We start from the raw sequence: 56,508 nt of genomic DNA, 5'->3' as shown, positions 1-56,508 counted from the left end.
TGGCCTGTTCCGGGCGCGCGGCTTCGACGCGCTGGTCTCGATTGGCGGCGACGGCTCGATGGCCATTGCCGAGAGCCTGTACCGCAAGGGCCTGAACGTGGTGGGCGTGCCCAAGACGATCGACAACGACCTTGACCACACCTACACCACCTTCGGCTTCGACACGGCGGTCGGCTTTGCCACCGAGTGCATCGACCGGTTGCACACCACGGCCTATAGCCAGCACCGGGTGATGGTGGTCGAGGTGATGGGCCGCTACGCCGGCTGGATCGCGCTGCACGCAGGGATGGCGGGTGGCGCTCACGCGATCCTGATCCCCGAGATTCCGTTCGACCCCGCGGTCGTGGCCGAATCGATCGCGGCGCGCGACGCCGCCGGCCACCATCATTCGCTGGTCGTGGTGGCGGAAGGCGCGCAGGCGCTGGGCGGGCAGCGCGAACTGCTGGCGGCCGCCGGCGCCGGACATGCGGAACGGCTGGGCGGCATCGGCGCGCGCCTCGAGCATGAACTGGCGGCGCTGACGGGCAAGGAGTGCCGCGCCGTGGTGCTTGGCCACCTGCTGCGCGGCGGCAGCCCGTCCGCGTTCGACCGGGTGGTGGCGTCCCGCTTCGGCGCCGCGGCGGTGCGCGCGCTGGCGCAGGGCCAGTCCGGGGTGATGGTGGCGCTGGGCGGCAGCGAGATCGGCACCGTGCCGCTCGCCGAAGTGGCGGGACGCACCAGGCGCGTGCCGGTGGACAGCGATACGGTGGCCACCGCGCGCGAGCTCGGCATCTGCCTGGGCGACCGGGCTGCCTGAGGGCGTTCTTTCCGAACGTTAATTTTTTTGTAATCCAGTTCTTACAACGCGGCAGCGCGCGTACCGATTTCCGGCCATGGATGGCCTCCGGATAATTGTTGCAATTGTCTGAGAGGATTTTCGAAATCGAAACGTACGCCATGAGTTCGCCCGCCGTTCTGGATGCAAGCATTGCCGCGCCGCCGTCGCGCTGCGCGGTGTCCCCGCGTGCACGTCATCTGTACTTCAAGCTGATGTCCGACCCCGGCGCGGCCGCGGTCGCGGCGCAGGCCTTCCTGCGCGAGCAGATCGATGCCGTGCGCGACATCCCCGCCGACCTGCCCGATACGCCGGCCGCGCTGGCGGCCTGGATGCGCGACCGTGTGGACGCCGTGGGCCTGCAATACCGCGACTACCTTGCGGCCCGCAAGAACGGCGCACCGCGGCGCTATTTCGGCAGCCGCGCGCACGCGCTGTACTTCCTTAAGGGCGTGGCGCCCACCAAGCTGGTGGACGGCGCGTGGCTGTACGGCCTGCTGCGCCAATGGGCCAATCCCGATGTCCGCCCGCTGATCCGGACCTATCTGGAGGAGCTGGGCGACGGGGTGCCGGGGAAGAACCACGTCACCCTGTACCGCAAGCTGCTGGCCACGCACGGCTGCGAGGGCTGGGAGCAGCTGCCGGAGCATCATTTCGTGCAGGGTGCGATCCAGCTCGCGCTGGCGCACAACGCCGGGCAGTTCCTGCCCGAGATCGTGGGCTACAACCTGGGCTACGAGCAGCTGCCGTTGCACCTGTTGGTCAGCGCCTACGAGCTCAATGAGCTGGGCATCGACCCGTATTACTTCACCCTGCACGTCACCGTGGACAACGCGGCCAGCGGGCATGCGCACAAGGCCGTGCAGGCGCTTGAACGCCTGCTGCCGCAAGTGGGCGACCGTGCGGCGTTCTGGCGCCGCGTGCTGGACGGCTACCGGCTCAACGAGCCCGGCGCCAGCACCACCTCGGTCATCGCCGAATTCGACCTGCAGGACGAGCTGGTGCGCATCCTGGCCGCGAAAAGCACCGTGGGCCGCAACCTGCACTCGGACTACTGCCGCGTGGGCGGGCGGGCGGTCAACGACTGGCTGTCCGACCCGGCCCAGATCCCGGCCTTCCTGGCGGCGCTGCAGTCGGCGGGCTGGATCAGCCGTGGCGAGGATCCGGGCAACAGCCGGTTCTGGCGGCTGGTGAGCGGCGAGCGGGCCGAGATGTTCGGCGTCTTCAGCGCCTACGAGCTGGAGGTGCTGCATGACTGGATCGCGGATGGCCAGGGCGAGACTTCGCGCCGGGTGCCGAGCCACCGGGCGCGCCAGCGCGCGCTCGACAACCTGGGCCAGCAGGAGCCGCGTGGCCCGCAGCCCGAGCGCGGCCTGATCCGCCGCCACGCGCACGAGGACGAAGGCACGGACAACGAATTGCGCGTGCTCGAACAGCGCATCGCGGGGGCGGCGAACAAGCAGGAAGCGATGGAGGTGCTGCGTGAACTGATGGGGCCAGCGCAGCACCACACCGCGCCGGGCCTGATGGCCACCCGCATGTTCGCGCGCCTGCTGGACGCTTGAGAACGCCCCCGGACAAGGAAAACCCACGTGTACATCCTGGAACAGCGCTTCCTGCGCGGACCGAACATCCACGCCGACAGCCCATGCCTGCTCAGCGTGCTCGACCTGGACGATCTGTACGGCGTCTCGAGCAAGGACATCCCCGGCTTTAACGACGCACTGCTCGCGCTGCTGCCCTCGCTGCACGGCCAGCTGGTGCCGACCGGGCAGCGCGGCGGCTTTGCCCAGCGCCTGCGCGAGGGGACCTATCTCGGGCGCGTGGTCGAGCAGCTGACCCTGGAACTGCAGACGCTGGCCGGAACACACGTCAGCTACGGCCGCACCAATCCGGCGGCCCGCAGGCCCGGGCACGTGCGCATCGTCTGCGCCTATGAAGTGGAGAGCGTGGCGCAACCGGCATTCCGGCTGGCGGTGCAGATCGCCGATGCGCTCGGCCACGGCCAGCCGTTCGACCTTGGCCCGCGCCTGGCCGAGCTGCGCGAGATCGTGGCGCGGCATGCCATCGACCCTGGCACGGCGGCGGTGCTGGCCGCGGCGCACGAGCGCGGCGTGCCGGTGCAGCGGCTGACCGAGGACGCCAGCCTGTTCCAGCTCGGCTGGGGCGTCAAGCAGCGGCGCCTGCAGGCAGGCGCCACCAGCGAGACCAGCTTTGTCGCCGCGAAGATCGCCAGCGACAAGCAGCTCGCCAGGTCCTTGCTGCAGGAGGCCGGCGTGCCGGTACCGCAGGGTGACGTCGTGCGCTCGCTGGACGAGGCGCTCGAGGTGGCGCGCTGGGTCGGCGGCCCGGTCACGGTCAAGCCGCTGGACGCAGGCGAGGGCGTGAGTGTCAACTGCAGCACCCGCGACGATATCGAGCGTGCTTATGCATTGGCGCACAACTACGCGCGGCGCATCATCGTCGAGCGAGCCGTCGAGGGCAGCGCATACCGCGTGCTGGTCGCAGGCGGCCGCGTTGTTTCGGCCCGGCGGGTCGACAAAGGCAGCGATGCTGGCCAGGACGTGACCGGGCTGCTGCCCGAGCCGACGCGCCGGCTGTGCGTGCGCGCCGCAGCAACGGTCGGGCTGGACGTGGCCGGCATCGACATCGTGTGCCGCGACATTTCGCAGCCGCTGGCGGCGCAGGGCGGGGCGGTGATCGAGGTGAACGCCGGATCGGACATCGCCCTGCAACAACATCCGGACGCCGGCGCGGCCGTGCTCGACAGCCTGATGGGCGATTCGAACGGGCGTATCCCGCTGGTCGCGGTCACCGGCACCAATGGCAAGACCACCACGGCGCTGATGATCGCGCATGCCGCGCGCATGGCCGGCCGGGTCACGGGCGTGACCACCACCCATGGCGTGTACATCAACGGCAAGACCGTGGCGGTGGGCGACTGCACCGGCTATTGGTCGGCGCGCACCGTGCTGGCCGCGCCGGACGTCGAGTTCGCGGTGCTGGAGACGGCGCGCGGTGGCATCCTCAAGCGCGGGCTGGCGTTCGACCGCTGCGACGTGGGCGTGGTGCTGAACGTGTCGCCGGACCATCTGGGGCTCGATGGCGTCGAGACCATCGAGGACCTGGCGCAGGTGAAGACCGTGGTGGCGGCGTCGGCCTCGCGCGCGGCGGTGCTCAACGCGCAGGACGCGCTGTGCGTGGCGATGGTGCGGCGGCTGAAGCCGAACACGGAGGTGGTGTTCTTCTCGATGGAGCCGGAGAACCCCGTGCTGCTCAAGCACCTGGGCGACGGCGGGCGCGGCGCCTACCTGCAGGACAACGCCATCGTGCTTGCCGACGGCAAGCGCCAGGTCGAGCTGCTGCGGGTGGAAAGCATGCCTGCCGCGTTTGGCGGCCTGGCGCGGTTTAACATCGCCAACGCGCTCGCGGCAGCCGCAGCGTTGATGGCCTGCGGCTTTTTGCACATGCAGATCGCCCGGGGCTTGTCGACCTTTGTCTCGGACGGCAAGACCAATCCGCTGCGCACCAACGTATTCGACGTGCGCGGCGTGACCGTGATCGTCGACTATGCCCACAATCCGGCCGCGTACGTGGCGATGGCGGAGATGGCGCGCGCCATGCTGCCGCGCCAGCTGGTCGGGATCGTGACGGCACCCGGCGACCGGCGCGACGAGGATTTGCTGGAGATTGGCGAAGTGTGCGGCGAGCGCTTTGACGAGCTGGTGGTGTACGACTCGTCGCTGCGCGGCCGCGCGCCGGGCGAGACGGTGGACCTGATCCTCGAAGGCGCAGAGGAAGTGGTCGGCCCATCGGACACCCTGCATCGCGAGCTCGATGTCGGCAATGCGATCCGGCTGGGCCTGTCGCTGTGCGCGCCGGGCGATGTGCTGGTGTTTTCGTGCGGCTCGTCGCTGCGCGTGTTCATCGAGGCGCTGCGCGTCACCGATCCGGAGAGCGCCGACCTGATTGCTGCGCAAACGGCGTGAACCGCAGGCTGGGCAGTCCTGCTGCCCAGCCGCTCAAGAATCCATCGCCGCGCCTATCGAGGCGCCGTGCACATCTGGCGCGTTCTGGCATTGTGCGTCGGCCTTGCAGTCCCACGTAAAGCTGCGCAGCGCATCCGTGATCTCAAGGGCGCCAAAGCCCGACGCGGCCAGCGCGCAGGTGGCGGACAGCGCCGTGGCGAGCATGTGCCGCGCGACCTCGCCGAGGGCAATCCGCATCTGGTGCACGTCGATGAGCGCCTTGTGCCGCATGCCGTCCGCGATCACCAGGGTGTGGTCCAGCAGGTAGGCGCCGCGTCCACCGCTTTCCAGGTGACGCAGCAGCACCGGGTATTCGGCGTCGAGCGAGACGTAGAGCACTTCGATGCGTTCGGTCAGGTCCGCAGCCATTGCGACGCAGCGGTCGTCCTCGGCATTGAGCACGACGGCGCGCGAGGCGCTATGGGCCACCACTGCCTGGACCGGTGCCAGGCGGTCGTCCGCTACGTTCAGCACCACTGCCACGTAGCAGCGGTCGAACGCCAGGCCATGCTGCAGGACGCCGTCGTGCCCGGTCTCGAGCACCGCGATGTCCACTTCCGGTGAGCTGAGGACACTGCGCGCACAGCGGTAGCCGGTGCAGTCGCCTTGCATGGTCTGGTCGCCGCTGATGTACACACCGTCGGTGGTCGTCATGCCGGTCCGCAGCCCGACCATGCGCGCGGCGTGGCCGATCAAAAGCGTGGTCGTGGTTGCGCCCGTGCTGCCGGAGACCGCGATCACCGGGATGCGCCCATCGTCCTCCCCGAACATCTCTTCGACGATGGCGGCACCGGCGTCGCGCGGCTTGCCATGGCTGGGGTACTGGTGCATGCGGATGCCCGGCGCTGCGTTCACCTCGATGATGCCGCCGTGCTGTTCGCGCAGCGGCCGGGCGATGTCCTCGCAGACGATGTCGATGCCGGCCACGTCCAGGCCGATCGTGCGTGCCGCGCGCACGCAAAGCTCGCGCGTCTCGTCCGGCAGCAGGTCGGTTACGTCCTCGGCGGTTCCGCCGGTGGAAAGGTTGGCATTGCCGCGCAACTGGACGTCGACGCCGGCAGCAGGCACACAGTCGGCGCTGTACCCTTGCGCGGCCAGGGTCTGTGCCGCCAACTCGTCCAGCGGGATCCTGGTGAGGACGTTGGTATGGCCGTCGCCACGCGCCGGGTTGCGGTTTTCGCGCTCGACCAGCTCGCGCATGGAGAGGTGCCCATCGCCGGTGACGAATGGCGGCCGGCGCCACGAGGCAGCAGCGACCGTGGTTCCGGTCACCAGCACGCGGTAGTCGCGGCCCGCCAGGTATTCCTCGACGATGACGCGCGGGCCGTAGCCACGCGCGTGTTCCCATGCGCGTTCGACTTCATCCGGCGTGCCGCACATCGTGGTGACGCCCTTGCCCTGGTTCGCGTCCAGCGGCTTGACGGTGACGATGCCACCAAGCTGCCGTGCCACGCGCAAGGCGTCCTCGAGGCTGTCCACGGTGGCGCCGGCCGGCACCGGGACGCCGGCCTGTTCCAGCAGGGTCTTGGTGAGCTGCTTGTTACGGGCGATGCCAACCGCGATGGCATTGGTGGCGCCGGTGATGGTCGCCTGCAGGCGCTTCTGGCGGCTGCCCCAGCCGAGCTGGAACAGGTTGGCATGGTCGAGCAGGCGCATGCTCGGAATTGCGCGCCGGTGCGCCGCCGCCAGCACGGCTGCCGTGCTGGTGCCGATGGCGTGGCGCGCGGCCGTCGCGCGCAGACGCTCGAGCGCCTCTGCCATCGGATACTGCTCGCCGCGCACCAGCGCGTTGAGCAGGTCGACGGTGGTGTCCAGCGCCAGCGCGGCCACCTGCTCGCACTCGTGGCCGCACACGATGCGGTACTGGTCGCCCTGGCTGGCGATGGTGCGGCTGAACGGGGCCGGTACGCCTGCCGCCGTTTGCAGGTGCATGGCAACCGGTTCGATGGCATCGACGATGCTCGCGCCGCTCGCCAATCGGGCGCAAGCAGCAGGCGGCAGTGCAGGCAACAGCGCCAGCAGGCGTTCCCCCAGGCCAGGCAGCATGCAAGGGCCGCCAGCTGCATCGATCTCCGCCACCAGGCAAGGCGTCGCGGCGTACAGGTTCGGCCCGCGCAGGAGGCGCTGTTCCTTGATTCTCATGAGATGGGGTTCCGCTTGGTGACGTTCTCCAGGAACTCCAGCAGCGGGGGCGGCAGCGCGCGCTCCGGTGTGTGCGCATCGTCCGGCAGGCGATATTTGCTACCCGACGGCAGCAGGTGCAGGCGCACGTCGATCAGTTCCGGCGTCATGTGATCGTGGATTTCAGCGATGTTCGTGGCCATGTGGCGGCCGTCGACGATGGTGACCGCGCCTTCGCCCAGCACCTCGATGCCGACGCCGCGCTCGACCACGAGGGCGGTGTCTTCGTCGATGCCGATGCCTTGCAGGTAAGGATTGGCGGCCACGACGGACAGCAGCCGGGCCAGCCGCTGGCGCTCGGAGAAGTGCTGGTCGATCACCACCTTGTGCAGGAAGCCCAGGCCGGCGCCCAGGCTCACCGCGCCTTTCTCGGGCTGGAGCTCGGCGCGTCCTTGCGCCAGCATGTGGCCCGACATGGCCGAGGCGCCGGCGCTGGTGCCGCCGATGCAGGCTCCGCGCAGCTTGAGTGCGGTGTGCATCTCGGCGTCGAGCGCCGTGCCGCCGATGAGCGCGAGCAGCCGCTTCTGGTCGCCGCCGGTCATGAAGATGCCGTCGGCTTCGGTGATGGCGGCGATGTGCTGTTCGTCGTTGGCGTCGCGCCGGCTCTGCAGGTGCAGGTGCTGGCACTGGCGCACGCCGATGTCGGCAAACGCCCTGTCATAGACCTGCCACATCTCGTCCGCTCTGGCGCTGGCGGCGGTGATGACGACGATGCGCGCATGCGCGCCGCCCGATAGTTCGACGAAGCGCGACAGGATCGCCTTGTCGTGCTGGCGGTCCTCGCAGCCGCCGATGATCACGAGGTGGCCGTGCGCTGCGGTGCTGTGCGGTTCGGTCTTCATCGTCCAATGATCCGCGCGTGCGGCATGTCCTCGCTCTGGTTGGTGGCGTGGCCGGCCTCCTGCCGGCTCACCGCGATCAGGCCGACTTCGTAACGCTTGTCGATCAGGTCCACCCCGCGCTGCAGCGCCTGCTGCAGCGGCATGCCGTCGGCGATCCACTGGTACACGGTGCGCGCCAGCAGATGGCGCATGATCTGTTCGCCGATGCCGGTGGCCGCCACTGCGCCCTCGGGACCGGCGTAAAAGCCCGCGCCAACGATCGGGGTATCACCCACGCGGCCTAGCAGGCTGGGGGCAGATCCACCGGTGGAGGCGGCTACCGCAAAATTGCCGTCGGCGTCGCGTACCACCGCGCCCACCGTGTCGCACTTGGCGCGCTTGGGCAGTTGCAGCGGCACGTTGTAATTCCAGAACTGCGCGAACTGGCCGTTGTCCACGCCCGGCATCGCCGGCATCGATCCGATCAGTTCGTGCAGCATCTTGCGGTGCTCCTCGCGCTGCCTGTCGCTTGGGCCGGGGTGGGGCGACAGGCCGAGGGCGCGGGCGAGCCGGTCGGCGCCTTCGCCGGCCAGCAGGCAGTGCGGCGTCTCTGCGACCGAGCGCGCCAGCAGCACCGGGTTCTTCACGTCGCGCACGCAGGCCACGGCGCCAAGGCGCCCGCGCGTATCCATGACCGAGGCGTCCATCTCGATGGTGGCCCCGTCCAGCCCCAGCGCCGCGCCGGTGCCGGCATTGAAGCGGCCATCGTCCTCCAGCACTACGATGGCCGATACGGCCGCGTCCAGCGCCTCACCGCCCTCGCGCAGGCGCTCGAGCGCGCGCTCGGCGGCGCGCTCGCAGCCGTCCTGGCAGTCCATCGGCTCGCCCACGCCGCCGTGGATGACGATGGCCCAGCCTGGTTGTTTGTTGCTCATTCTTTTGGTTCTCCATTCTGGCGTATGCACACACCAGCCGGTGCACGCCGAAAACACGATTATGCAAAAGGAGAATGTTCGGCAACATCGGTTGCCCAGCCGTGTGCGTGTAAGAGCATGCTGACAGGAACGCGCCGGGCGGTGGCACAGCAGGCTTCAAGCGAGGAAGGAGGCGCCGCGCAGCTCGCGCCGCAGTTCGGAAGCGACTTGCTGGCGCGTGGCGTCATCGACGAACGCGCCAATGGCGATCCTGGTGCCGCGCGACTCGATCTCGATCAGCGCGCGGTGGCGGTCGGGCAGGGCGATGCGGGTCCAGTACGGGTCCAGCCGCACTTGCTCGGTGCGCGCGCCCAGCACGCGCTCGATCAGCAGGCAGCGCTCGGACAGCGCAATGTGCTCCCGGTCCAGCGCATGGCGCGCGTAATGCAGCAAGGCCGCGCCGACGGCGGCCATTTCCACCAGCGCAAACGCAAACACGATCCAGATGCCTTGCAGCGCGAACACGAAAGCGATGCCGAAGCTGCCGGTGCACAGCAACAGGTACGCGGTGGCGAGCTGGCGCGGCGTCAGCGAGCAGTTGCGCTTGAGCAGCCACTCCCGCTTCATGGCGCGCTTGCTACTTGACCGCCGGCGGCGTCTCGAAGGTGTGGAACGGCGCCGGACTGGGCACGGTCCACTCCAGACCCTCCGCTCCCTCCCACGGCTTGGCCGGGGCCGGCTCGCCGCCGCGGATGTTGGGGATCACGACGAAGAACAGCCAGTACACCTGCGACAAGCCGAACAGCCACGCCCCCACGGAAGTGAGCATGTTGAAGTCGGTGAACTGGGCCGCATAGTCGGCGTAGCGGCGCGGCATGCCGGCCAGGCCCAGGAAGTGCATCGGGAAAAAGGTGACGTTCACCCAGATCAGCGAATTCCAGAAATGGAACTTGCCGCGCCATTCGTTGTACATGTGACCGGTCCATTTCGGCACCCAGTAGTAATAACCGGTAAACAACGCAAACAGCGAACCCGCCACCAGCACGTAATGGAAGTGGGCCACGACGTAGTAGGTGTCCTGCAGCTGGACGTCGATGGGCGCGACCGCCAGGATGAGCCCGGAAAAGCCGCCGATCGTGAACACCCAGATGAAGCCGACCGCGAACAGCATCGGTGTTTCGAAGCTTAGCGCACCTTTCCACATGGTGGCCACCCAATTGAACACCTTCACGCCGGTGGGAATGGCCACCAGCATGGTCGTGTACATGAAGAACAGCTGGGCCGTCACCGGCATGCCGGTCACGAACATGTGGTGCGCCCAGACAATGAACGAGATGATCGCGATCGACGCCGTCGCATACACCATCGACGCGTAGCCAAACAGTGGCTTGCGCGAGAACGCCGGGATGACCTGCGAGATGATTCCGAAGCCGGGCAGGATCATGATGTACACCTCGGGATGGCCAAAGAACCAGAAGATGTGCTGGAACATCACCGGGTCGCCGCCGCCGGCCGCATTGAAGAAGGTGGTGCCGAAGTGGCGGTCGGTCAGCACCATGGTCACCGCCGTGGCCAGCACCGGCATCACCGCGATCAGCAGGTAGGCCGTGATCAGCCAGGTCCAGCAGAACATCGGCATCTTCATCAGCGCCATGCCCGGCGCGCGCATGTTGAGGATGGTGGTGATGATGTTGATTGCGCCCATGATGGACGAGGCGCCCATCATGTGCACGGCAAAGATCGTCATGTCCATGCCCGGCCCCATCTGGACCGACAGCGGCGGATACATGGTCCAGCCGCCCGCAGGCGCGCCGCCCGGCACGAAGAACGAGGCGACCAGCAGCAGCGCGGCCGGCGGCAGCAGCCAGAACGAGAAATTGTTCATGCGCGCGAACGCCATGTCCGACGCGCCCACCTGCAGCGGCACCATCCAGTTGGCAAAGCCGACGAAGGCCGGCATGATCGCGCCGAAGATCATGATGAGGCCGTGCAGGCTGACGAACTCGTTGTACAGCTCGGGATTGAAGAACTGCAGCCCGGGCTGGAACAGCTCGAGGCGGATCAGCATTGCCAGCACGCCGCCGACCATCAGCATCGTGACCGAAAAGAACAGGTACAGCGTGCCGATGTCCTTGTGGTTGGTGGCAAACAACCAGCGGCGCCAGCCGTGCGGGTGGGCGGCTTCCCCTTCGCCGTGGACGTAACCGGGGGATCTGGTGGTGGTGCCGCTCATCGCGCTCTCCCGCAACTGGGATCGAAACTAGCGATGACTATAGCCGCGGCACCGAAGGCACGATTGGGGCGGCCTTGGCTGTTTGACGCAAATCAACCCAGGGACGGTGCACCGGAACTTCGTGGATGGCGGGCGCAGCGGCAATGCCGCGCCCGCCGCCTGGATCAGCCGGACGAGGCGCAGCTCGGGTTGCTGCCGTACGGGCTCACGTAGCCCGGCGGCGGCACGTTCTTGTCCAGGTAATCCTCGGCAATGCCGGGCAGCGTCAGCGTGGTGCGCGCGTGGCCCTCGGTCCCGGTCACGGTGCCCGAGACCGTCAGTTCGGCATCGACCCACACTGCGCGGTCGGCCGGGTAGCGCAGCAGTACGGTTGCCATGCCCATCTCGTCGGTCTTGCCGCTCACCGACACCGTCAGCGGCACGCCCGGGTCGAGCACGCCGTTGCCGTTGCGGTCGAGCGCTGCGTCGTAGATGCCGCGCCGCGCCAGGTCCTCGTTCGCGCAGGTGGCGCTGACGCCCACCGACCAGCTCTCGCCGACCTTCACCGGCGCTGTCATGAAGCCCTTGCGGTAGGTGGTGGCCCAGGCGGACGCGCTGACCGTGACGTCCTTGACCGGATTGCCGGCGTTGTCGGCCACGAACACGGCAAATTCCTTTTGCAGCACGGCCGGCGAGATCCTGGCGGTCTTGTTACCAGTGCCAACCTGGATCGACAGCGCCTTTTTGTTGACGGTCAGGCTGGCCGCGCCGGTGACCGTGGGCAGGTCGGCAAGCCGGGCCTGGATGATCGTGCTGCCGGCGCCGCCCGCGTTCGGCCCCGCAACGAAGACCACGCGCGCGGCGCCATCGCTGCCGGTCACCGCCGACAGCGGCGAGAGCAGCGCGCCGCCGCTGGGATCGGCCAGGATCGAGAACTGCACGGTGGCGCCCTTGACGGCGTTGTTGGCGGCCGTGCCGTCGCGCACCATCGCAACCAGTATGCTTTGCTCGCCGGTGCCCACCAGGGCCTGGTCGGCCTGTAGGTCCACGCGCGCGCCTGCCTGCAGGCTGGCGACGAATTCCACGCGGGTGCTGGCCCGCGTGCCGGAAGGCAGCGTGGCGTCGATGGTGGCGACACCGGCCGAGTCCGAACGCAGCCAGGTGCGCGTTGCGCCACCCGAATAGGAGAGTGCGCCGCCGAGCGGCTTGCTGCAGGCGGCGTCAAGGTAGAGCGTCCCGCGCGAGGTCGCCAGGTTCACCGTGCCGCTGGCCAGCGTGGTGCTGGTCGCGTCCACCGGGGTGCAGCTGCCGACCGCGATCTCCTTGAGCACCTCGGCGCCATTGGCGTCCGTGGCCACAGCCGGTGACAGCGTGAGCTCGCCGCCGGTGACGGTGACGCTGCGTATCACGCTCGCGCCCGCCGCGCTGACGGTGAACTGTTCGCTGCCGCGCACCGATCCGTTCAGCTGCACCGGGACCTGGCCGCGGCTGTCGGTCAGGCTGGCCATGGCCGCGATCTGGTTGCCGTTCTTGGCGCTCACGCTGACCGGCACCCCGGCAAGCGGGCGCTCGGCCGCGTCGAACACCGTGGCCGTGACGGTGGCGCTGCTGCCGGCGGCCAGGGTGGCAGGGGCGTTGAAGGAGAGGTGGGTGCCGCTGACGTTGACGACCGCGCTGCCGGCCTGGCTGCCGGCCTTGGCGCGCACCGCGATCTGGCGGTTGGCGGGCGAGCCGCCGGTGCCCAGGCTTGCCACGACCTTGCCGCTGGCGTCGCTCACCGCGTTGGCCACCGACAGGAAGCCGGAGTCGACCGAGAACTCGACCGGCACCCCCGCCACGCCGACATTTGCCGTGTTCTTGAGCAGGGCGGTCACCGTCACCTCGGTGCCGGGAAGCCCGCTGGAGGGCAGGTTGGCGCTGCTGGTGACCACGCTGACCGACGCCACGCTGGCGGCCGGATCGGCCGGCGGCGGGTTCGAGCCGGTCGGTGGCGGCAGGCTGCCGCCGCAGCCCGCCGCGCTGCCGAGCGAACAGCCGGCGCTGGCGGTGCTGCCGCCGCCACCGCAGCCGGCTGCCAGGATTGCAACGAGAAGCATGCATGCACTGGTGCGTTTCGTGTTCAAGGTAACCCCCCTAAAAGAAACCGGCTCCAAGTTCCTCAGCGTATCTTTTTGACGGAGGCAATTCTTGATAAACAGCAATAAGCAACGGCATCCATGCACGACGCGTGGGCGCAACGGCTGGGCACGGAAACGGCAGAATCTGGTAACATTGCCGCCCTTTTTGAAAGTCAGACATGGCCAAGGCTTGCGGCGTCGATTTCGGCACCTCCAACTCCACTGTCGGCTGGGCGCGGCCCGGCCTGCCGTCGCTGCTCGCGCTCGAGGACGGCAAGCCGACCCTGCCATCAGCCGTGTTCTTCAACGCCGACGACGACGAGGTGCGCTACGGGCGCGCCGCGCTGGCGGACTACCTGGAGGGCTACGAAGGGCGCCTGATGCGCTCGCTCAAGAGCCTGCTCGGCACCAGCCTGATCGACGGCCAGACCGAGGTCGCCGGGCGCGCGCTGCCGTTCCGGGTGCTGCTGTCCCAGTTCATCGGTGAACTCAAGCGGCGTGCCGAGCGCGAGGCGGGGCAGCCGTTCCGCCACGCCGTGTTCGGGCGCCCGGTGTTTTTCGTCGATGGCGACCCTGACGCCGACCGGCTGGCGCAGGACACGCTGGCCCAGGTCGCGCACGCGGTCGGTTTCGAGGAAGTGGGCTTCCAGTACGAGCCGATTGCAGCCGCTTTCGACTACGAATCGCAGATCGCCGGCGAGGAACTGGTGCTGGTGGCCGACATCGGCGGCGGCACCTCGGACTTTTCGCTGGTGCGGCTGTCGCCCGAGCGCGCCCGCCGTGCCGAGCGCCGCGATGACATCCTCGGCAGTGGCGGCGTGCACATCGGCGGCACCGATTTCGACAAGTACCTGAGCCTGGCCGCGGTGATGCCGCTGCTGGGGCACGGCAGCATGCTGGTGTCCGGCGCGCAGGTGCCGTCCAGCTACTACTTCAACCTGGCCACCTGGCACACGATCAACCTGGCGTACACGCGCAAGAGCGCCGCGCAGCTGGTCGAGCTGGTGCGCGACGCCTGCGAGCCGGACAAGCTGGCGCGCTTGCACCGGCTGGTGGAGGACCGCGCCGGTCACTGGCTGGCCATGCGCGTGGAAGAAGCAAAGATCGCCTTGTCGTCCGCGCCCGCGATCGCGCTCGAGCTGGACCGGCTGGACCCGCCCGCGCTGCTCGACCTCACGCGTGACGGTTTTGCCGACGCCATTGCCCAGGCCGTCGATGCGGTTGCGGCCACGGTGTCGGCGCTGCTGGCCGATGCCGGCGTCGATGCCGACCGGGTCGATACCGTGTTCTTTACCGGCGGCTCGAGCGGCGTGGCCGCGCTGCGCGAGCGGATCGGGGCACTGCTTCCGCAGGCGCGCAAGGTCGAGGGCGACCTGTTCGGCAGCATCGGCGCGGGCCTTGCGCTCGACGCCGCGCGGCGCTTCGGGTGAGCCATGAGCGTGTTCGATAAACCAATCGTGATGCTCGACTTCGAGACCACCGGCCTGTCGCCGGCGATGGGCGACCGCATCACCGAAGTGGCGGCCCTGCGCATCGTTGGCGGTCGCGTGACCGAGCGCTATGTTTCGCTGGTCAACTGCGGCGCCCGCATCCCGGCGTTCATCACCGCGCTGACCGGCATTTCGCAGGACATGGTGGACGCGGCGCCGCCGGCCAGCCGGGTGGTGCCGGAGCTGATCGACTTCATCGGCACCGACACGCTGGCCGCGCACAACGCGAGCTTCGACGAAAAGTTCCTCAAGGCCGAAGGCGAACGCCAGGGACGCCAGTGCGGGCACGCCCACCTGGTGTGCTCGCTCAAGCTGTCGCGCCGGGTGTTCCCGGGGCTGCCGAGCTACAAGCTGGGGCAGCTGTCGGGGCGGCTGGGCATCGCGTTTCGCAGCGCCGCCCACCGGGCCGAGGCCGATGCCGAGGTCGCGGCAGAGGTGCTGCTCCACATCGGCCGTCACCTCGGGCGCGAATACGGGCTGGGTCAGGTCGAGCCCTCGCTGTTGGCATCGCTCAACAAGGTGGCCGCAGCCAAAGTGCCGGCCTGGATGGGAAAATACATCGCCAGCCGCAGCGCCGGCGTGAGCGACGAGCCCGCTCGCGACGTTCCCATTTAACAACTCTTCCCCGCGTCCGACGCGTTTTTTATGCGTCACGGGTCAGCACGATTGTGCGCAGTCAAACTCCCGGTCCCTCCGCACACTTAAAATTTTAGCAATACTTATGAGGCCGCTTGGCCTGGTCGGTCCGATTTTTCTGCGTTTGCAACGGCCCTGGGCCGGAGGAACAGATGAACCGCCAGAATCTCTCTCGCGAGGACTATCAGCAGACGTACGTATGGTTCCGCCAGGCGGCCGAGCGGGGCGATCCGTACGCGCAATTCAACCTGGGCCTGCTGTATAAAAAAGGCGAGGGTGTGGAGCGGGACGACAGCGTGGCGTTCAAATGGATGCGCCAGGCCGCCCGCCAGGGGCTCGCGTTCGCCCAGAACCACCTTGGCGCCATGTACTACAACGGCCGTGGCGTGGACCAGAACGACGCCGAGGCCGCCTACTGGTTCCGCCGTGCCGCCGAGCAAGGGGATGCCTCGGCCCAGCAGAACCTTGGCCAAATGTACAAGAAGGGGCGCGGGGTCCAGCCCAACCCCGACATGGCGCTGGCCTGGTTCTACCGCGCGGCCGAGCAGGGCATTGCCAGCGCCCAAAACCTGCTGGCCGAATGCTACCTGCATGGGCAGGGCGCCGGCACCAACTACCCGCTGGCCATGGCGTGGTTCCGCAAGGCCGCCGTGCAGGGCAACGCGCCGGCGCAGCTCAATTTGGGCCTCATGTACAAGCGCGGCCAGGGCGTGGAGCCCAACGACGTGCAGGCGCTGTGCTGGTTCCGCCAGGCCGCTGCACAGGGCGACCCGGTGGCGCAGCGCCAGCTTGGCATGGCGTACGCCGAGGGGCAGGGCGTCAAGCCCGATCCGCTGCGCGCAATGGCCTGGCTGCAGCGCGCCGGCGAGCAGGGTGACAAGGAAGCCCAGTTTGCGCTGGGCCTGATGCTGGCCAACGGGCAGGGTGTGGAGCACGACGAGGTGCGCGCCATGACGTGGTACCAGCGCGCGGCCGAACAGGGCCACGTGCTGGCGCAGTACAACCTTGGCAACATGTACGCCAACGGCCGCGGGGTGGAGCGCGATGCGCAGCGCGCGCTGGAGTGGTACCTGCGGGCTGCCGAACAGGGCGCGGCCAACGCCCAGTTCAACCTTGGCGTCATCTACGCCAATGGACAGGGCGTCCCCAGCGACGAAGCGCGCGCTGCCTACTGGTACCAGATGGCTGCCGACCAGGGCGACGCCAGCGCCCAGAACAACCTGGGCGTCATGTACGCCAACGGGCAGGGCGTGCCGCACGACGACGTGATGGCCGTGTACTGGTACCAGAAGGCCGCCGAGCAGGGGCATGCGCTGGCCCAGTACAACCTGGGCGGCATGTACGGCAGCGGCCGCGGGGTGGAGCGCGACAAGGTGCGTTCGTACATGTGGATGCTGCTGGCCGCCGACGCCGGGGACGAGACGGCCAGCGCCAACAAGAGCATCGTCGCGCGCCGGCTGTCGCCGGCCGAGATTGGCTGGGCGCTGGACATGTCGCGGCAGTGGCAGCTCACGCACCGCAGGCTGGACGGGGAGACCGGCTGAAGGCCAAGGCGTCGGGCGGGCCTTGGCTGGGCACTGCCCGGCCTCTCCCTGCCTGCGGGTCCAACTGGTGCTTGCGCCATGTGCGGCTATTCATTCTGCCGCTGAACGCGTGGGCAGGAGAACCTGCCCACCCTACAAAAACAGAACCGTCGCGTGCCTTCCCGGGCGCAATGTTCGAGCGCTCCAATTCGCGCTATCATGCCCTCCGGCATCGCCCCGTTCAACGCCTCAAGAAAGAGAACAACATGCACCTGAGACACGCACCCGTCGTCGCCGGCCTGATCGCGGCCGTCGGCGCCGGCGCCACCACTGCGCAAACCTGCCCGCAGTACGGCGCGCCGCTGACCTACCCGGTCACGAAGAAAGTCGACCAGACGGACAACTACCACGGCACCACCGTCGCCGATCCCTACCGCTGGCTGGAAGACGCGAACAGCGCCGAGACCCACGCCTGGGTCGAGGCCGAGAACAAGGTCACGCAAGCGTATCTGGCGCAGATCCCGCAGCGCGACGCGATCCGCCGCCGCCTGACCGAGCTGTGGAACTTCGAGCGCTACTCGGTGCCGCAGCGCGAGGGTGGCCGCTATTTCTACAGCCGCAACGACGGCCTGCAGAACCAGTCGGTGCTGTACACCATGCAGTCGCTCACCGACACCCCGCGCATGTTGCTCGATCCGAACACGCTGGCGGCCGACGGCACCGTGGCCCTGTCCGGCGCCGAGGTGAGCCCGGACGGCAAGCTGCTCGCCTACGGCACCGCCGCCTCGGGCTCGGACTGGAACGAGTGGAAGGTGCGCGACATCGCCACCGGCAAGGACCTGGCGGACCACATCAAGTGGGTCAAGTTCTCGAACACCGCGTGGACGCACGACGGCAAGGGCTTCTTCTACAGCCGCTATGACGAGCCGAAGGAAGCGACCAAGCTGGCCGACGTGAACTACTTCCAGAAGCTGTACTACCACCGCATCGGCACCACGCAGGACGCCGACCAGCTGGTGTACGACCGCCCGGACCAGAAGGAATGGGGTTTCGGCGCGCACACCACCGACGACGGCCGCTACCTGCTGATCACGGCGACCAAGGGCACCGCCCACAAGTACCGCATCTTCTACAAGGACCTGGGCCGCGCAGGCGCCAAGGTCGAGCCGCTGATCGACAACTTCGACGCCGCCTACGAATTCATCGACAACGTTGGTCCGGTGTTCTACTTCGTCACCGACCGCAACGCGCCGCGCCAGCGCATCGTCGCGATCGACACCCGCAAGCCGCAGGAAGCGCACTGGCAGCAAGTCCTGCCGGAGAGCGAAGACACGCTGGTGTCGGCCCACATGATCAACAACCAGCTCGTCGTCGAATATCTGAAGGACGCACGCAGCGTGGTCAAGGTGGTGGACCTGAAGGGCAAGCTGGTGCGCGAAATCGCACTGCCGGGCATCGGCTCGGCAGCAGGCTTCACCGGCAAGCGCGGCGACAGCGAGACCTTTTACTCGTTCACCGGCTTCACCACCCCGACCACTATCTATCGCCTTGACATGAAGAGCGGGAAGAGCAGCGTGTTCCGCCAGCCGAAGGTGCAGTTCAACCCGGACGACTACGAAACGCGCCAGGTGTTCTACACCAGCCGCGACGGCACCCGCGTGCCGATGTTCCTCGTCTCGAAGAAGGGGCTCAAGCAGGACGGCAGCAACCCGACCTACCTGTACGGCTACGGCGGCTTCAACATCTCGCTCACGCCCGCCTTCTCGCCGGCCAACCTGGCCTGGATGGAGATGGGCGGTGTGTACGCCGTGCCCAATTTGCGCGGCGGCGGCGAATACGGCGAAGCCTGGCACGAGGCGGGCACCAAGCTGAAAAAGCAGAACGTGTTCGACGACTTCATCGGCGCGGCGCAGTGGCTGGTCGACCACAAGGTCACCTCGCCAGCCAAGCTTGCGATCGGCGGCGGCAGCAACGGCGGCCTGCTGGTGGGCGCGGCGATGACCCAGCGCCCGGACCTGTTCCGCGCGGCGATCCCGATGGTGGGCGTGATGGACATGCTGCGCTTCCACAAGTTCACGATCGGCTGGGCCTGGACTTCGGACTACGGCTCGTCCGAGAACCCGGAAGAATTCAAGGCGCTGGTAAAGTACTCGCCGCTGCACAACCTCAAGCCGGGGACCTGCTACCCAGCGACGATGGTGACGACGGCGGACCATGACGACCGCGTGGTGCCGGCGCACAGCTTCAAGTTTGCCGCCACCCTGCAGGCTGCGCAGGCGGGCAGCGCGCCGGTCATCATCCGTATTGATACCAAGGCTGGCCACGGCGCCGGCAAGCCGACCACCAAGCTGATCGACGAGGTGGCCGACCGCTGGGGCTTCCTGGCCAAGAACCTCGGTATGTAATGAAAGGTAGGGTGGGAGCTCGTTCAGCTGGCCACTGGCCAGCTTCACCCCCCCGCGTTCAACGGCAGTGTGGCAAGTCCGCGGCCGTCTTTAAGCTGATTGGACGCGTGGGCGGGAAACCCGCCCACCCTACATTGCGTTAGCGGTGCACCACCACCAGCAGCGCCTTCGCCTCGGTCTTGCCCGCATTGCGCACCGCATGGTTCTGGTCCGCCGGATAGCGCGCGGTGCCGCCCGACTTCACCTTGCGGGTGCTCGAGCCCACCTCGACTTCCAGCGTCCCATGCAGCACCGTCAGGTGCTCGCTGGTGCCCGGGTCGTGGGCTTGCGAAGCCAGTTCGCCGCCCGGGGCCAGCGTCAACTCATACCACTCGTACTTACCCGCCAGTTCCATCGGCCCCAGGATACGCAGCGCATAACCGGCGTGATTGCCGGGCAGGGTAGGCGTCTCGTGCGCCTCCACCACGCGGATCGTTTCCACGTCGCGCGGCTCGGATGACAGCAGTTCGCCGATCGCCACCCCCAGCGCATTGGCCAGGCGCCAGGTGATCGCGATGGTCGGGTTGGCCTTTTCGCGCTCGATTTGCGACAGCATCGACTTGGACACGCCGGCGATGCGCGACAGGTCCTCCAGCGTCAGTCCGCGCGCCAGGCGCAGGCGCTGCAGGGTGGCCCCGACTTCTGGTGGCGCATTGGTGGTAACAGTTGTTTTCATTGGCTACAACGAAAGGTGATATCTGATAGCCTGAGGAACTTGCCAAGTTCAACAGGCGGGCGTAAGATTCATTATATTGAATTTGCGTTCGACATAACGGAACGCGAACAGCAAGCCGAACTGCTGCAGGGTTCGGCAAACGGTACAGCATAGTACAACTGCCGGTCAAGCCGGCTTCCACGGACAAGGGAGATAGAGATGAGCGATCAAGCGTTCTACCAGCAGCTGCAGCAGAACCTGGCCAGCCTGCGCGAGCAGGGCCTGTTCAAGCCGGAGCGCGTGCTCGCCTCGCGCCAGGGCGCGCAGGTGGTGTCGGAGGACGGCCGCACGCTCATCAACATGTGCGCCAATAACTACCTGGGCCTGTCGGGCGACCCCGAGACCGCGAAAGCCGCCGCTGCCGCGCTGGACAAGTACGGCTATGGCCTGTCGTCGGTGCGTTTCATCTGCGGTACCCAGACCGTGCACAAGGAGCTGGAGCGCGCGCTGTCGAACTTCCTCGGCACCGAAGACACGATCCTGTACGCCGCCGCGTTCGACGCCAACGGCGGCGTGTTCGAGCCGCTGTTCGACGAGAACGACGCGATCATTTCGGACGCGCTGAACCACGCCTCGCTCATCGACGGTATCCGCCTGTGCAAGGCCGCGCGCTACCGCTACGCCAACAACGACATGGCCGACCTGGAAAAGCAGCTGCAGGCCGCAACCGAAGCGGGCAAGCGCCACAAGGTGATCGTTACCGACGGCGTGTTCTCCATGGACGGCACCATCGCCCAGCTGGACAAGATCGTCGAGCTGGCCGAGAAATACGGTGCGCTGACCCTGGTGGACGACTCGCACGCGTCGGGCTTCATGGGCAAGACCGGTCGCGGCACGCACGAGCACTGCGGGGTGATGGGCCGCATCGACATCATCACCGGCACGCTGGGCAAGGCGCTGGGCGGCGCCATGGGCGGCTTCACCTCGGGCCGCAAGGAAGTGATCGAGACGCTGCGCCAGAAGTCGCGCCCCTACCTGTTCTCCAACACGCTGGCCCCGATGATCGCCGGTGCTTCTCTCTCGGTGCTGGAGCGTATCAGCAAATCCACCGAGCTGCGCGACCGCCTGCACGAGAACACCGCCTACTTCCGCAAGGAGATCGAGCGCATCGGCTTCACCATCAAGCCGGGCACGCACCCGGTGGTGCCGGTGATGCTGTTCGATGCCCCGGTGGCGCAAAAATTCGCCGCGCGCATGTTCGAACTGGGCGTGCTGCTGTCTGGCTTCTTCTACCCGGTGGTGCCGATGGGCCAGGCGCGCGTGCGCGTGCAGCTCTCGGCCGCGCACACCCGCGAACAGCTCGACACCGTGCTCAAGGCCTTCGAGCAGGCTGGCCGCGAGCTGGGCATCATCAAACAATAAAACGATTTACACGACAAAGCACATGGAACGCATCCTCATCATCGGCGCCAACGGCCAGATCGGTAGCGAGCTCGTCACCGCGCTGGCGGACAAGCACGGCGCCGACAACGTGATCGCCGCCGACATCGGCCTTGAAAACCGCTTCGGCGCCCAACGCTACGTGCAGCTGGACGTGCTGGACAAGGCGCGCCTGGCCGCACTCGTCGCTGCCGAAGGCATCACCCAGGTGTACCAGCTGGCCGCGCTGCTGTCGGCCACCGGCGAAAAAGCGCCGCTCAAGGCCTGGACGCTCAACATGGATGGCCTGCTCAACATCCTCGAGATCGCGCGCGAGCGCGGCGAGGCCGGCAAGCCGCTGAAGGTGTTCTGGCCGTCCTCGATCGCTGCCTTCGGCCCCAACACCCCGAACGAGGGCACCCCGCAGTACACGATCATGGACCCGACCACGATCTACGGCATCAGCAAGCTGGCCGGCGAGCGCCTGTGCGAGTACTATCACACCAAGTACGGCGTGGACGTGCGCAGCATCCGCTACCCGGGCATCATCAGCTTCAAGTCGCCCCCGGGCGGCGGCACCACCGACTACGCCATCGCGATCTTCCATGCGGCGCTGCGCGGCCAGACCTACGAGTGCTTCCTTGGCCCGGAGACCACGCTGCCGATGATCTACATGCCGGACGCGATCCGCGCCACGGTGGAGCTGATGGAAGCGCCGGCCGACAAGGTGAAGATCCGCTCGTCGTACAATGTGGCCGGGGTGTCGTTCAATCCGCGCGAGCTGGCTTCGGCGATCGCGCGTGCGCTCCCCGACTTCAAGATCGCGTACAAGCCCGACAGCCGCCAGGCGATTGCCGATACCTGGCCGCGCAGCCTGGACGACAGCCGTGCGACCGCCGACTGGGGCTGGAAGGCCCGCATCGGCGTCGAGGAAATGGTCGCCGACATGCTCAAGAATATCGACGTCAGCGTCAGCGAAGCTGCGTAAGACGGCAAAGCCGCACAGACGGCAAGGGCCCGCATAGCGACGGGCCAACCATAAAACAAATCATGGAGACAGCTCATGGACATGAGCGTATTTGACCTGTTCAAGATCGGGATCGGGCCATCGAGCTCGCACACCGTGGGGCCGATGGTCGCTGCGCGCCGCTTCCTCGTCGAGGCCGGGCCGCTCGACACGGTGGTCGCGGTCGAGGCGCACCTGTATGGCTCGCTCGCGCTCACCGGCGTCGGCCACGCGACCGACAAGGCCGTGATCCTCGGCCTGATGGGCGAAACCCCGCAGTCTGTCGATCCCGATACCGTCGAGGACAAGCTCGCCGAGGCGGAGCTTGACGGCCAGCTCAAGCTGCTGGGCGTGAAGGACGTGCCGTTCACGGCGCGCTCCAATCTCATCTGGCACAAGACCGAGACCCTGCCGGAGCACCCGAACGGCATGCGCTTCGTGCTGCGCTTCGGCGACGGCCATGCGGTCGAAAAGACCTACTATTCGGTCGGCGGCGGCTTCATCACCGCGGCTGGTGAAACCCAGGCCGCACCGCAGCAGGCCGGGCGGGAGCAGGTGCCGTACCCGTTCGATACCATGACCCAGCTGCTCGCGCATGGCAAGCAGCACGGCCTGTCGATCCCGCGTATGCTGCGCGCCAACGAGTGTGCGCGCATGGGCGAACAAGACCTGGACGCGGGCCTGGACCGCATCTGGCAGGTGATGCGCGACTGTATCGCCCACGGGCTAGTCACGCACGGCCAGCTGCCGGGCGGCCTGAACGTGCGGCGCCGCGCCGCCGCGTTGTGGAAGCAGGAGCAGGACGCCGCCGCATCGGGCGTGCACCGCAACGAGCTGCCGCATGACGCGCTCAACCACGTGAGCCTGTTCGCGATGGCCGTCAACGAGGAAAACGCGGCCGGCGGCCGTGTCGTCACCGCCCCGACCAACGGCGCAGCCGGGATCATTCCGGCCGTGCTGCGCTACTACGCGCAGGACTGCCGCCCGAGCGACCCGAATTGCGGCATCCGCGACTTCCTGCTCACCTCGGCCGCCATCGGCATGCTCTGCAAGCGCAACGCCTCGATCTCGGGCGCCGAGATCGGCTGCCAGGGCGAGGTCGGCGTGGCCTGCGCCATGGCCGCCGCAGGCCTGGTCGCCGCGCTGGGCGGCACCAACGAGCAGATCGAGAATGCGGCGGAAATCGGCATCGAGCACCACCTTGGCATGACCTGCGACCCGATCGGCGGGCTGGTGCAGATCCCCTGCATCGAGCGCAACGGCATGGGGGCCATCAAGGCGATCACCGCGGCGTCCCTCGCCCTCAAGGGCGACGGCACCCACTTCGTGAGCCTGGACGATGTCATTGAAACCATGCGCCAGACCGGTTTCGACATGCAGGCCAAGTACAAGGAAACCTCGCTGGGCGGCCTGGCCATCCACGTCGTCACCGTCAACCACGCTGCCTGCTGACCGCCGGCTCATCGTCCCGGCGAGAGCCGGGACCCATGCCCCGCGCGCACAGCGGCGCAGGCACTTCCGCTCCCGAAAACGGCCCAGTGCCGGTCGAAGCACTATAATAACCCTCGACCTGAGCATCCCAACCCGATTTTCGACCCCCTATGCAATACGTCTCGACCCGCGCGACCGCCGAATCGTCCGCCCGCAATCCGAACCACTTTTCCGACATCCTGCTGGGCGGCCTGGCCCCGGACGGCGGCCTGTTCCTCCCCGCCGAATACCCCAGGGTGACCGGCGCCGAGCTGGACGCATGGCGCAAGCTCCCGTACGCCGAGCTGGCGTATGAAATCCTGCGCAAGTTCGCCACCGACATTCCGGACGCAGACCTGAAGGCCCTCACGGCAAAGACCTACACCGCGGACGTGTACCGCAACGCCCGCGCAGGCGACAACCCGGCCGACATCACCCCGCTGCGCGAACTCGAACGCGATGGCGACAAGGTGCTGGTGCTGCAATCGCTGTCGAACGGCCCCACGCTGGCCTTTAAGGACATGGCGATGCAGCTGTTGGGGAACCTGTTCGAATACGCGCTGGCCAAGAATGACGACGAACTGAACATTTTCGGCGCCACCTCGGGCGACACCGGCAGCGCCGCCGAGTACGCGATGCGCGGCAAGCGCGGCATCCGCGTGTTCATGCTCTCGCCGCACAAAAAGATGAGCGCGTTCCAGACCGCGCAGATGTTCAGCCTGCACGACCCGAACATCTTCAACATTGCAGTCGAAGGCGTGTTCGACGACTGCCAGGACATGGTAAAGGCCGTGTCGAACGACCTGTCGTTCAAGGCGCGCCAGAAAATCGGCACCGTCAACTCGATCAACTGGGCGCGTGTGGTGGCCCAGGTGGTGTACTACTTCCGCGGCTACCTCGCGGCCACCACCTCCAACGATCAAAAGGTCTCGTTCACCGTCCCGTCGGGGAACTTCGGCAACATCTGCGCCGGCCACATTGCGCGCATGATGGGGCTGCCCATCGACCAGCTGATCGTCGCCACCAACGAAAACGACGTGCTCGACGAATTCTTCCGCACTGGCCGCTACCGCGTGCGCAAGTCGGCCGAAACCTTCCACACCACCAGCCCGTCGATGGACATCTCCAAGGCGTCCAACTTCGAGCGCTTCGTGTATGACCTGGTGGGCCGCGATCCCGAGCGCGTGCGCGCGCTGTTCCGCAAGGTCGATACCGAAGGCGGCTTCGACCTGTCCGGCGCGCCGGGCAGCGACGGCGACGAGTTCGCCAAGGTGGCCGGCTACGGTTTCGCGTCCGGCAAATCGACGCACGCGGACCGCATTGCAACCATCCGAAACGTCTTTGAAAAGAGCGGGCTGACCATCGACACCCACACCGCCGACGGCGTCAAGGTCGCGCGTGAACACGTGCGCGCCGGCGTGCCGATGATCGTGCTGGAAACGGCACTGGCCGCCAAGTTCAACGAGACCATCGTCGAGGCCCTCGGCCGCAATGCGGACCGGCCGGCCGGCTTCGAGGACATCGAGTCGCTGCCGCAGAAATACGTGGTGATGAAGCCGAACGTCGACGAGATGAAGACCTTCATCGCCGCACACACGGGACTGTAACCATGGCCGAACAACCAGCTCGCAAACCCATGCTGTCCGTGCGCGAGGCGCTCGACTTCCTGCTGTCGGCCGCAAGGCCGGTAGAGGGGATCGAGACCATCCCGACGCTTGAGGCGAACGGGCGCGTGCTGGCGCAGGACCAGGCGTCCACCCTCAACGTGCCGTCCGCCGACAACACGCAGATGGACGGCTACGCGGTGCGGGCGGCCGACTGCGCCAGCGGCAGCGCGCGGCTGCATATCGCCCAGCGCATCCCGGCCGGCCATGTGGGCCAGCCATTGGCCAGCGGCGCGGCAGCGCGCATCTTCACCGGCGCCTTGATTCCGGAGGGCGCGGACGCGGTGGTGATGCAGGAACAGTGCGAGGCAGATGGCGAGCATGTCATCGTCAAGCACGCGCCCAAGCCCGGCGAGTGGATCCGCCGCACTGGCGAGGACATCGTGGCCGGTTCAGTGATCCTGCCGACGGGCACCCGGCTGCGGGCGCAGGAACTCGGGCTGGCCGCGTCGGTGGGGCTGGCGAGCCTGCCAGTTCGCCGGCGCGTGCGGGTGGCGGTGTTTTTCACCGGCGACGAACTGGCGATTCCGGGCGAGCCGCTGGCGCCAGGCGCGATCTACAACTCCAACCGCTTTACCTTGCGCGGCCTGCTGGAGAACTTCGGCTGCGAGATCACCGACTTTGGCATCGTGCCCGACTCGCTCAACGCCACCCGTTCGACCCTGCGCGAGGCCGCGCGCGGCCATGACCTGATCATCACCTCCGGTGGCGTGTCGGTGGGCGAGGAAGACCACATCAAGCCAGCGGTCGAAGCGGAAGGGCGCCTGAACATGTGGCAGATCGCCGTCAAGCCGGGCAAGCCGCTGGCATTCGGCGAGGTGCGGCGCGAGGACGGCGCCGCCTTCTTCCTGGGCCTGCCGGGCAATCCCGTGTCGAGCTTCATCACCTTCCTGCTGTTTGTGCGGCCCTTCCTGCTGCGCCTGCAGGGCGTGAGCGGTCCGGTCGAGCCGCGCACCTATCCGATGCGCGCCGACTTCGACTGGCCCAAGGCAGACCGCCGCAACGAATTCCTGCGTGCCGGGATCAATGCCGAGGGTGGCCTCGACCTGTTCCCCAACCAGGGCTCGGGCGTGCTCACCTCGACCGTGTGGGGTGAGGGCCTGATTGACAATCCGCCGGGGCACCCGATTGCGAAGGGCGAAACCGTGCGTTTTATCCCGTTCGCCGAACTGCAGCACTAGGAGCCACATGAAGATCACTTTGCGTTTTTTTGCCAGTGTGCGCGAAGCACTGGGCGTGTCGCAGGAAGGCGTGGCGCTGCCTGCTGAGGTGTCCACTGTCGGCGCGCTGCGCGATTTCCTGATCGCGCGCGGCGGTGCGTGGGCCGAGGCCTTGTCGCACGAACGCGCGCTGCGCATGGCCTTCAACCAGGTCATGTGCGAGCCCGGCACGCAGTTGCGTGACGGGGCAGAGGTCGCCTTCTTCCCGCCGGTGACCGGCGGCTGAGCTCAGCCGGCCTGGCGTTCGATCCACGCCACGATCCCTTCGATACTCCTGAATTCGGACACCGAGCGGCAGGGCAGGTCGGGGTAGCGCGACCTGAACATGCGCGACAGCGACGCGCCAGGCCCGAGTTCCAGCGCCACCGTGACGCCCGCCTCGACGGCGGCGTCCATGCACGCATCCCAGACAATCGTCTGCGCGAGCTGGCGCGACAGGTGCTCCACCGCCTGCGCCTTGTCTTCGATCCGTGATGCATCGATGCCGGACAGGACCGGGCAAAGCGGCATGCCGAACGGTGCGGCTTGCAGCGTTGCGGCGAAAGGCGCGACGGCGCCAGCCATCAGCGGGGTGTGCGATGCGACCGCCACCGGCAGCAGCTGGCACCGGCCGCCGCGAGCCACGGTCTCGCGCTCAAGTTCCAGTAACGCGGTTCGCCTGCCGCCGACGATGCAGCTGTCCTCGGCAGTGACGATGGCCACTGCGACGCCATGCTGCTCGGCCAGCGCGCGCGCCTGCTGACCCGGGAATGCGCTCACGGCCAGCATGGCCTGGTCCGGGTTCTCTGCTGCGGCCTGGTCCATCAATCCCGCCCGCGCCGCCGCGAGCTCCACCGCTTGGTCCGCTTTGAAGGCCCCCGCGACCGCATAGGTGGCTAGTTCACCGATGCTGTAGCCGGCCGCAAGCGAAGGCTGCGGGATACGGCCGCGCAGCGCTTCCCAGATCGCGAGTGTCGCGGTGACGATCAAGGGCTGGGCCACACGGTTGTCGAACATGTTCGCCTCGGTGTAGGCGGGCGCATGGCGGGCGATAAATTCGGCCGCGCGATCGTCGGCGCGTGCGAGGTCGAACATCGCCGGGCCCTGGCTGCCCTGGCCGGGACAGAGGATGAACAGGCGCGTCGTCATGGGATTGGCTGGGTGGTGACGCTGTGGACCAGGCAGGTTGCGGCCAGCAGGTCAGCTGCACCGCCGGGGGAGATACGGCTTGCCACGAACTCCCGGTGGCACTGCAGCGCTGTCTCCTTCCATGCCGGATGAGCGGTGCCGCCAAGGTCCAGAAAGGTGCGCGCGCGTTCACGCACCAGGGCCGCGCCTTCGCTGCCCGCGCGGTGGAAGACGTTCGTGTCGCTCATGTGCGCCATCAGCGTGAACAGTGTGTCGATCCGCGCGAGGTAGTGGCCGCGCCCGGCCGCAAGTGTGGCGGCCAGCGCGGGCAGGGCGACCTCGAACACGGACGGGAATCCAAGCGCCGCTTCTTCGCGCGCACCGCTTGCGCCATGCAGGGCGGCGGCGCGCAGGCCGTTCGAGGCGGCACCGCAGTCGGCGGTGTGGCCGGCCAACTCCTCGCCCCAGCTCAGCAGGAGCACGGCGCGCAGCGTCGAGGGAGTGAGCCGCATCGATTGCGCGCGTGCTCGTCCGATGGCGGCGCATAGCAATCCTACGCTGAAGATCGCGCCGCGGTGCGTATTGATGTCGCCGGTGGCCTTGAGCATGCGCTTTTCGGCCTCGATGCCGAGCTGCTTGAGCCGCCCGAACGGCGCGCCGTCGATGCCAGCCTGGCAGATCGCGCCAAAGTAGCGGCGCAGCGCGAACATGCTGCGCATGAAGGTGGCGGCGTTCATGTCGGTGTGGCTGCCGTTGTCCACCAGCGACACAAGACCCGGCTTCGGATAAAGGGTCAGCTCGGTGTACAGGCAGCGCACCGCAACGCGCGCGACCTGGGCGCAAAAGCTGCGCTGCCACCAAGGCGCGGCAGGCCAGGCGGCATGGCGGGGCGTTGCGAGGTGGGTCATCATGCCCCCAGCGCCGCAGCCAGCTCGTCGGGCGAGACCAGCCGCACCTCGTCGATGCGCTTTGCCAGTACCTTGCGCCCGCTGCCGCGCGCATCGCGCCACTCCTTCCAGGCCACAGCGGCGCCGCCGGGGAAGACGACTTCGCCGTCCAGCGGCAAGCGCTCTGCCACATGGGACAGCAGTGCGATGCCCGCGTCCAGCGCCACCTGGTCGGCCGGCGCAAACAGGACGTCGATGTCGGAAGAGGGGGTGAGGTAGTCCAGCCCGGTGAAGGCCTGCATCGCCAGCGAACCATACACACGCAGCTGCAGGTCAGGCAGCAGGCCGAGCGCGGCCCGCCACTCGGCTGGCGCGGCGTCGACCGCGCGTAGCAGCGGCAGCGCGCCAGTGCGACGGTCGATCGAGGACAAGCGCAGCTGCAGCCCAACGCGCGGCTTGATGCCGGTCTCGCGGTCAGGCGGCAGCGGAATCCCGGCGCAGACGAATCCGTCTGCCAGGTTGGCATCGTTGCGGCGTACCACGGCCGGCCAGTTTGCACGCCGCCAGCGCTCGATCGGCGCGCGCAGTGGCGCCGGCACTTGCGCCAGCGCCTCGCTCCATCCGTCCGGAGTCAGCCAGACAAGGTCATGACGCGAGTACATCACTACCCGAGATGATTGCATCGGCGACCGGCTTGGCCAGCTTGCGCCCGCCGCGCCACAGGCCGAGGGCGGCACGCTCGTCGGAGCGGTGCTCGGCAGCCATGGCTGTCTCAAGCTGCTCGGCCAGGTCGCCCGACCAGATCTCCTGCACACCGCCCATGCGCAGGTAGTTTTCGGCGCCCGGCGCAAAGACCGGGTTGCTGCCCGCAAGCTCGACGAGGCGCTCTTCCGGCACCTTGGTAATGCGCGCCATTGCGGGCAGCGCCATCACTCGGATCGTCGATTCGGGCAGCGCGTAGCAAGCGTCGGCCATCAGGCCGCTGGTAATGAAACCGCCCGACAGCGCCTGGTCGTACACCAGGCCGATCACCCGGTGCCCGCGGCGGCGCGCGAAGTCCACGCACTTGCCCAGATGCGCCATGTAGCTGTTAATGCCCAACATCTCGTCGCGGTGCCGCAGCCGCTGGCCGACCGTGTCCACCAGCAGCATGATGGCCCGCCCCGGATGCTCGCGCACCGTCTGCAGGATGAAGCGGGCCTGCGCCAGCGCGATCTCCACGCCGATCGGCGCATGCCCGGTCGTGCCGACCACGGCGACCGTTTCGCCGGCCACCTGCGCTGTCCCGCTCAGGAACAGGTCCTGCTCGTTGATCTCGTAACCGCCCGGGAAAAGCTGGTTCGCCAGGGTTTTCCAATCCATCAGTTCACTCCCACCCTGGCGCCGGCGGCCAGTTCAACGAATTCTTGCGCATCCAGCATCGGCACCTGCTCCGGCTTGGCGATGCCGAGCGCGCGCCAGATCTCCATCGGTTCAGACAGCTCGCCAAAGCGCTCCAACCGGTCTGCCAGCATGGCTTGCTCGCGTTCGAGCGCTTCCAGTGTCAGCTCGGCGCTCGCGCTCGCGTAGCGCGCCACCGCCGCAATGGCTGCTGCGCGAAAGGCGTCGGTGTCGTCCGCCACCAGCGCCTGGCAGTCGCCCAGCAGGTAGCGGTGCTTTCCGCCCGTGGTGCGCCACACCAGCGCCCGGTCGCGCGAGTCGAATTCTTCCACGCCGTTGGCGGTCTCGATCACCTCCGGTCCGGACATCGCAAGCCGTCCTTCTTCCGACATGACGACCGTGTTGGTGCAGCGCGCGACGATGCCCATGCCGCCGAAGCAGCCGTTGGCGCCGCCCACGAGAGCAATGACCGGGATGCCGGCGGCACGCGCGTCCAGCACGGCCCGCATCACCTCGGACACCGCGACCAGGCCCGCATTCGCCTCATGCAGGCGCACGCCGCCCGATTCGAGCAGCAGCACCACCGCTGCCGGCCGCTCGGCAATCGCGCGGCGCAACAGGCCGGTGAGCTTGGCGCCGTGGACCTCGCCCACCGCGCCGCCCATGAAGCCGCCTTCCTGCGCGGCCACAAAGACAGGCGTGCCGTCCAGCCGCGCGCGGCCCACCGCCACGCCGTCGTCGAACGCCACCGGCGCGTCGAGCTGGCCAAGGTGCGGGCTCACCACGCGCGCCGCCGGCGGCAGGAATTCCTCGAAACTGGCGTGATCGAACACACGTGCCAGCCGCTCGCGCGCAGTCAGTTCCAGATAGCTGCTCATTGGCTGTCCCCCAGCATGGTCTCGACCGCCTGGTCCATGCGCAGGCTCACCACGGCGGGCGTGGCGCCCATGTCGTTGATGGCGATGCGCGTGTCGGCCAGCTGCCAGCGTTGCTGGAAGTCGGCCATCACCGCTTGCCAGGTCGCGCCAAAGCCAACCGCGGCGGTACTGATGTCGATAACGCAGCCGCCGCCAAGGGGGGCCGATTCGATCAGTACTTCCAGGTTGCCGGAGCTGACGACGCCCACGACGTCTGCCTGTTTCGGCAGCTTGCGCGAGCCGCCTTCAAATCGATACGAAAGCTTTTCCATGATGTCCTTACCAGTTCCTGAAGCGGCGCGGCGGGTCGTACAGCCCGTGCGAGGCGCGCACCAGGTCCTTCATGCTGCGCGCGGCCAGCAGGTCGCGCGTGGCCAGGCGCTTGTCGATGCCCAGGTCTTCGGCGCGGCGGATCACGCCGCGGTCGCGCAGGTTCTCGACCATGCGCTTGTCGCGGCCGATGCCCACCGGCGTGTAGCCCGCCACGCCGCGGATGGCCTGCTCGCGCTCTTCCTCGCTTCGGCACAGCAGCAGGTTGGCGATGCCTTCCTCGGTCAGGATGTGGGTCACGTCGTCGCCATAGATCATCACCGGCGGGATCGCAAAGCCTGCCTGCTCGGCCAGCTCCCACGCATCCAGCTTTTCGACAAACGCGGGCTGCATGTGTTCGCGGAAGGTCTCGACCATCTGCACGACGAGCTTCTGCCCGCGCGGGATGGCGTTGGAACGGCCGCGCGCCTCGCGGCCTGCCTTGAGCCAGCCGGGGCTGGCATGGCGCCGTCCGCGCGCGTCCGCACCCATGTTGGGGGCGCCGCCGAAGCCTGCGATGCGGCCGAGCGTGGCGGTCGAGGAGTTGCCCTGCAAGTCGATCTGCAAGGTGGAGCCGATGAACATGTCGCAAGCATAGTGGCCGGCCGCCTGGCACAGCGCGCGGTTGCTGCGCATGCTGCCGTCCGGGCCCACCGCGAACACGTCGGGCCGCGCGCGGATGTATTCTTCCATCCCCAGTTCGGAGCCGAACGAGTACACCGACTCGACAAAGCCCGATTCGATCGCCGGGATCAGCGCCGGGTGCGGATTCAGCGCCCAGTTGCGGGCGATCTTGCCCTTCAGGCCGAGCGAGGTGGCGTAGGTTGGGAGCAGCAGCTCGATCGCCGCCGTGTCGAAGCCGATGCCGTGGTTGAGCCGCTCGATCTGGTACTCGGCATAGATGCCCTTGATGGCCATCATCGCCATCAGCACCTGGATCTCCGAGATCTGCGCAGGGTCGCGCGTGAACAGGGGCTCGATGTAGTACGGGCGCGGCGACTGCACCACGAAGTCCACCCAGTCCCCCGGGATGTCCACGCGCGGCAGGGTATCGACCACGCGGTTTACCTGCACGATCACGATGCCGTTCTTGAACGTGGTCGCTTCCACGATCGCCGGCGTGTCCTCGGTGTTCGCGCCGGTGTACAGGTTGCCGTTGCGGTCAGCCGCCTCGGCCGCCACCAGCGACACACGCGGCGGCAGGTCCACGAAGTAGCGGCTGAACAGTTCGAGATAGGTGTGGATTGCACCGATGTTCAGCTTGCCGGCGGCAGCCAGCTTGGCCACCCGCGCCGCCTGCGGCCCGGAGAACGAGAAATCCAGCTTCGATGCCACGCCGCGCTCGAACACGTCCAGGTGCTCGGGCAGGGCCAGCACCGACTGCAGCATGTGCAGAGCGCTGATGCGCACCGGGTCCAGCCCGGCCAGCGCCTGCGCCAGGAAGTCGGCCTGTTTCTGGTTGTTCCCTTCCAGGCACACGCGGTCGCCGCATTCGAGCACGCTGTGCAGCAGGTCCTTGATGCGCGCGGCGGGCAGCGCCTTGCCGTTCAGGTCATTGCCCAGCGCCTGGCCGGCGCGGGCCAGTCGCGCGCTGCGGTTCTGCTGCAGCGTGTTCCACACCTTCGGGGTGGCGTTCATCATGCGGCTCCCATCAGCATGTTCGGCAGCGCGGTCGAGATCGACGGGAACACACACAGCAGCACCACGGCCAGCGCCATCAGCACCACGAACGGCAGCACGCCCATGATCACGTCGCGCAGCGGGATGTCGGGCGCGATGTTCTTGATGACGAAGATGTTCAGCCCCACCGGCGGGTGGATCAGGCCCATCTCCATCACGATCGTCATCACGATGCCGAACCAGATCAGGTCGAAGCCGGCAGCCTTCAGCGGCGGCAGGATGATCGGCGCGGTCATCAGGATGATCGACACCGGCGGCAGGAAGAAGCCCAGCACCACCACCATCAGCAGGATCACCGCCAGCAGCACCCAGCGCGACAGGTGCATGTCCACCACGAACTGCGCCGCGGACTGGCTGATGTGCAGGTAGCTCATCACGTACGAATACAGGAGCGACATGCCGATGATCAGCAGCAGCATCGTCGACTCCTTGATCGTCGAGGACAGGATCGGCGACAGGTCTTTTGGCTTCCACACGCGGTACACGATCGCGATCAGCACCAGCGCCAGCAGCGCGCCCAGGCCCGCGGTTTCGGACGGGGTGGCGTAGCCGCCGTACAGCGCGATCATCACGCCGATCAGGAGGGTCACGAAGGGCAGCACGCGCGGCAGCATCTCCACCTTCTGCGACAGCGTGAAGTGTTCTTTATCCAGGTAGGCCGACTGCACGCCACTGCCTTCATAGGCCGCCAGCGCCAGGCCATATTCCTTACGTGCGCGGTACACCGCATAGCCCGCGAACAGCAGCACCAGCAGCATGCCGGGGCCGATCCCGGCCAGGAACAGGCGGCCCAGCGACTGCTCGGCGGCCACTGCATACAAGATCATGGTGATCGACGGCGGCAGCAGAATGCCCAGGGTGCCGCCGGCGGCGATGATGCCGGCCGCGAAACCGGGCGAATAGCCGCGCTTGCGCATTTCGGGAATGCCGGCCGAGCCAATAGCCGAGCAGGTAGCGGGCGAGGAGCCGGCCATGGCCGCGAACAGCGCGCAGGCAAACACGTTGGCGATGCCCAGGCCGCCCGGCACCTTGTGCAGCCAGGCGTGGATGGCCGCGTACAGGTCACGCCCGGCGGGTGACTTGCCGATCGCCGCGCCCTTCAGGATGAACAGCGGGATCGAGAGCAGGGTGATCGACGCCATCTCCTCGTACACGTTCTGGGCGATCGTGTCGAGCGACATGGGCGGCATGAAGAAGTACATGAAACCGGTGGCCACGACGCCGAGCGCGAACGCGATCGGCATCCCGGAAAACATCACCAGCAGGGTGATTGCGCCGTACAGCGCGCCTAGGGTCAAATCGCTCATGCCGTCTTCCCTTTGCCGGTAAAGTGCATCAGTACCTGCAGCAGCAGCTGCAGCGTCAGGATCGTCATGCCGGCTGCCATCATCGAATACGGGATCCACAGCGGCGGGGCGAACGTGGACGACGTGGTCTGGCCGTCCACCCACGCCTCATGGCACAGCGCCCACGCCTTCCAGGCGAAGAAGGCGCAGAACGCCGTTGAGAGCAGGTCCACCACGAACAGCCGCACCACGTTGACCCGGCGCGGCAGCACCGAAGCGAGCGCCTCGATCCCGATGTGCCCGCGCTGCGACTGGACCCAGGCGGTGCAGAAGAACGTCATCCCTACCAGCATGAACACCGATGCCTCGTCCTGCCAGTCGGTCGGCGACTTGAAGAAGTAGCGCGTCGCGACCGAGTAGGTGAGCACCAGCGAGGTGGCGAGGATGGCCAGCATCGACAGCTTCAACAGCAGCCTGTTGAAGCCGTCGAACCAGCCCGACAATACCGCCAGGGCGGTACCGTCGGGCACAGCAGGCGCAGCGGCCTGCTCGAGCTCGAAGCCATGACTCACAGGAGCTTCTCCGCAAGCGACAGCAGTTTGGCGCAGTTGGCGTTGCGCGCGGCGTAGTCCTTCCATGCCGTATTGCGCGCGATGTCCTGCCATTTCTTCAGCGTGGCCGGGTTCAGGTCGGCCACGCGGGCGCCCGCGCGCTGGTACACGGCGGCCACGGCGGCGTCATCGTCCTGCGCGGCCTTGCGCGCAAAGGTTTCGAGCTCGCCGCCCACGGCCATGATGGCGGCCTGCTGGTCCTTCGGCAGGCGGTCGAACACGGCCTTGGACATCATCAGCGGCTCGAACATGAACCAGTATGCGCCGGCGCGGCCGGTGGTCAGCGCCTTGGAGACTTCCTCCAGGCGGAACGAGATCAGCGAAGTGGACGAGGTCAGCGCCGCATCCATCGCGCCGGTCTGCATGCCGGCGTAGATTTCGTTGGAGGGCAGGGTGACGACGGCAGCGCCGGCTTCCTTGAGGATCAGGTCCATCTCGCGCGAGCCGCCGCGCACCTTCAGGCCGCGCGCGTCTTCGGGGTCGATGATCGGCTTGGAGCGCGACGCCACGCCGCCCGCTTGCCAGATCCAGCTGACCACCACGATGCCTTTTTCGGCCAGGATGCGCGCGAGCTCCTTGCCCACTTCGCTGTTCTTCCATGCCATGCCCTGGTCGTACGAGGTCACCAGGCCCGGCATCAGGCCGATGTTCACCTCGGGGACTTCGCCGCCCGCGTACGACAGCGGCACCAGCGACATGTCGAGCGCGCCCTTGCGCATGGCCGAGAACTGGGCGTTCGTCTTCATCAGCGACGAGCCCGGGTAGATCGAGAACTTCAGGGCGCCGCGCGTGCGCTTTTCCACTTCGGCCGCGAACATGCGGCACAGGCGGTCACGGAAATCGCCCTCGGCGACGCTGCCGCCCGGGAACTGGTGCGAGATCTTCAGGTTGGACGACTGCGCCCAAACCGGGTTCATCCAGAGTGGACTGGTGGCGAGCGCGCCCAGCAGGGCCCTGCGTGTCATTACCGACATATACATCCTCCAAGATGTTGAATCAGACTACCCAGGCAGATCGTGCTTCGGTCAAGCCGTATGCATCGTCCGCATTTTGTGTATACAAGAATAAACTCAACAAATACATTGTCAAGCGTTATTTAGCTTCTATAATTACAGCTCATATACAAAAGCTGATAGCAATCTACCATGAAAAGCCGCTCGGAAACATTACGCGATGCGATAGAAGAAATGATCGCGGTAGGCAAGCTGGCCCCGGGCCAGCACCTGGACGAGACCGAACTGGCCAACGCCTTTGGGGTGTCGCGCACGCCCATCCGCGAGACGCTGATCCAGTTGTCGTCGATGGGCCTGGTGGTGATCCGGCCGCGGCGGGGCGCGGTGGTGGCTGAGCTGGGGCCGCAGCAGCTGGTCGAGATGTTCGAAGTGATGTCGGAGCTGGAAGCCGTGTGCGCGCGGCTGGCGGCGCGCCGCATGACCAAGGCCGAGCAGGAAGCGCTGCTGGCCGCGCACGCCGCGTGCAAGCGCGCGGTGGACGACCCCGACGAGTACTACACGCTGAACGAGGCCTTCCACCAGGCGATCTACGCCGGCAGCCACAACCACTTCCTGATCGAGCAGGCGAGAAGCCTGTACCGCCGCCTGCGGCCCTACCGCCGGCTGCAGCTGCGCGTGCGCGACCGCGTCAGCAATTCATACGCCGAGCACGATGCGGTGGTGCAGGCCATCGTCAAGGGCGACGGAGAGCTGGCCGCGCAACTGATGCGCGAGCACGTGATGATCCAGGGGCAGCGCTTTGCGGACCTGATGGCGTCGCTCCCGCAGCTCACTGCGGCTGCCTGACTCTCGTAGGGTGGGCAGGTCTTCCTGCCCACGCGTCCAGCTGGTGCTGGATTCGCGACGGCGCCCGCGCTATCTGAACGCGTGGGCAGAATCTGCCCACCCTACGGGATGCTGTCTATTTGGGCCTTATGGTGTCACAGGCACGGCAGCCCGCGCCGCTTTTGGCCTGGTAGTAGCGCGCGCCGATGAAGATCGCGGCCGAGACGATCGCCCACGCCAGGTTGTTCCTCCAGCCGTCTGCAAACGCCGTGCCGCTGCCGGCATCAACGGCGGACAGGATCGCAAACATCGAGCCCGCGGCAATCAGGTATTGCCCGGCCCAGCGGATAAACTCTTTCATCGTCAGCCTCCCAGTTTGGACAAAAAGGTGCGCAGCGCGTCGAGCAGCTTTGCGGGCTGGTCGAACATGACAAAGTGGCGCGCGGGCGAGATCGACACCACCTCGACCTTCGGCGCCCCGGCCAGCAGCGACTTATAGAACTCAAGCTTGGCCTGCTCGGTGATGCCCACCTGGCTCTGGTCCGCCGCAAAGTAGGGCGAGATCTCCAGGATCGGCGCGCTGATCCGCGACAGGCCAGGGCGCAGATCGAGCGCCAGCGCGTCGGCCACTGCCCGCCGAACGGCCGCCGGATCACTGCGCGAGGTCAGCTCGGCCAGCATGTCGGCGCGCGTCATGTCCAGCACACCCTCGCTGCTCATATACGCTTGCTGGCCGGCGGCAAACTGCTCCTTCGAATACTGACCCTGCGCGCTGCCGGCCTGTGCGAGGGCAGCGGCGCGCTGCTCGGGCGTGTAGCCTTCGGTGCCCGGCAGCACAGGCAAGCCGTCCACTGCCACCACGCCGCCAACGAGCCCTGGGCTGTCCTCGGCCACCGCCAAGGCCAGCATGCCGCCCAGGCTGTGGCCGACCAGCACTGGCTTGTCCAGGGAGCGCGCGACGATCAGTTCGCCCAGCGCCTTGCGCACCGCCGCCAGGTTCGACGGTGCCGCGTCGCGGCCGTCGAAACCGGGCAGGGTCACCACATACACCGCCTGCTGGCCGCTGAACGCGCGCACCACGTCCTGCCACACCCACGCCCCGCTGGCCAGGCCCGGAATGAGCACCAGCGCACGGCCGCCGCTGCCGTGCCGCTCGACCCGCAGCGGCCCAACGTCGAAGCGCTCGGCGGGCGCAATGCGCATTGCGTAGGGGTTGGCCGGTGGCGCCGGCTCCGCTGCGAACGACGGCGCGGCCACGGCCACGGCCAGCGCAAACAAAAGGGATGCCTTGTTCATGCAAGTTCCTCGTCTGGAGTGAAGATCGATTCGATCGGGTGCCCGAACAGCTTCGCGATTGCGAAGGCGAGCGGCAGGCTGGGGTCGTATTTGCCGGTCTCGATGGCGTTCACGGTCTGGCGCGACACCTTCAGCAGGTCGGCCAGGTGCGCCTGGCTCCAGCCCTGGTCGGCGCGCAGCTGGCGGATGGTGTTGTTCATCGGCCCAGCACCTTGCGAGCGAGCTGGGTAATGCCGGTGGCGCCCGCCAGCAGGCACCAGACCGTGAACATCGACAGCTGCGGGTAGCCCGCGGTTTCCAGGAACCCGTAAGTGAAGCTCAGGCCGGCGGTGATCGCCGCGCCGATCGCGATATTTTCCAGCAGGCGGATGCGCAGGTACTCGTCCATCCGCGCCACCTGTCGAACGATCGCCCACAGCATCAGCACGAACCCGGCCATCGGGCTGACCAGGAGCAGGGTACGGGCGGCGCCGTCCGGCATCGGTTTGCCGATGCGCAGTGCGAGCACGATCAGCACGCAGTACACAGCCAGCGAGCCGGCCATCTCGGCATAGTAGGTCCTTGCGATCTTCTTCTCGTAGGTCACAGCGTCTCCCGGATGTAAAGTGAGCTTTACACCATGCTAGACCGCGAATGTGCCGTTGTCAAGCATCCTTTACATCGGAAATTGGCGCGGGATCGACTACAATGCGCTCCTCTCATGTCTTTCGTCTGCACCGCCATGTCCACTGCCGCTTCAAACCGTGTTCGCGCCGTCGTCATCGGCGCCGGCCCAGCCGGGCTGATGGCCGCGGAAGTGCTGGCCGCTGGCGGAGCGCAGGTGGACGTGTACGATGCCATGCCCTCGAGCGGGCGCAAGTTTCTCCTGGCCGGCAAGGGCGGGATGAACATCACGCATTCGGAGCCCTGCGAGCGCTTCGTGGCGCGTTACGGCGCCCGGTCGCAGGAGGTAGGCCGCTGGCTCGCCGACTTCACGCCGGAGCAGGTGCGCGACTGGATCCACGGGCTGGGCATCGATACCTTTATCGGTACCTCCGGCCGCGTATTCCCGACCGATATGAAGGCAGCGCCGCTGCTGCGCGCTTGGCTGCACCGGCTGCGCGAAGCGGGCGTGCAGTTCCACATGCGCCATCGCTGGCTGGGCTGGCGCGATGGCGCTCTCTTGTTCGCAACGCCGGACGGCGAGCCATGCGTGAGTAGTCCCGCGACCGTGCTCGCGCTCGGCGGGGCCAGCTGGCCGCGGCTAGGGTCGGATGGCGCGTGGAGCGCCGTACTGGCGCAAAGGGATGTGGCCGTCGCACCCCTCGTGCCGTCCAACTGCGGTTTCGATGCCGACTGGAGCGAACACTTTGCCTCGCGCCATGCGGGCGCGCCGCTGACGACGGTGGCCATCACCTTCGTGAACGCGCAAGGGCAAAAGGAATGGCGCAAGGGCCAGTTCGTGGTCACGTCCACCGGCATCGAGGGCAGCCTGGTGTATGCGCTGTCGGCGCCGCTGCGCGACCAGATCGCCGCCAACGGCAGCACCACGATATGGATCGACCTGGCGCCGGACCACGACGCGGATCGTGTCCTGGCCGAGGTCACGCACCCGCGCGGCTCGCGTTCGATGTCGAGCCACCTGCAAAGCCGCCTCGGCATCAAGGGCGTGAAGGCCGGCCTGCTGCGTGAATGCCTGGATGCGGCTGGCTACGCCGACCCGGTGCGGCTGGCTGGTGCGATCAAGGCGCTGCCGCTGGTGCTCAAGCGTACGCGCCCCGTCGCGGAAGCCATCAGCAGCGCTGGCGGGGTACGTTTCGACGCCGTGGACGGCAGCGGCATGCTGCGCGCCGTGCCAGGCGTGTTCGTGGCCGGGGAAATGCTGGACTGGGAAGCGCCAACCGGCGGCTACCTGCTCACCGCATGCTTTGGCAGCGGACGCGCCGCCGGCCGCGGCGCGCTGGCCTGGCTCAATCGCTGAAGTTCACGTCGCCATTGCCGCTGCGGCTCACGCTGCGCTGCGACGGGTTGCCGAGTACGTCGACGTTGCCGTTGCCGCTGACGGACACCGCCACCGACTTGCGGGCGTTGACCGTGCTGCTGCCGGTGCCGAACTGGCGCACATTGGCCGATTCGGCGCGCAGGTGCCGGGCATCGAGCTCGCCCGAACCCGTGGTTTCGGCCACCAGCTCCAGGCAGCTGCCCGCCAGGGTGATCGAGCCCGAGCCCATCACCTGGGCCTGAACGCGGTCGCTGTTGCCCACGTCAAGGTCCATGTCGCCGCTGCCGTGCAGGCTGACGTTGGCGCGGCGATAGCGGCCGTTGAACTTGAAGGTGCCCGAGCCATCGAGCTGCAGCTCCACCGATTCGCCCGAGAAGCCATCCACGTTGATGTCGCCGCTGCCGTTGACGCGAATGCTGTCCAGTACCGGCAGCACCAGCTCGACCTGCAGCGGGTGACGGTGCGACAGGAGCAGGCCGCGCGGGGCGATGTGCAGGCGGCCGCCGTCTACCGTCGTCTCGATGTTCGCGAGCAGGCGCTGCTCGCCACGCACCGTCATGGACGGGGTCGGACCATAGCGCACCGTCAGGTCGATCGGGCCAGAAAGTTCGATGGCCTTGACCGCCTTGGTAACCGTGCGCGTTTCACTGGCCTGCGCCCTGCGCTCGACGCTGGCGGCGGTGGTCACACCGTGGCCGCGCAGGACGAGGTACATGATGCCGACGAAGATCGCCGCGAGCACCAGCAGGCTGGAACCGATTTTCATCAAGGTGCGCATTCAGCCTCCCTTCAGCAGCGACAGGTTCATCTGCAGGTAGCGCTTGATGCCGATGAAGGTGTAGCGCGTGATGACCAGCGCCGCGAGCAGCAGCGCGATGCCGCCGATGACAAGGCCAACGCCGACCGCTGTCTGCGCGGTGCGCGAGTCGCCCTCCATGTCGTTCACGATGCGCACCGTGCCCGATTCGCCTTCCGTCAGGTCCTTGTCGTCGTCCTTGTGGAACTGCACGCCGAGCGGGCCGATCGTCACCGTGCCGGAACCCCCGCGTTCCTCGACGCGGCGGCCGTTTTCGAACACCACGTGCTTGACCGGCCCCTGGAATACGTACTCGTTGGCGCCTGCCAGTCCGGCCGCCGTGACCACGATGCCCGAGACGTAGAACGCGAAGGCGCAAGCGTAAAGCGCGGTGAGCAGGGCGCCGAACACCGCCGCCGGCACCACCATGAAGAGGTTGAAGATGGCCAGGCCCACCGCCGAGATCACCAGGCGCACCAGGTTCACGGGCGATTTCTTCTCGGTGAACGCGTTCAGGTGGGTGTTGGCGCGCAGCGTCAGCGCGATTTTCTTCGGATCGTCCAGTTCGCGGCCGATCTCTTCCTCGCTGCGACCGCTGGCGACGCCGTCCACGAAACGCTGTTCGTAGTAGGCCAGCGTTTTCGCCTGCGTCTCCGGCGGCAGGCCGATCATGGCCCGCTTGAGCGCGTCGAGGAATTCCATTTTGCCCATTGCGGCAATACTCCGGTTCAGTTATGTGCCACGGCCAGCACCGCCGCGAAGGCCGGCGCGGTACCCGCGTGCGGCGCGCCGATCAGTTCCGGCTTGACCAGCAGGGCGGTGCTGGCGGCCACGAAGAGCAGCAGGCCCAGGGTGCGCAGTCCAAGTTGCAGGTTCATTGCCATTTCATCCATACCAGTTTTCGATGATGCTACTGTACGGATGGGCCGCCGGCGCCGCCATCGGTTTGCGACAGGCTGCGTTTTTTGCGGGGCAGGGCGCGAAACGACAGGATGGCCGTCGCTGCGGCGCGTGCGCTGCGCACCGCCGACTCCAGCGTGGCCGGGTAGTCGCTGGCCGTGTAGTCCCCGGCCAGCACCAGGCCGGGAAGAGGTGTTTCGTTGGCCGGACGGACCAGGCCCGGGGTGCACGCAAAGGTCGCGCGCTTCTCGGTAATGACGCGGCTCCACACAGGCGTGGCAAGCGACGGGTCGCCCAGGCTTGCGGCCAGCTGGGCCGCTACGGCAGTGGCCAGCGCCTGCTGGTCGAGCCCGGACGCGTCACGCGCGGCACTGACCACCACCGACAACAGGCCAGCATGGCCGGCGTCGAGCTGGCCGCGGTCGAATACGAATTGCCCGTAATGGCCCGCCGCCGGGTCGTCCTGCAGGGCGCAGAACGGGAGCGGCAGGCGCAGCCCGGGCCCATATTGCAGGTAGCAGGTGGTGATCGGCTCGTAGCCGAAACCGTTCAGCTGCTCCGCCAGCGGCTGCGCATCAAGCAGCCCCGCCAGCAGGCGCGCGGCCTGGTAGGGCGGCGTGGCGAGGACGACTGCATCGAAACGCTGCCCGCCGGGCAGGAGCGTCCAGCCATCGGCGTCCCGGGTCAGGCCTTCGACACGCTCGCCGGTATGCACTGCGCCGCCGCTGCGCTGCACATATCCGGCGGCGGCAGCCGGGAACAGCGCGCCCAGGTTCTGGCGTGGCAGCAGCATGTCCGACGCGGCGCGGCGCGCGCCGAGGCTGTCGCGCAGCACCGCGAGGAACACCTTGGCCGAGGCGTGCTCGATCGGCGTGTTCAGCGCGGCCAGGCACAGGGGACGCCACATCAGGCGCACCAGGCGCTCGGTCTGGTCGAAGCGTTCGAGCAGCTCGGCCACGCTGCAGTCCACGTTCAGCTGCCAGCCCATCCAGCGCGCGCTGGTGGTAAAGCGCGCCAGGGCCAGCTTGTCCGCGCGCTCGAGGCCCTTTGCGCGCAGCAGCGCCACCAGCATGTGCCATGGCGCGGGCAGGCGCGGCGCAACGAAGTCCATGCCGCCGGAGGCCTCGGGATAGCGCATCTGCAGGGGCAGGCGCAGCAGGCCGGCGGCGGGATCGACGCCCACCAGCCGCAGCATGCGCAGCGTCTCGCTGTATGCGCCCAGCATGATGTGCTGGCCGTTGTCGAGGATGTGACCCTCGACCTCGACCGCGCGTGCCCGCCCGCCCAGCGCGCGGGCCGCCTCGAACAGGGCCACCGTGCAGCCGGCGCGCGCCAGCTCGGCGGCTGCCGCGCAGCCGGCCCAGCCGCCGCCGACGACGGCGACCGACAGGCTGCTTTTAGCCGCGCACATAGGTCTTCCACGCCAGCCACAGCTTGCGCAGCGGCGTGAGCGAGATGCGCTGGGTCAGGACGTGGAAGCGGTCGCGCTCGATCTCGTCGAGCAGGGTGCGGTAGATCGACGCCATCATCAGGCCCGGGCGCTGGGCGCGCCGGTCTTCCTTGGGCAGCAGCGCCATCGCCTCGTCGTAGTAGCCGCGCGCGCGCTCGGTCTGGAACTGCATCAGCGCCTCGAACTTGTCGCTGTGGCGCGCGTTCAGGATATCGGCCGCCGTCACGCCGAACTGCTGCAGTTCATTCACCGGCAGGTAGATGCGGCCCTTGCGCGCATCTTCGCCCACATCGCGGATGATGTTCGTGAGCTGGAACGCCAGGCCCAGCTTCTCGGCGTATTCCAGCGTCCTGGAACTCGTGGCGCCAAAGATGCTGGCCGAAAGGATGCCGACGACGCCGGCCACATGCCAGCAGTAGTTCTTCAGGCCCGCGAAGTCCAGGTAGCGGCTCTGGTTCAGGTCCATCTCCATGCCGTCCACGATCGCCAGCAGGTGCTTTTCTTGCAGGTTGTGGGTGGCCAGGTGCGGCTTGAGCGCCTGCGTCACGGGGTGCGTGGGCGTGCCGCGGTACATGGTTGAGATCTCGTTGCGCCACCACGCCAGCTTGATGCGCGCGACCGATTCGTCGGTGGCGTTGTCCACCGTGTCGTCCAGCTCGCGGCACAGGGCATACAGCGCGGTGATCGCGCGGCGCCGCTCCGGCTCCAGGAACAGGAAGCTGTAATAGAAGCTGGAGCCGCTCTGGACGGTCTTTTGCTGGCAGTATTCGTCGGGGGACATGTAAACACAAACAAATGTGGCGAATCCGCTATCTTAGCCGATGCGGGCGGGTAGCAGAACAGCAGGCTGGCCGTTCACATGCGCAGCGCGCGCCAGGCGATGGTCATCCAGTCGCCCGCGGCCAGCTTGGGGCGATGCCGGAACACGTCGTAATTGGCCTGTTCGATCGCTTCCAGGATGCGCAGGCCGCCCTGGACCACCATGCGCAGCTCCCAGCCGATCCGTCCCGGCAGCCGCCGCGGCAGCGAAGCGCCTTCCAGCATCAGCGCGCGCGAGCGCTCCACCTCGAACGCCATCAAGGCGCGCCAGCCACCGCTGGTATCGCCACGCACGATCTGGTCCTCGGCCACGCCAAAGCGCGCCAGGTCTTCTTGCGGAATGTAGATGCGGCCTTTGGCGATGTCGATCGCCACGTCCTGCCAGAAGTTGATCAGCTGGAGCGCGGTGCAGATGGCGTCGGATTCGCGCAGGCTGGTCGCGTCCGTGCTGCCGTAAAGCGCCAGCATCAGCCGGCCGACCGGGTTGGCCGAGCGGCGGCAGTAGTCGAGCAGGAGGGCGTAATCGGCGTAGCGCGGGGTGACCACGTCCTGCTTGAAGGCCGACAGCAGGTCGCGCATTGGCTGCAGCTGCAGGTGGTACTGCGCCACCACGGCGGCCAGGCGCGCAAACATCGGGTCGGCCTGCGGCTCGCCGCGCCCGATTGCATCGAGCGCCGACTCGTAGGCCGACAGCGCCGCCACGCGCTCGCCGGGCGCGGCGTCGCCTTCGTCGGCCAGGTCGTCGGCGCTGCGCGCGAAAGCGTAGATGGCCTCGACCGCCGGCACCAGGCGGCGCGGCAGCAGGAACGAAGCGACGGGGAAGTTTTCGTAGTGGTCGACCGCCATGCTGGAGGAATAAGTGATTTTGAATTCGCTGCATTATATGGCGCAGCATCGACGGGTAGGGTGGGCAGGTCTTCCTGCCCACGCGTTCAACCGGCCGCACCTCCACCGCACAATTTTTCGTTGAACGCGTGGGACCACACTGCACAGCAAAATTCGCTCCCAATCGTGTCAGAAAATCCAGTAAAATAGCCGGTTGAAGTTGTAGCCCCTAAACAGAGGAGTGCAGGGCGGCCGGTTTCACTGTCGGGCGCCCTTTGTTTTTGTGGCAAGATGCAGCAATCCTGCGCGAGGATGGCGAAATTGGTAGACGCACCAGGTTTAGGTCCTGACGCCAGCAATGGTGTGGGGGTTCGAGTCCCCCTCCTCGCACCACGAACAATTCATTTTTTTGGACGATTTTTACAATGGCAACTGCAGTCGAAACCCTGGGTAAACTCGAGCGTCGCTTGACCATCTCTGTTCCGGTCGCGGACGTGCGTACGGAAGTTGACAAGCGCCTCAAGCAGCAGGCTAAAACCGCCCGCGCGCCCGGCTTCCGTCCCGGCAAAGTGCCCCTGAAGATGGTCGCTGCCCAGTACGGCTACCAGATCGAATCGGACGTGCTCAACGACAAGGTCGGCCGCGCGTTCAACGAGGCAGCCACCGAAGCCCAGCTGAAAGTTGCCGGCTTCCCGAAAATCGAGCCGAAGCAAGACGCGCCGGAAGGCATGCTGGCTTTCGACGCCACCTTCGAAGTCTATCCGGAAGTCGTGATCCCGGACCTGGCCAACGTCGACGTCGAGACCGTCAAGACCGAAGTCACCGACGCTGAAATCGACAAGACCATCGACATCCTGCGCAAGCAGCGCGTGCACTTCCACCCGAAAGGTGAAGCAGGCGAGCACGGCACCGGCGGCGAGCCGGTGGCTGCCAACGGCGACCGCGTGACCGTGGACTTCGTCGGCAAGATCGACGGTGAAGAGTTCGCCGGCGGCAAGGCCGAAGACTACGCGTTCGTGCTGGGCGAAGGCCGCATGCTGCCGGAATTCGAAGCTGCCACCGTCGGCCTGAAAGTGGGCGAATCGAAGACCTTCCCGCTGCCGTTCCCCGAGGACTACCACGGCAAGGACGTGGCCGGCAAAACCGCCGAATTCACCATCACCCTGAAGAAGCTCGAGTGGGCCCACATGCCGGAAGTGGACGCCGAGTTCGCCAAGTCGCTGGGCATCGAGAACGGCGACATCGCCAAGATGCGCGAAGACATCAAGGTCAACCTGGAGCGTGAAGTCGGCGCCCGCATCAAGTCGCGCAACAAGGAAGCCGTGATGGACGCGCTGGTCAAGGCCACCGAGCTGGACGTGCCGAAAGTCATGATCGAGCAGGACTCGCAGCGCCTGGCCGAAATGACCCGCCAGGACATGGCCCAGCGCGGCATGGACGTGAAGAACCTGCCGATGCAGAACGAATGGTTCGCTCCCAAGGCCGAGCGCCGCGTGCGCCTGGGCCTGATCCTGGGCCAGCTGGTCAACGACAACAACCTGCAAGCCACCTCGGAGCAGGTCAAGGCCCAGATCGAGGACTTCGCACAGTCGTACGAGGACCCGAAGGAAGTGTTGAAGTACTATTACAGCGATCGCCGCCGCCTGGCCGAAGTCGAAGCTCTTGTATTGGAAGATAACGTCGTTAACTATGTGCTCGGCAAGGCGAAAGTGGCGACCAAGGACATCGCTTTCGATGAATTGATGGGCAGCAACGCTCAGGCTTAATTGCTGCAGTAAGCTGCTCTTTTCGAGCATCAGAACCGTCGTTCCCGCGGAGGCGGGAACCCATGCTGAGCGTGACGTCACGCGCCCTATGGGTTCCCGCCCCGCGGGAACGACGTTTCCAACTTACAAGGAACACAACATGTACCGTAATCCGGCATTGGACACTCAAGCACTCGGCCTCGTGCCGATGGTGGTCGAACAGAGCGGCCGCGGCGAGCGCGCATACGACATCTATTCGCGCCTGCTCAAGGAGCGTGTCGTCTTCCTGGTCGGCCCCGTGAACGACCAGATGGCCAACCTGATCGTCGCCCAGCTGCTGTTCCTGGAAAGCGAGAACCCGGACAAGGACATCTCGCTGTACATCAACTCGCCGGGCGGCTCGGTTTCGGCCGGCCTGGCGATCTTCGACACGATGAACTTCATCAAGCCGGACGTCTCGACCCTGTGCACCGGCCTGGCCGCGTCGATGGGCGCGTTCCTGCTGGCCGCCGGCGCCAAGGGCAAGCGCTTCTCGCTGCCGAACTCGCGCATCATGATCCACCAGCCGTCCGGTGGTTCGCAGGGCCAGGCTTCGGACATCGAGATCCAGGCCAAGGAGATCCTGTACCTGCGCGAGCGCCTGAACCGCCTGCTGGCCGAGCGCACCGGCCAATCCATCGAGCAGATCCACAAGGATACCGACCGCGACCGCTTCATGTCGGGCGACGAGGCGGTGGAATATGGCCTGATCGACAAGGTCCTGACCAACCGCGCTTGATGCATCCCACAACGTGTTGCTGAAAAACGCCCGGACGCGAGCACGTTCGGGCGTTTCGTTTTTATTTCGGGTAGCATGAGCGTGTCGTGCGCACTTGTTGCGCCCTCGTATTAGCGTTATATTCATAGCAATTCAACAGAATCCTGCCCCATGTCTGACAAAAAATCCTCTAGCGGCGAAAAACTTCTGTACTGCTCGTTCTGCGGCAAAAGCCAGCACGAGGTAAAAAAGCTCATCGCAGGCCCTTCGGTCTTCATCTGCGACGAGTGCATCGACTTGTGCAACGACATCATCCGTGACGAGACCTCGAACGTGGAATCGGTGGCCGGCGCCAAGTCCGACCTGCCGACCCCGCACGAGATCGCCGCATTGCTGGACCAGTACGTGATCGGCCAGCAAACCGCCAAGCGCATCCTGTCGGTGGCCGTGTACAACCACTACAAGCGCCTGAAGCACATGGGCAAGAAGGATGACGTCGAGCTGGCCAAGAGCAACATCCTGCTGGTCGGTCCCACCGGCTCCGGCAAGACCTTGCTCGCGCAAACGCTGGCCCGCATGCTCAACGTGCCGTTCGTGATCGCCGACGCTACCACGCTGACCGAAGCCGGCTACGTGGGCGAGGACGTCGAGAACATCATCCAGAAGCTGCTGCAAAGCTGCAATTACGAAGTCGAAAAAGCCCAGCGCGGCATCGTCTACATCGACGAGATCGACAAGATCTCGCGCAAGAGCGACAACCCGTCGATCACCCGCGACGTGTCCGGCGAAGGCGTGCAGCAGGCCCTGCTCAAGCTGATCGAGGGCACCATGGCCTCGGTACCGCCGCAGGGCGGGCGCAAGCACCCGAACCAGGACTTCGTGCAGATCGACACGACCAACATCATGTTCATCTGCGGCGGCGCGTTCGACGGCCTGGCCAAGATCATCCAGAACCGTTCTGAAAAGAGCGGCATCGGCTTTGCCGCCAGCGTCAAGAGCCAGTCCGAGCGTTCGACCAGCGACCTGCTGATGGAAGTGGAGCCGGAAGACCTGATCAAGTTCGGCCTGATCCCGGAACTTGTTGGCCGTCTGCCGGTCGTAGCTACCCTCAGCGAGTTGACCGAGGAAGCGCTGATCCAGATCCTGATCGAGCCCAAGAACGCGCTCATCAAGCAGTATTCCAAGCTGCTGGAAATGGAAGGCGCCGAACTGGAGATCCGCCCGGCCGCACTGCACGCCATTGCGAAAAAGGCACTGGCACGCAAGACCGGCGCGCGCGGCCTGCGCTCGATCCTGGAGCATGCGCTGCTGGACGTGATGTACGAGCTGCCGAACCAGCAGAACGTGATCAAGGTCGTGATCGATGAGAATACGATCACGAATGGCGCCAAACCGCTGATGATTTATAGCGAACCAGCAAAGGCTTCCGGCGAAAACTAAAATTTCCCGGCGCACACACAACAAAAGGGGTTGATCCGCCGAGTTTTGGCGGTACAATTTTCCTCAATAAAAGACGCAGGCTTCAATCGAAAAGCCACTCTCGCGGCGCCGTTCGCGAAGGTGGCTTTTTTCATTCCAGCGGCATCTTTTATTCGAACGACATTTGGTGCGGCAAGTTAATGATCCTTTACTTGTAGAAAATTTTTTCCCTTCGCGGCCCCTTGTTTTTGGCCGCGGGCGCCCAACATCGTCAACAAGCTTTTCTATAAGGTATGCCATGACAACTTCGAAATTAACCGAACAAACGACGCTGCCCCTCCTGCCGTTGCGCGACGTGGTCGTGTTTCCGCATATGGTGATACCGCTGTTCGTTGGCCGCCCCAAATCGATCAAGGCCCTGGAGGCCGCGATGGAGCAGGGCAAGAGCATCATGCTGGCTGCCCAAAAGGCCGCCGCCAAGGACGAACCCTCCGCCGCAGACATCTACGAGATCGGCTGCGTGGCCAATATTCTGCAAATGCTCAAGCTGCCGGACGGCACCGTGAAGGTGCTGGTCGAAGGCGCCCAGCGTGCGCGCATCGACCATATCAGCGACACCCCGAGCCACTTCGTGGCCGAGCTGACGCCGCTGCAATCGGAAATCGGCGACGATTCCGAAGTCGAAGCCATGCGCCGCGCGATCGTCCAGCAGTTCGACCAGTACGTCAAACTGAACAAGAAAATCCCGCCCGAGATCCTGGCTTCGCTGGCGGGCATCGATGACGCCGGCCGCCTGGCCGACACGGTCGCCGCGCACCTGCCGCTCAAGCTCGAGCAAAAGCAGGTGATCCTCGAGATCTTCAACGTCGCCAAGCGCCTTGAGCACCTGCTCGGCCAGCTTGAGGGCGAGCTCGACATCCTGCAGGTCGAAAAGCGCATCCGTGGCCGCGTCAAGCGCCAGATGGAAAAATCGCAGCGCGAGTACTACCTGAACGAACAGGTCAAGGCCATCCAGAAGGAACTGGGTGAAGGCGAAGAAGGCGCCGACATCGAGGAACTGGAGAAGAAGGTGATCGCCGCCAAGATGCCGAAGGAGGCAATGGACAAGGCGCAGGCCGAGATCAAGAAGCTCAAGCTGATGTCGCCGATGTCGGCCGAAGCGACCGTGGTGCGCAACTACATCGACACCCTGGTCGGCCTGCCGTGGAAGAAAAAGTCCAAGGTCAACAACGACCTGGAAAACGCGCAGAAGGTGCTGGACTCGGACCACTTTGGCCTGGAGAAGATCAAGGAACGCATCCTCGAGTACCTCGCGGTGCAACAGCGCGTGGACAAGCTCAAGGCCCCGATCCTGTGCTTCGTCGGCCCCCCGGGCGTGGGCAAGACCTCGCTTGGCCAGTCGATCGCCAAGGCGACCAACCGCAAGTACGTGCGCATGGCGCTGGGCGGGGTGCGTGACGAGGCCGAGATCCGCGGCCACCGTCGTACCTACATCGGCTCGATGCCGGGCAAGGTGCTGCAGTCGCTGGCCAAGGTCGGCGTGAGGAACCCCTTGTTCCTGCTGGACGAGATCGACAAGATGGGCGCGGACTTCCGCGGCGACCCGTCGTCGGCCCTGCTCGAAGTGCTGGACCCGGAACAGAACCACACGTTCTCGGACCACTACATCGAAGTGGACTTCGACCTGTCGGACGTGATGTTCGTGGCGACCTCGAACTCGTTCAACATTCCGCCGGCGCTGTTGGACCGGATGGAAGTGATCCGTCTGTCCGGCTACACCGAGGACGAGAAGACCAGCATTGCGCTGCGCTACCTGCTGCCCAAGCAGATGAAGGCCAACGGGCTGAAGGAAGACGAGATCAAGGTCGACGAGTCGGCGATCCGCGACATCATCCGCTACTACACCCGTGAAGCGGGCGTGCGTTCGCTCGAGCGCGAAGTGTCCAAGATCTGCCGCAAGGTGGTGAAGATGCTGCTCCTGAAGAAGTCGGACAAGAAGGTGGCCGTCAGCGCCAAGAACCTGGACAAGTTCCTGGGCGTGCGCCGCTACGACTTCGGCGTGGCCGAGAAGCAGAACCAGATCGGCCAGGTGGTGGGCCTCGCATGGACCGAAGTGGGCGGCGACCTGCTCACCATCGAAGCGGTCAACGTGCCGGGCAAGGGCCAGATCATCCGTACCGGTACGCTGGGCGACGTGATGAAGGAGTCGATCGAGGCAGCCCGCACCGTGGTGCGCAGCCGTGCGCAGCGCCTGGGCATCAAGGGCGAGGTGTTCGAGAAGAGCGACATCCACATCCACGTGCCGGAAGGCGCGACGCCGAAGGACGGTCCGTCCGCCGGTATCGCGATGACCACGGCGCTTGTGTCGATCTTCACCGGCATCCCGGTCCGCGCGGACGTGGCGATGACGGGCGAGATCACCCTGCGTGGTGAAGTGCTCCCGATCGGCGGCCTGAAGGAGAAGCTGCTGGCGGCGCAGCGCGGCGGCATCAAGACCGTCTTGATCCCGGAGCAGAACGTGAAAGATCTGGCCGAGGTTCCTGACAACGTCAAGAACAAGCTCGAGATCATTCCGGTGCGCTGGATCGAGAAGGTGCTGGAAGTGGCCCTCGAGCGCCAGCCGGCCCCGCTGGTCGAAGTGACCCAGGTGCCGGTGACGGCAACCCCGGAGGCACAAGGCGAGGTGGTCAAGCACTAAGCCGGTATCATCGGCAACTGAAGCAGGCGCCCGCGTGGCGCCTGTTTTTTTGTAGGGTGGGCAGGTCTCCTGCCTACGCGTCCAGGCGGTGCCAGGCTGGCCCGCGGGCTGTTCAACGCCGCTTGAACGCGTGGGCAGAATCTGCCCACCCTACACCCTAATTCGTGGCTCCCGGGCCTTCTGACAAGCGATGTTGCTTGACACAATCATTTCATCGCTTGTTTAATACGCGCTTGCACTTTTGCGCCAAGCCGAAAGAAGAGGGAAGAGAGTGAACAAAACAGAACTGATCGAAGAAATCGCGAAGTCCGCCGACATCACCAAGGCATCGGCAACCCGCGCACTCGACGCCATGCTCAACGCCGTGACCGAAACGCTGAAAAAGAACGACAGCGTGACCCTGGTCGGCTTTGGCACCTTTACCGTTGGCGAGCGCGCCGCGCGCACCGGCCGCGACCCGCGCACCAAGGAAGCCATCAAGATCAAGGCCGCGCGCGTACCGAAATTTAAGGCTGGTAAAGCGCTAAAAGATGCTGTAAACTAATGCTTCTTCGCTGCTGTGACAGCAGCGAGAATGTTTGGCGTGCAGAGCCTCGGGCCGCCACCGAACATGCAGCAAGTATTTTTGTGGAGCGGTAGCTCAGTTGGTTAGAGTATCGGCCTGTCACGCCGAGGGTCGCGGGTTCGAGCCCCGTCCGCTCCGCCACAAGATACGACAGAATTTGGAGCGGTAGCTCAGTTGGTTAGAGTATCGGCCTGTCACGCCGAGGGTCGCGGGTTCGAGCCCCGTCCGCTCCGCCAAATTCGAAAAAGAGGGCGAACGAGAGTTCGCCCTTTTTTTTAAGTTATGCTCCGAGAAGCGTGTCCACTCAACGAATGAATGGCTGACCATGTTTGAATTTATCCGTACTCACCAGCGCCTGATGCAGATCCTACTGGCCTTGCTGATCGTGCCGTCGTTCGTCCTGGTCGGCATCAGCGGCTACGAAAGCCGCGGCGGCGGCGCCGACAGCGTTGCTACCGTCGATGGGCAGGCGATCACGCGCCAGGAGTGGGAAGCGGCGCAGCGCAAGCAGATGGACCAGTATCGCCAGATGATGGGCCCGCAGTTCGATCCGAAGATGCTCGAGACGCCGGAAGCCAAGCAGGCGATCCTCGACAACCTGGTCGCCGAGCGCTCGATCGGCCGCGAGATCGCCAAGACCCACATGACGATCAGCGACGCCACGCTGCAAAAGACCATCCTGGGCATCCCGAGCTTCCGCAAGCCCGACGGCAGCTTTGACAAGGACGCCTACCTGGCCGTGCTGCAGTCGCAAGGCATGAGCCCGCAGATGTTCGAAGCGCGCATGCGCCAGGACATGGCCGTGCAGCAGCTGGCCGGCTCGGTGCAGGCGACCGCCTTCGTGCCGCGCAGCGTGACCACGCGCCTGTCCGACATCAACGACCAGGAGCGCGAAGTCGAAGAGCTGATGTTCCCGGTGGCCGATTACGCGTCCAAGGTCAACGTCACGCCGGAGATGGTGAAGGCTTACTACGACAAGCATCCGGATCAGTTCCAGGTGCCGGAACAGGCCAAGGCCGAGTACATCGTGTTCGATGCCGCCGCTGTCGAGAGCCAGGTGTCGGTCAGCGACGCCGAGGTGGCCGATTTCTACAACAAGAACAAGCAGCGCTTCGGTACCGAAGAAAAGCGCGCCGCAAGCCACATCCTGATCGCGACCAAGAAGGGCGCTTCGAAGGCCGAGATGGACGCTGCCAAGGCCAAGGCCGAGCAGGTGCTGGCCGAAGTGAAGAAGAACCCGAACGACTTCGCGAAGATCGCCAAGAAGGAATCGCAGGACCCGGGCTCGGCCGAGCTGGGCGGCGACCTGGGCACGGTGGAGAAGGGCGCCTTCGTCAAGCCGGTGGAAGACGCGATCTACGCGCTCAAGGAAGGCCAGGTCAGCGACCTGGTGCAGTCTGAATTCGGCTACCACATCATCAAGCTCACCTCGCTGAAGCCGGCGGCGCAAAAGACGCTGGAGGAAGCCAAGCCCGAGATCGTGGCCGAGCTGAAGAAGCAGAAGATGTCGAAGAAGTATTCGGAGCTGGCAGACATCTTCACCAACACCGTGTACGAGCAGGCCGACAGCCTGAAGCCGGCTGCGGACAAGCTGGGCCTGAAGATCGAGACCGTCAGCGGCCTGACCCGCAAGCCGAACCCGGCCCTGGGTCGCGCACCGTACAACAACGAGAAGTTCCTTACCGCGCTGTTCTCGGTTGACTCGATCAAGAACAAGCGCAACACCGAAGCGGTGGAAGTCGCGCCGAGCACGCTCATCGCGGGTCACGTGGTCGAGTTCAAGCCGGCCGCCAAGCGTCCGCTGTCGGAAGTGGAAGCACAGATCCGCCAGGTGGTGACGCAGGAAGAAGAGATGCGCCTGGCCAAGCAGGCCGGTGAAGCCAAGATGGCCGCTGCCAAGGCATCGGGCGACGCCGCTGGTTTCAGCGTGCCGAAGGTGGTCTCGCGCACCAAGGAGCCGCAGATCAACCGCGTTGCCGCGATGGCCGTCATCAAGGCGGACGTGAGCAAGCTGCCGGCCTACGTTGGCGTGGAAGTGCCGGGGCAGGGCTACGGCGTGTACCGCATCTCGAAGGTCTCGCAAGCCGCGCAGCCGGACCAGGCGCGCCGCAAGCAGGAAGCCGAGCAGATCGCACAGGTGCTGGGCCAGGCCGAGATGTACGGCTACATCGAGGCGCTCAAGCACAAGGCCAAGGCCAAGGTGACCGCCAAGGCGGCTGACCTGGGCGCGAAGAACGAAGCCGAATAAGCGCTTCTCGCTTGACGTGAAAAAGCCCGGCTGCGTGCCGGGCTTTTTTCTGGCCGTCGTTCCCGCGCAGGCGGGAACCCATGGACAGCCTGCCTTCAGGCTCGGTATGGCTTCCCGCCTGCGCGGGAATGACGGTTTGGGGACTGTGGGCTGACGTCAGTCTTCGCGCACATGAACAAAAGTCACGTCGTCCCGGCGAGAGCCGGGACCCATGCTGAGTACGCGCTGTCGGCAACCTCAGCATGGATTCCGGCCTTCGCCGGAATGACGGTTTGGGGGCTATAGGCCACCGTCAGCCTGGACGCGTGGGCGGGTCTCCCGCCCACGCGTCCAGCGAACGCATGGTCTGCCACAGAGCGGCCGGGATTCGAACGCGTGGGCGGCACAGCCGCTCACGCTACCTGGCTCGCCTCAGGACTGGTGCAGCCGGCGCGCCGCCTGCACGAAGTCCGCGTGGCTGATATCGGACATCTCCAGCACCTGCGCCTGGGGGAACTGCACGAAGTTGCGGTCGATCGAGCGCAGGTACGCCGGATCGTAGTGGTCCACCAGCAGCTGGTCCACCAGCTCGGCCATGCGACCGGTATTGGCCATCTCGTGCCACGCGTCGATCTTGGCGCGGCCATGCAGCTGCACCAGGTGATCAAGCTGCGCGTTGAGCAGCGCGGGATCCTTCATGAAGTGGTCGTAGTCCTCGATCAGCAGGCGCACCCGGTTCGGCCGCGACAGCATCAACGAGACACACGGCGAGGCGCGCATCATCTGCATGACCGCGTCCGGCACGCGCAGGTTGCCGACCTTTTTGCTCTCCGATTCCACGAACACGGGCTTGTCCAGGTCGAAGCCACGCAGCTTGTCCCAGATGAGGCTTTCAAAGCGCTTCTGCGACGGCTGCGGCTCGTCGGGCAGGTTGCCCAGCACCGAGCCGCGGTGCGCCGCCAGACGCTCCAGGTCCAGCACCTGCGCGCCGATGCCGTCGAGCGTTTCCAGCAGCCGGCTCTTGCCGCTGCCCGTGGTGCCGCACACGACACGAAACTGCACCTGCGGCGGATTGTCGAGCGAGGCTGCCACGTATGCGCGGTAGGCCTTGTAGCCGCCATCGAGCTGGATCACCGGCCAGCCGATCTTGGCCAGGATGTGCGCCATCGACCCGCTGCGGTTCCCGCCGCGCCAGCAGTACACCAGCGGCTTCCAGTCGCGTGGCTTGTCGCGCCACAGGGTTTCGATATGGTGCGCGATATTGCGGGCGACCAGCGGCGCGCCGATCTTCTTCGCTTCGAAGGCGTTCACCTGTTTGTAGGTGGTGCCGACCAGGATGCGCTCCTCGTCGTTGAGGACCGGGCAGTTGATGGCGCCAGGGATGTGGTCAAGCGCGAACTCGGATTCGCTGCGCGCGTCGATGATGGTGTCGAACTGTTCCAGCTGGGGCAGGACGTCTTCGAAGCTCAGTACGGCTGGATATTTCATTCTGATTTGATGAGGGCGGCAAACTTCGGCCAGATGTTATTGAGGATGGTCGGGTGTGCGGTTGCGAGCGGATGCAGCCGGTCCTGCTGGAACAGCGCGGGCTTGTCGGCCACGCCATCGAGCATGAACGGCACCAGCGCCGATTTGGTGTCGATTGAAACCTGCTTGTACATACCGGAAAAGCGCTCGGTGTATGCGCGGCCGTAGTTGGGCGGCATGCGCATTCCCACCAGCAGCACCTTGGCGTGGTCCCGCTTGGCCATGGCGACCATGCTGCGCAGGTTGTCCTCGGCCGCGGCCACCGGCAGGCCGCGCAGGCCGTCGTTGGCGCCAAGCTCGATCACCACCACTTGCGGATGGTACTGCGACAAAAGCGCCGGCAAGCGGGTGCGCCCGCCGCTGGTGGTCTCGCCGCTGATGCTCGCGTTGACGACCTTGGCGTCGATCTTTTCGGCCTTGAGCTTTTGCTCCATCAGCGCGACCCAGCCGGTGCCGCGCGCAAGGCCATATTCGGCCGACAGGCTGTCGCCCACCACCAGCACCGTTTTTGGTGCAGAATAGGCGCTCGCGGCGGACACCAGCAGGAGAGCGCCGACGGCAAATTTCTTGAGACTGGCAAGCATGCGTGATATTCCCGAGGCTTCAAAAACTGATGTGTCCGCGCAGGGCGGGCGGCCGCCGGCCATCGAGGTGGCCGGCCTGTCCAAGCGGGTGGCGGACGCCAGCGGCGAACTCACCATCCTGCACAACATCGATTTTACCGTGCAACCGGCCGAGACGCTCGCCTTGGTCGGGGCCTCGGGCTCGGGCAAGTCCACGCTGCTGGGCCTCCTGGCGGGCCTGGACACGCCAACCACCGGCAAGGTCATCCTAGACGGCACCGACATCTTCGCGCTCGATGAGGACGGCCGGGCCGCGTTCCGCAAGGCCAAGCTGGGTTTCGTGTTCCAGTCGTTCCAGCTGCTCGGGCACC

51 protein-coding genes and 3 tRNA genes (2 of these 54 running past the window's edge) are annotated in these 56,508 nt (G+C 66.3%); 25 read left to right on the top strand and 29 right to left on the bottom strand.

Annotated elements, in window-relative coordinates; translation table 11 throughout:
• The 3 genes from NX774_RS07425 to NX774_RS07415 form a co-directional block, all read left to right on the top strand.
• On the top strand, positions 1-796 hold the 3' portion of the coding sequence (locus NX774_RS07425; RefSeq protein ID WP_258821547.1) for a 6-phosphofructokinase. Its footprint begins 308 nt before the window's first position; only the last 796 of its 1,104 coding nucleotides appear in the window; its start codon lies beyond the left edge, outside the window; its stop codon occupies positions 794-796.
• Positions 797-936: 140 nt separating this feature from the next.
• Complete coding sequence (locus NX774_RS07420) at positions 937-2,379, top strand: iron-containing redox enzyme family protein (protein WP_258821546.1); 1,443 nt, start codon at positions 937-939, stop codon at positions 2,377-2,379.
• Positions 2,380-2,406: 27 nt separating this feature from the next.
• A complete protein-coding gene (locus NX774_RS07415; protein ID WP_258821545.1) occupies positions 2,407-4,803 on the top strand; it encodes a cyanophycin synthetase family protein in 2,397 nt (798 codons plus the stop codon).
• 33 nt (positions 4,804-4,836) lie between these two features.
• Here NX774_RS07415 and NX774_RS07410 read toward each other — a convergent pair whose 3' ends face one another.
• The 6 genes from NX774_RS07410 to NX774_RS07385 form a co-directional block, all read right to left on the bottom strand.
• Positions 4,837-6,984 carry a cyanophycin synthetase family protein gene (locus NX774_RS07410; protein WP_258821544.1) on the bottom strand — a complete coding sequence of 716 codons (2,148 nt, stop codon included), beginning with the start codon at positions 6,982-6,984 and terminating at the stop codon, positions 4,837-4,839.
• The gene (locus NX774_RS07405; protein ID WP_258821543.1) at positions 6,981-7,865 is read right to left on the bottom strand and encodes a cyanophycinase; all 885 of its coding nucleotides are present in this window, start codon (positions 7,863-7,865) and stop codon (positions 6,981-6,983) included. The genes NX774_RS07410 and NX774_RS07405 overlap by 4 nt, the downstream gene beginning before the upstream one ends.
• Entirely contained in the window at positions 7,862-8,779 is a 918-nt protein-coding gene (locus tag NX774_RS07400) for an isoaspartyl peptidase/L-asparaginase (RefSeq protein ID WP_258821542.1), read from the bottom strand. The genes NX774_RS07405 and NX774_RS07400 overlap by 4 nt, the downstream gene beginning before the upstream one ends.
• Positions 8,780-8,935: 156 nt before the next feature.
• Complete coding sequence (locus NX774_RS07395) at positions 8,936-9,385, bottom strand: DUF2244 domain-containing protein (protein ID WP_258821541.1); 450 nt, start codon at positions 9,383-9,385, stop codon at positions 8,936-8,938.
• Between the two features lie 10 nt (positions 9,386-9,395).
• Positions 9,396-10,991: a cytochrome c oxidase subunit I gene (gene ctaD / locus NX774_RS07390; protein ID WP_258821540.1), complete on the bottom strand. Its 1,596-nt coding sequence runs from the start codon at positions 10,989-10,991 to the stop codon at positions 9,396-9,398.
• 164 nt (positions 10,992-11,155) lie between these two features.
• Entirely contained in the window at positions 11,156-13,066 is a 1,911-nt protein-coding gene (locus tag NX774_RS07385; RefSeq protein WP_258821539.1) for an Ig-like domain-containing protein, read from the bottom strand.
• Positions 13,067-13,266: 200 nt separating this feature from the next.
• Between NX774_RS07385 and NX774_RS07380 the strand changes: the two genes are divergently transcribed.
• The 4 genes from NX774_RS07380 (at position 13,267) to NX774_RS07365 (ending at position 19,141) form a co-directional block, all read left to right on the top strand.
• Complete coding sequence (locus NX774_RS07380) at positions 13,267-14,517, top strand: Hsp70 family protein (RefSeq protein ID WP_258821538.1); 1,251 nt, start codon at positions 13,267-13,269, stop codon at positions 14,515-14,517.
• Between the two features lie 3 nt (positions 14,518-14,520).
• Complete coding sequence (locus NX774_RS07375; RefSeq protein WP_258821537.1) at positions 14,521-15,192, top strand: 3'-5' exonuclease; 672 nt, start codon at positions 14,521-14,523, stop codon at positions 15,190-15,192.
• A gap of 173 nt (positions 15,193-15,365) precedes the next feature.
• The gene (locus NX774_RS07370) at positions 15,366-16,757 is read left to right on the top strand and encodes a tetratricopeptide repeat protein (protein ID WP_258821536.1); all 1,392 of its coding nucleotides are present in this window, start codon (positions 15,366-15,368) and stop codon (positions 16,755-16,757) included.
• A gap of 245 nt (positions 16,758-17,002) precedes the next feature.
• Positions 17,003-19,141, top strand: a complete 2,139-nt coding sequence (locus NX774_RS07365; protein WP_258821535.1) for a prolyl oligopeptidase family serine peptidase — start codon at positions 17,003-17,005, stop codon at positions 19,139-19,141.
• Between the two features lie 139 nt (positions 19,142-19,280).
• Here NX774_RS07365 and NX774_RS07360 read toward each other — a convergent pair whose 3' ends face one another.
• A complete protein-coding gene (locus NX774_RS07360) occupies positions 19,281-19,856 on the bottom strand; it encodes a helix-turn-helix domain-containing protein (protein ID WP_258821534.1) in 576 nt (191 codons plus the stop codon).
• Between the two features lie 198 nt (positions 19,857-20,054).
• Here NX774_RS07360 and NX774_RS07355 point away from each other — a divergent pair, with 198 nt between their 5' ends.
• The 6 genes from NX774_RS07355 to moaD all read left to right on the top strand — a co-directional run bounded on the left by NX774_RS07355 (position 20,055) and on the right by moaD (position 26,840).
• The gene (locus tag NX774_RS07355) at positions 20,055-21,257 is read left to right on the top strand and encodes a glycine C-acetyltransferase (RefSeq protein ID WP_258821533.1); all 1,203 of its coding nucleotides are present in this window, start codon (positions 20,055-20,057) and stop codon (positions 21,255-21,257) included.
• 22 nt (positions 21,258-21,279) lie between these two features.
• Positions 21,280-22,242, top strand: coding sequence for an NAD-dependent epimerase/dehydratase family protein (locus tag NX774_RS07350; RefSeq protein WP_258821532.1), 963 nt, complete (start codon positions 21,280-21,282; stop codon positions 22,240-22,242).
• A 75-nt stretch (positions 22,243-22,317) separates the two neighbouring features.
• Positions 22,318-23,712, top strand: coding sequence for an L-serine ammonia-lyase (locus tag NX774_RS07345; RefSeq protein WP_258821531.1), 1,395 nt, complete (start codon positions 22,318-22,320; stop codon positions 23,710-23,712).
• A 149-nt stretch (positions 23,713-23,861) separates the two neighbouring features.
• Positions 23,862-25,337, top strand: coding sequence for a threonine synthase (thrC, locus tag NX774_RS07340; RefSeq protein WP_258821530.1), 1,476 nt, complete (start codon positions 23,862-23,864; stop codon positions 25,335-25,337).
• 29 nt (positions 25,338-25,366) lie between these two features.
• Positions 25,367-26,575 (top strand): molybdopterin molybdotransferase MoeA, encoded by a 1,209-nt coding sequence (locus NX774_RS07335; RefSeq protein WP_370660426.1) that lies wholly within the window; start codon positions 25,367-25,369, stop codon positions 26,573-26,575.
• Positions 26,576-26,582: 7 nt separating this feature from the next.
• Complete coding sequence (gene moaD, locus NX774_RS07330; RefSeq protein WP_258821528.1) at positions 26,583-26,840, top strand: molybdopterin converting factor subunit 1; 258 nt, start codon at positions 26,583-26,585, stop codon at positions 26,838-26,840.
• Positions 26,841-26,842: 2 nt separating this feature from the next.
• Here the strand turns inward: moaD and NX774_RS07325 are convergent, their stop codons facing one another.
• Genes NX774_RS07325 through dctP form a run of 10 tightly spaced genes read right to left on the bottom strand, consistent with a single transcriptional unit; the run spans position 26,843 to position 35,765 of the window.
• A complete protein-coding gene (locus tag NX774_RS07325) occupies positions 26,843-27,742 on the bottom strand; it encodes an ACP S-malonyltransferase (protein ID WP_258821527.1) in 900 nt (299 codons plus the stop codon).
• A complete protein-coding gene (gene mdcB, locus NX774_RS07320) occupies positions 27,739-28,629 on the bottom strand; it encodes a triphosphoribosyl-dephospho-CoA synthase MdcB (RefSeq protein WP_258822717.1) in 891 nt (296 codons plus the stop codon). Before mdcB ends, NX774_RS07325 begins: the two co-directional genes overlap by 4 nt.
• Entirely contained in the window at positions 28,629-29,270 is a 642-nt protein-coding gene (gene mdcG / locus NX774_RS07315) for a malonate decarboxylase holo-[acyl-carrier-protein] synthase (RefSeq protein WP_258821526.1), read from the bottom strand. The genes mdcB and mdcG overlap by 1 nt, the downstream gene beginning before the upstream one ends.
• Positions 29,254-29,970 (bottom strand): biotin-independent malonate decarboxylase subunit gamma, encoded by a 717-nt coding sequence (locus tag NX774_RS07310; RefSeq protein ID WP_258821525.1) that lies wholly within the window; start codon positions 29,968-29,970, stop codon positions 29,254-29,256. Before NX774_RS07310 ends, mdcG begins: the two co-directional genes overlap by 17 nt.
• The gene (locus tag NX774_RS07305; RefSeq protein WP_258821524.1) at positions 29,970-30,866 is read right to left on the bottom strand and encodes a biotin-independent malonate decarboxylase subunit beta; all 897 of its coding nucleotides are present in this window, start codon (positions 30,864-30,866) and stop codon (positions 29,970-29,972) included. Before NX774_RS07305 ends, NX774_RS07310 begins: the two co-directional genes overlap by 1 nt.
• A complete protein-coding gene (gene mdcC, locus NX774_RS07300; RefSeq protein ID WP_258821523.1) occupies positions 30,863-31,177 on the bottom strand; it encodes a malonate decarboxylase acyl carrier protein in 315 nt (104 codons plus the stop codon). Before mdcC ends, NX774_RS07305 begins: the two co-directional genes overlap by 4 nt.
• 7 nt (positions 31,178-31,184) lie before the next feature.
• The gene (mdcA, locus tag NX774_RS07295) at positions 31,185-32,852 is read right to left on the bottom strand and encodes a malonate decarboxylase subunit alpha (RefSeq protein WP_258822716.1); all 1,668 of its coding nucleotides are present in this window, start codon (positions 32,850-32,852) and stop codon (positions 31,185-31,187) included.
• Positions 32,852-34,201: a TRAP transporter large permease gene (locus NX774_RS07290; protein WP_258821522.1), complete on the bottom strand. Its 1,350-nt coding sequence runs from the start codon at positions 34,199-34,201 to the stop codon at positions 32,852-32,854. The genes mdcA and NX774_RS07290 overlap by 1 nt, the downstream gene beginning before the upstream one ends.
• Entirely contained in the window at positions 34,198-34,752 is a 555-nt protein-coding gene (locus NX774_RS07285; RefSeq protein ID WP_258821521.1) for a TRAP transporter small permease, read from the bottom strand. Before NX774_RS07285 ends, NX774_RS07290 begins: the two co-directional genes overlap by 4 nt.
• On the bottom strand, positions 34,749-35,765 hold the full coding sequence (gene dctP, locus NX774_RS07280) for a TRAP transporter substrate-binding protein DctP (RefSeq protein ID WP_258821520.1): 1,017 nt from the start codon (positions 35,763-35,765) through the stop codon (positions 34,749-34,751). Before dctP ends, NX774_RS07285 begins: the two co-directional genes overlap by 4 nt.
• Before the next feature lie 171 nt (positions 35,766-35,936).
• Between dctP and NX774_RS07275 the strand changes: the two genes are divergently transcribed.
• A complete protein-coding gene (locus NX774_RS07275) occupies positions 35,937-36,590 on the top strand; it encodes a GntR family transcriptional regulator (protein WP_258821519.1) in 654 nt (217 codons plus the stop codon).
• Positions 36,591-36,705: 115 nt separating this feature from the next.
• On the opposite strand, the gene NX774_RS07270 is transcribed toward NX774_RS07275, so the two are convergent.
• Genes NX774_RS07270 through NX774_RS07255 form a run of 4 tightly spaced genes read right to left on the bottom strand, consistent with a single transcriptional unit; the run spans position 36,706 to position 38,451 of the window.
• A complete protein-coding gene (locus NX774_RS07270; protein ID WP_258821518.1) occupies positions 36,706-36,930 on the bottom strand; it encodes a hypothetical protein in 225 nt (74 codons plus the stop codon).
• Between the two features lie 2 nt (positions 36,931-36,932).
• Complete coding sequence (locus NX774_RS07265) at positions 36,933-37,865, bottom strand: alpha/beta fold hydrolase (RefSeq protein ID WP_258821517.1); 933 nt, start codon at positions 37,863-37,865, stop codon at positions 36,933-36,935.
• Positions 37,862-38,065: a helix-turn-helix transcriptional regulator gene (locus NX774_RS07260; protein WP_258821516.1), complete on the bottom strand. Its 204-nt coding sequence runs from the start codon at positions 38,063-38,065 to the stop codon at positions 37,862-37,864. The genes NX774_RS07265 and NX774_RS07260 overlap by 4 nt, the downstream gene beginning before the upstream one ends.
• Positions 38,062-38,451 carry a hypothetical protein gene (locus NX774_RS07255; protein ID WP_258821515.1) on the bottom strand — a complete coding sequence of 130 codons (390 nt, stop codon included), beginning with the start codon at positions 38,449-38,451 and terminating at the stop codon, positions 38,062-38,064. Before NX774_RS07255 ends, NX774_RS07260 begins: the two co-directional genes overlap by 4 nt.
• A gap of 114 nt (positions 38,452-38,565) precedes the next feature.
• Between NX774_RS07255 and NX774_RS07250 the strand changes: the two genes are divergently transcribed.
• The gene (locus tag NX774_RS07250) at positions 38,566-39,825 is read left to right on the top strand and encodes a TIGR03862 family flavoprotein (RefSeq protein WP_258821514.1); all 1,260 of its coding nucleotides are present in this window, start codon (positions 38,566-38,568) and stop codon (positions 39,823-39,825) included.
• On the opposite strand, the gene NX774_RS07245 is transcribed toward NX774_RS07250, so the two are convergent.
• From NX774_RS07245 to hpnC, 6 genes are all read right to left on the bottom strand, one after another.
• Positions 39,815-40,624, bottom strand: coding sequence for a GIN domain-containing protein (locus NX774_RS07245; RefSeq protein WP_258821513.1), 810 nt, complete (start codon positions 40,622-40,624; stop codon positions 39,815-39,817). The genes NX774_RS07250 and NX774_RS07245 overlap by 11 nt on opposite strands.
• Positions 40,625-41,353 carry a DUF1700 domain-containing protein gene (locus NX774_RS07240; RefSeq protein WP_258821512.1) on the bottom strand — a complete coding sequence of 243 codons (729 nt, stop codon included), beginning with the start codon at positions 41,351-41,353 and terminating at the stop codon, positions 40,625-40,627. It abuts the gene before it with no gap.
• A gap of 17 nt (positions 41,354-41,370) precedes the next feature.
• The gene (locus NX774_RS07235; protein WP_258821511.1) at positions 41,371-41,520 is read right to left on the bottom strand and encodes a hypothetical protein; all 150 of its coding nucleotides are present in this window, start codon (positions 41,518-41,520) and stop codon (positions 41,371-41,373) included.
• 32 nt (positions 41,521-41,552) lie between these two features.
• Positions 41,553-42,953, bottom strand: a complete 1,401-nt coding sequence (gene hpnE / locus NX774_RS07230) for a hydroxysqualene dehydroxylase HpnE (protein WP_258821510.1) — start codon at positions 42,951-42,953, stop codon at positions 41,553-41,555.
• Positions 42,940-43,773 carry a presqualene diphosphate synthase HpnD gene (gene hpnD / locus NX774_RS07225; RefSeq protein WP_258821509.1) on the bottom strand — a complete coding sequence of 278 codons (834 nt, stop codon included), beginning with the start codon at positions 43,771-43,773 and terminating at the stop codon, positions 42,940-42,942. The genes hpnE and hpnD overlap by 14 nt, the downstream gene beginning before the upstream one ends.
• 74 nt (positions 43,774-43,847) lie before the next feature.
• Positions 43,848-44,657, bottom strand: a complete 810-nt coding sequence (gene hpnC, locus NX774_RS07220; RefSeq protein WP_258821508.1) for a squalene synthase HpnC — start codon at positions 44,655-44,657, stop codon at positions 43,848-43,850.
• Between the two features lie 285 nt (positions 44,658-44,942).
• Here hpnC and NX774_RS07215 point away from each other — a divergent pair.
• From NX774_RS07215 to NX774_RS07175, 9 genes are all read left to right on the top strand, one after another.
• Positions 44,943-45,029: transfer RNA gene (locus tag NX774_RS07215), tRNA-Leu, on the top strand.
• 32 nt (positions 45,030-45,061) lie between these two features.
• Entirely contained in the window at positions 45,062-46,402 is a 1,341-nt protein-coding gene (gene tig / locus NX774_RS07210) for a trigger factor (protein ID WP_258821507.1), read from the top strand.
• A 139-nt stretch (positions 46,403-46,541) separates the two neighbouring features.
• Complete coding sequence (clpP, locus tag NX774_RS07205) at positions 46,542-47,159, top strand: ATP-dependent Clp endopeptidase proteolytic subunit ClpP (RefSeq protein WP_258821506.1); 618 nt, start codon at positions 46,542-46,544, stop codon at positions 47,157-47,159.
• A gap of 150 nt (positions 47,160-47,309) precedes the next feature.
• Positions 47,310-48,578: an ATP-dependent Clp protease ATP-binding subunit ClpX gene (gene clpX, locus NX774_RS07200; RefSeq protein WP_258821505.1), complete on the top strand. Its 1,269-nt coding sequence runs from the start codon at positions 47,310-47,312 to the stop codon at positions 48,576-48,578.
• Between the two features lie 277 nt (positions 48,579-48,855).
• Positions 48,856-51,255 (top strand): endopeptidase La, encoded by a 2,400-nt coding sequence (gene lon / locus NX774_RS07195; RefSeq protein ID WP_258821504.1) that lies wholly within the window; start codon positions 48,856-48,858, stop codon positions 51,253-51,255.
• 271 nt (positions 51,256-51,526) lie between these two features.
• On the top strand, positions 51,527-51,799 hold the full coding sequence (locus tag NX774_RS07190) for an HU family DNA-binding protein (protein WP_258822715.1): 273 nt from the start codon (positions 51,527-51,529) through the stop codon (positions 51,797-51,799).
• Between the two features lie 85 nt (positions 51,800-51,884).
• Positions 51,885-51,961, top strand: a tRNA-Asp gene (locus NX774_RS07185).
• An 18-nt stretch (positions 51,962-51,979) separates the two neighbouring features.
• Positions 51,980-52,056, top strand: a tRNA-Asp gene (locus NX774_RS07180).
• An 89-nt stretch (positions 52,057-52,145) separates the two neighbouring features.
• The gene (locus NX774_RS07175) at positions 52,146-54,068 is read left to right on the top strand and encodes a SurA N-terminal domain-containing protein (protein ID WP_258821503.1); all 1,923 of its coding nucleotides are present in this window, start codon (positions 52,146-52,148) and stop codon (positions 54,066-54,068) included.
• Positions 54,069-54,479: 411 nt separating this feature from the next.
• Here NX774_RS07175 and mnmH read toward each other — a convergent pair whose 3' ends face one another.
• Both mnmH and NX774_RS07165 read right to left on the bottom strand, forming a co-directional pair.
• The gene (mnmH, locus tag NX774_RS07170) at positions 54,480-55,535 is read right to left on the bottom strand and encodes a tRNA 2-selenouridine(34) synthase MnmH (RefSeq protein ID WP_258821502.1); all 1,056 of its coding nucleotides are present in this window, start codon (positions 55,533-55,535) and stop codon (positions 54,480-54,482) included.
• Positions 55,532-56,158, bottom strand: coding sequence for an arylesterase (locus tag NX774_RS07165; protein WP_258821501.1), 627 nt, complete (start codon positions 56,156-56,158; stop codon positions 55,532-55,534). The genes mnmH and NX774_RS07165 overlap by 4 nt, the downstream gene beginning before the upstream one ends.
• Here NX774_RS07165 and NX774_RS07160 point away from each other — a divergent pair.
• On the top strand, positions 56,157-56,508 hold the beginning of the coding sequence (locus tag NX774_RS07160) for an ABC transporter ATP-binding protein (RefSeq protein ID WP_258821500.1). 365 nt of this gene lie beyond the right edge of the window; the window shows 352 of its 717 coding nt (coding positions 1-352); it begins with the start codon at positions 56,157-56,159; its stop codon lies off the right edge, out of view. The genes NX774_RS07165 and NX774_RS07160 overlap by 2 nt on opposite strands.

The sequence above is a fragment of the Massilia agilis genome, assembly GCF_024756255.1.
Lineage (GTDB): Bacteria > Pseudomonadota > Gammaproteobacteria > Burkholderiales > Burkholderiaceae_D > Telluria > Telluria agilis.
This window is presented reverse-complemented; position numbering and strand designations above follow the sequence as displayed.

What these genes read in the sequence shown, in the direction of transcription:
- NX774_RS07420 (WP_258821546.1), top strand. Translation starts at nt 937, where the DNA reads ATGAGTTCGCCCGCCGTTCTGGATGCAAGCATTGCCGCGCCGCCGTCG.
- NX774_RS07410 (WP_258821544.1), bottom strand. Translation starts at nt 6,984, where the DNA reads ATGAGAATCAAGGAACAGCGCCTCCTGCGCGGGCCGAACCTGTACGCC.
- NX774_RS07405 (WP_258821543.1), bottom strand. Translation starts at nt 7,865, where the DNA reads ATGAAGACCGAACCGCACAGCACCGCAGCGCACGGCCACCTCGTGATC.
- NX774_RS07400 (WP_258821542.1), bottom strand. Translation starts at nt 8,779, where the DNA reads ATGAGCAACAAACAACCAGGCTGGGCCATCGTCATCCACGGCGGCGTG.
- NX774_RS07395 (WP_258821541.1), bottom strand. Translation starts at nt 9,385, where the DNA reads ATGAAGCGGGAGTGGCTGCTCAAGCGCAACTGCTCGCTGACGCCGCGC.
- ctaD (WP_258821540.1), bottom strand. Translation starts at nt 10,991, where the DNA reads ATGAGCGGCACCACCACCAGATCCCCCGGTTACGTCCACGGCGAAGGG.
- NX774_RS07385 (WP_258821539.1), bottom strand. Translation starts at nt 13,066, where the DNA reads ATGCTTCTCGTTGCAATCCTGGCAGCCGGCTGCGGTGGCGGCGGCAGC.
- NX774_RS07380 (WP_258821538.1), top strand. Translation starts at nt 13,267, where the DNA reads ATGGCCAAGGCTTGCGGCGTCGATTTCGGCACCTCCAACTCCACTGTC.
- NX774_RS07375 (WP_258821537.1), top strand. Translation starts at nt 14,521, where the DNA reads ATGAGCGTGTTCGATAAACCAATCGTGATGCTCGACTTCGAGACCACC.
- NX774_RS07370 (WP_258821536.1), top strand. Translation starts at nt 15,366, where the DNA reads ATGAACCGCCAGAATCTCTCTCGCGAGGACTATCAGCAGACGTACGTA.
- NX774_RS07365 (WP_258821535.1), top strand. Translation starts at nt 17,003, where the DNA reads ATGCACCTGAGACACGCACCCGTCGTCGCCGGCCTGATCGCGGCCGTC.
- NX774_RS07360 (WP_258821534.1), bottom strand. Translation starts at nt 19,856, where the DNA reads ATGAAAACAACTGTTACCACCAATGCGCCACCAGAAGTCGGGGCCACC.
- NX774_RS07355 (WP_258821533.1), top strand. Translation starts at nt 20,055, where the DNA reads ATGAGCGATCAAGCGTTCTACCAGCAGCTGCAGCAGAACCTGGCCAGC.
- NX774_RS07350 (WP_258821532.1), top strand. Translation starts at nt 21,280, where the DNA reads ATGGAACGCATCCTCATCATCGGCGCCAACGGCCAGATCGGTAGCGAG.
- NX774_RS07345 (WP_258821531.1), top strand. Translation starts at nt 22,318, where the DNA reads ATGGACATGAGCGTATTTGACCTGTTCAAGATCGGGATCGGGCCATCG.
- thrC (WP_258821530.1), top strand. Translation starts at nt 23,862, where the DNA reads ATGCAATACGTCTCGACCCGCGCGACCGCCGAATCGTCCGCCCGCAAT.
- NX774_RS07335 (WP_370660426.1), top strand. Translation starts at nt 25,367, where the DNA reads ATGCTGTCCGTGCGCGAGGCGCTCGACTTCCTGCTGTCGGCCGCAAGG.
- moaD (WP_258821528.1), top strand. Translation starts at nt 26,583, where the DNA reads ATGAAGATCACTTTGCGTTTTTTTGCCAGTGTGCGCGAAGCACTGGGC.
- NX774_RS07325 (WP_258821527.1), bottom strand. Translation starts at nt 27,742, where the DNA reads ATGACGACGCGCCTGTTCATCCTCTGTCCCGGCCAGGGCAGCCAGGGC.
- mdcB (WP_258822717.1), bottom strand. Translation starts at nt 28,629, where the DNA reads ATGACCCACCTCGCAACGCCCCGCCATGCCGCCTGGCCTGCCGCGCCT.
- mdcG (WP_258821526.1), bottom strand. Translation starts at nt 29,270, where the DNA reads ATGTACTCGCGTCATGACCTTGTCTGGCTGACTCCGGACGGATGGAGC.
- NX774_RS07310 (WP_258821525.1), bottom strand. Translation starts at nt 29,970, where the DNA reads ATGGATTGGAAAACCCTGGCGAACCAGCTTTTCCCGGGCGGTTACGAG.
- NX774_RS07305 (WP_258821524.1), bottom strand. Translation starts at nt 30,866, where the DNA reads ATGAGCAGCTATCTGGAACTGACTGCGCGCGAGCGGCTGGCACGTGTG.
- mdcC (WP_258821523.1), bottom strand. Translation starts at nt 31,177, where the DNA reads ATGGAAAAGCTTTCGTATCGATTTGAAGGCGGCTCGCGCAAGCTGCCG.
- mdcA (WP_258822716.1), bottom strand. Translation starts at nt 32,852, where the DNA reads ATGAACGCCACCCCGAAGGTGTGGAACACGCTGCAGCAGAACCGCAGC.
- NX774_RS07290 (WP_258821522.1), bottom strand. Translation starts at nt 34,201, where the DNA reads ATGAGCGATTTGACCCTAGGCGCGCTGTACGGCGCAATCACCCTGCTG.
- dctP (WP_258821520.1), bottom strand. Translation starts at nt 35,765, where the DNA reads ATGTCGGTAATGACACGCAGGGCCCTGCTGGGCGCGCTCGCCACCAGT.
- NX774_RS07275 (WP_258821519.1), top strand. Translation starts at nt 35,937, where the DNA reads ATGAAAAGCCGCTCGGAAACATTACGCGATGCGATAGAAGAAATGATC.
- NX774_RS07270 (WP_258821518.1), bottom strand. Translation starts at nt 36,930, where the DNA reads ATGAAAGAGTTTATCCGCTGGGCCGGGCAATACCTGATTGCCGCGGGC.
- NX774_RS07265 (WP_258821517.1), bottom strand. Translation starts at nt 37,865, where the DNA reads ATGAACAAGGCATCCCTTTTGTTTGCGCTGGCCGTGGCCGTGGCCGCG.
- NX774_RS07260 (WP_258821516.1), bottom strand. Translation starts at nt 38,065, where the DNA reads ATGAACAACACCATCCGCCAGCTGCGCGCCGACCAGGGCTGGAGCCAG.
- NX774_RS07250 (WP_258821514.1), top strand. Translation starts at nt 38,566, where the DNA reads ATGTCTTTCGTCTGCACCGCCATGTCCACTGCCGCTTCAAACCGTGTT.
- NX774_RS07245 (WP_258821513.1), bottom strand. Translation starts at nt 40,624, where the DNA reads ATGCGCACCTTGATGAAAATCGGTTCCAGCCTGCTGGTGCTCGCGGCG.
- NX774_RS07240 (WP_258821512.1), bottom strand. Translation starts at nt 41,353, where the DNA reads ATGGGCAAAATGGAATTCCTCGACGCGCTCAAGCGGGCCATGATCGGC.
- NX774_RS07235 (WP_258821511.1), bottom strand. Translation starts at nt 41,520, where the DNA reads ATGAACCTGCAACTTGGACTGCGCACCCTGGGCCTGCTGCTCTTCGTG.
- hpnE (WP_258821510.1), bottom strand. Translation starts at nt 42,953, where the DNA reads ATGTGCGCGGCTAAAAGCAGCCTGTCGGTCGCCGTCGTCGGCGGCGGC.
- hpnD (WP_258821509.1), bottom strand. Translation starts at nt 43,773, where the DNA reads ATGTCCCCCGACGAATACTGCCAGCAAAAGACCGTCCAGAGCGGCTCC.
- hpnC (WP_258821508.1), bottom strand. Translation starts at nt 44,657, where the DNA reads ATGGCGGTCGACCACTACGAAAACTTCCCCGTCGCTTCGTTCCTGCTG.
- tig (WP_258821507.1), top strand. Translation starts at nt 45,062, where the DNA reads ATGGCAACTGCAGTCGAAACCCTGGGTAAACTCGAGCGTCGCTTGACC.
- clpP (WP_258821506.1), top strand. Translation starts at nt 46,542, where the DNA reads ATGTACCGTAATCCGGCATTGGACACTCAAGCACTCGGCCTCGTGCCG.
- clpX (WP_258821505.1), top strand. Translation starts at nt 47,310, where the DNA reads ATGTCTGACAAAAAATCCTCTAGCGGCGAAAAACTTCTGTACTGCTCG.
- lon (WP_258821504.1), top strand. Translation starts at nt 48,856, where the DNA reads ATGACAACTTCGAAATTAACCGAACAAACGACGCTGCCCCTCCTGCCG.
- NX774_RS07175 (WP_258821503.1), top strand. Translation starts at nt 52,146, where the DNA reads ATGTTTGAATTTATCCGTACTCACCAGCGCCTGATGCAGATCCTACTG.
- mnmH (WP_258821502.1), bottom strand. Translation starts at nt 55,535, where the DNA reads ATGAAATATCCAGCCGTACTGAGCTTCGAAGACGTCCTGCCCCAGCTG.
- NX774_RS07165 (WP_258821501.1), bottom strand. Translation starts at nt 56,158, where the DNA reads ATGCTTGCCAGTCTCAAGAAATTTGCCGTCGGCGCTCTCCTGCTGGTG.